This window comes from Klebsiella sp. GB_Kp056 (genome assembly GCF_040064755.1).
In the GTDB taxonomy this organism is placed as follows: domain Bacteria; phylum Pseudomonadota; class Gammaproteobacteria; order Enterobacterales; family Enterobacteriaceae; genus Klebsiella; species Klebsiella quasipneumoniae.
In genome coordinates this window covers 1-55,948 of sequence record NZ_JBEAJA010000073.1, presented here as the reverse complement: position 1 = coordinate 55,948, position 55,948 = coordinate 1, and the positions used below count along the sequence as shown (strand labels likewise).

Here is a 55,948-nt window from a genome sequence, read left to right as displayed (position 1 = left end):
CCGCCAGATCCCACTCCTCCCTGAGCGCCGGATGATCGGCGCGCAGCCAGACCTGCGGCAGGTCGGTGAACAGCACATCAAAATCGATATACCACGGCAGCAGGCTTAGCAGCTCTCGCGACTGCGGATGGCTTTCGCGCCCGCAGAAGCCGATATCCACCTCGCCGCGAATGATGGCGTCCAGGGAGTCGTAGTCCCAGTTGCGCAAACGAATCAATGCCTGCGGATAGCGCTGATAGATGCGCTGGGAGAGGGTGTTAAACAGGATCATCAGCAGCGGCGTTTCCGCCGCCAGCTCGAACTTGAGGCCGCTCGGCATGGTGTGGTGCGGTTTATCGAGGATCTGGTTGCCCATCTGCATCCAGTCCGCCAGATCCTGCTCCATGCTGCTGACCAGCGGCGTGGGCGCCAGGCCCAGCGGCGTTTTGACAAACAGCGGATCGTCAAACCAGGCGCGCAGTTTGGCCAGCGACTTGCTCACCGCCGAGGGCGAAACGTTCATCCGCTTCGCCGTACGGGTAACGCTGAGCTCCTGGGTCAGGAGCTGCAGGCAGAGGAGTAAATTAAGATCGAGACTCGAAAGCGGCTTCTTCATCGTGTTGCGCAACCCGCGGCGGGGTGGCGACCAGTAGCAGAACAAGACTCACTATGCTACAGGCAATGAGTATCCCGATCAGCATATTCATTGCGCTGAGTCCGATGATAGCGGCGAGCCATATCCACAGCGACGAACCGCACACCTGCGCGATGCCGAGGACCGAGCTGGCGACACCGGCGCGCAGCGTGAATGGCCCCAGGGCCTGGCTCATCGCGACGCCGAAGCCGACGGAGAAGCCGGCGCAAATCATGCCCAGCCCGACCAGGGTGACGGCCTGGTGGGTGGCGAGGCTCAGCGCCACGCCAGCCGCCAGGAACAGCAGCTGCGAGGTTATCATCAGGGTGCGCGGTTTAAACAGCGACAGGGCGAACGGCGTCGAGAAGGAGACCGCCATGCTGACCATCGCCATCAGCGCCATCGTCATGGAATAGGTGCCGCGATCGAACCCCATCTCCTCCATCATCAGTACCGGCGAGACGTTCACGTAGGTGAGGATCGCCGTTACGCTGAGGGTGGTGATGAGAATGCGGCTGAGGAAAAAGCGATTCAACAGCGATTCATCCGCGCCATGCTGCGGCATAGCCGTCTGCGGAGGCGCCGTCGGACGCGTCTCGCGCAGGATAAATACCGCCAGTAAACCCACCGTTACCCCCATGCCGATCATGGTGTAGAACAGACTCTGCCACGGGAATTTCAGCATGATCAGGTGGCCGAGCACCGGCGCCAGAACGGGGATGATGCAGGTAATGCCGTTGAGCAACGACAGCACTTTGGCCCGCCGACGGTCGTCCAGCGTATCGCGCAAAATAGCGAAAGCCACCACGTAGCAGCAGCCGGCGCCGATCCCCTGGATAAAGCGTCCGGTAAGGAAGTGGCTGCTGGTGTGCGCCTGCGCGCAGAGCAGGGAGGCGATAACAAAGATCGCCGCGCCCACAATGGCGACAGGCTTGCGCCCCGAGCGGTCGGCGATACGGCCAGCAAACAGCATCGCGGAGGCCATTCCGGCCAGATAGACCGAGAAGGCGATATGTAATTGCGCCTCGCTGGCTCCCAGATCCTGAGCAATACGCGGCAGGCCGACGAGATACATATCGATGCCGGAGGGATAGAGCAGAACCAGGGCAAAGCTGCAGAGAAGAAAGCGTGTCATGAGATCCTCGCGATGTGAATGGCGTTCAGCATAGTGAGATACGCTCCGCAAGACGAGTTGCCATTTGGACAACGCTATTTTCCTGGCAGGAAACGCGAACTAGCGGCCCCGGCGTCGCCAGACGCGGGCCATCCCTTCGCTTTCCGGCCGAACGCTTTCGAAGCCAAACTTCGCGTACAGCTCCGGAACATCTGCCACCAGCGTAACGTAGGCGCCGTCAAAGGCGTTTGCATCCAGCCAGGCGACCAGTTTCTCCATCACCAGCCGGCCAAGGCCCTTTCCCTGGTGAGCCGGATCGACGGCGACGTCGACAATGTCGAAATTAATCGCGCCGTCGCCGACGATGCGCCCCATGGCGATCGGCGTCTCCTGCCAGAGGATATGTACGCCATAACAGCTTTGCGGCAGCCCGGCTCTGGCGCCTTCTACGGGGCGCGGCGACATGCCCGCTACCAGCCGCAGGTGGCAAAACGCTTCGGCGGAGGGTACCTTCTCGATCACGGTATATTCAACGGTCATGCTTTAGTCTCGTGGTTAGGGGGAGATAAAAGTAGAGAACGTTGCGCCGCAAAGGGCAAGAAAAAACCCGCATTAACGCGGCGCTAATGCGGGTGAGTGAACGTTTACGGACTAAACGTTATTTGCCGATACAGAAGCTGGAGAAGATGCGGCCCAGCAGGTCGTCGGAGGTGAACTCCCCGGTGATCTCGCTCAGCGCCTGCTGCGCGAGACGCAGCTCTTCCGCCAGCAGCTCGCCGGCCCAGGCGCCCAGCAGCTGGGCTTTGCCCTGCCGCAGATGGTTCGCCGCCTCTTCCAGCGCCTGCAGATGGCGACGGCGGGCGAGGAAGCCGCCTTCCATATTGGTATCGAAGCCCATGCTCTGCTTGAGGTGATTACGCAGCACCTCGACGCCTTCGCCGGTGCGTGCCGACAGGCGGATCAGTGAGTGGCCATTTACTTCGCTGATACCCAGCGCTTCGCCGGTAACATCGGCTTTATTGCGCACCACGGTAATCGGCAGTTTAGCGGGCAGGCGCTCGATAAAATCTGGCCAGATCTCCGCCGGGTCAACGGCGCTGGTGGTGGTGCCATCGACCATAAACAGCACCCGGTCAGCCTGCGCAATCTCCTGCCAGGCGCGCTCGATGCCGATACGCTCCACTTCGTCATTGGCGTCGCGCAGGCCCGCGGTATCAATGATATGCAGCGGCATGCCGTCGATATGGATATGCTCGCGCAGCACATCGCGGGTGGTGCCCGCAATGTCGGTGACGATCGCCGCTTCGCGGCCCGCCAGGGCGTTCAGCAGGCTCGATTTACCGGCATTTGGCCGCCCGGCGATCACCACTTTCATCCCTTCGCGCAGCAGACTGCCCTGACGGGCTTCGGCGCGGACGGCGTCGAGGTCGGCCATCACCTCGTTCAGCTGGGCTTCAATTTTGCCGTCGGAGAGGAAATCAATTTCTTCATCCGGAAAATCAATCGCCGCTTCCACGTAGATGCGCAGGTGAGTGAGCGCTTCCACAAGGTGGTTCACCCGCGCGGAGAACGCCCCCTGCAGCGAGTTCAGCGCCGAGCGCGCCGCCTGTTCTGAGCTGGCGTCGATAAGATCGGCGATGGCCTCTGCCTGCGCCAGGTCGAGCTTGTCGTTAAGGAACGCGCGCTCGGAGAATTCGCCCGGTCTGGCGATGCGCAGGCCCGGCAGGGTCAGAATACGTTTGAGCAGCAGGTCGAGAATGACCGGGCCGCCGTGGCCCTGCAGCTCAAGCACATCTTCCCCGGTAAAGGAGTTCGGCCCGGGGAACCACAGCGCAATCCCCTGATCCAGCGGCGTACCGTCAACGTCGTTGAACGGCAGGTAGTCGGCATAGCGCGGCTTCGGCAGCTTGCCGAGTACCGCCTGCGCGACGTCGCGCGCTTTGAGGCCGGAGATACGCAGGATGCCCACACCCCCGCGTCCCGGTGGGGTTGCCTGGGCGACGATAGTGTCGTTATGGCTCATGGTGACTCTCTATGTAGATGTAAAAAAGGCGGTCCATTGACCGCCTTCTCTGGCATTAACGTTACCGTAACTACTCTAAATTATCCAAGTCGCAAATGCGTTGGCTTGAAGAATGAAGAGTATCAGGATTTCTTCTTCTCGCGGCTATGCAGGCCACGCTTCTCCAGACCACGGTAAATCAGCTGCTGCTGGATAATGGTCACCAGGTTGCTGACGATGTAGTACACCACCAGGCCAGACGGGAACCACAGGAAGAACACCGTGAAGATGACCGGCATAAAGGTCATGATCTTCTGCTGCATCGGGTCGGTCACGGTGGTCGGCGACATCTTCTGGATGAAGAACATCGTCGCGCCCATGATGATCGGCAGGATGTAGTACGGGTCTTGCGCAGACAGATCGTGGATCCACAGGATAAACGGCGCATGACGCAGTTCTACCGAGGCGCTCAGCATGTAGTACAGCGCAAGGAAGATCGGCATCTGGATAATCAGCGGGAAGCAGCCGCCCAGCGGGTTCACTTTTTCCGCTTTATACAGCGCCATCATCTCCTGGCTTTGACGTTGTTTATCGTCGCCCAGACGCTCGCGCATGGCCTGAATTTTCGGCTGCAGCATACGCATCTTCGCCATGGAGGTGTACTGCGCTTTGGTCAGCGGGTACATGATGCCACGAACGATAAAGGTGATGACGATAATCGAGAAGCCCCAGTTGCCGAGGAAGCCGTGAATGAATTTCAGCAGCTTGAACAGCGGTTGGGAGATGAACCACAGCCAGCCGTAGTCGACGGTCAGATCCAGGTGCGGCGCGACGGCAGCCATTTTATCCTGAATCGCCGGGCCGACCCACAGCGTGCTCTGCAGTTTGTCGGTTTGACCAGGCTGCACCAGTACCGGCTGAGATTTATAGCCGATAGCGACAATGCCGTTGCCGAGGTTGGCGGTGTAGAAGTTATTCGTCCCGTTATTCTGCGGCACCCACGCGGTGGTGAAGTACTGCTGCAGCATGGCAACCCAACCGTTTTTGGTGCTGACGTTCAGGTTTTCATTGTCCAGGATGGTATCGAATTTGTATTTTTCGTATTTCGAATCCGCGGTGGAGAACGCCGCGCCACGGAAAGTATGCATCGTGGACAGGCCGCCGGTCTGCGTATCGCGACTGGACGGCAGCGCGGCGGTCTGCTTCAGCTGACCGAAGGTCGAGACTTCCAGCGGTTTCTCGCTGGCGTTCTGCACGCTATAACCCACGTTCACCGCATAATCACCGCGTTTCAGGGTGAAGGTCTTGGTGAAGACGTTGCCGGCTTTGTCGGTATAGGTCAGCGGAATAACGATTTCGTTCTGGCCATCAGCCAGTACATACGCATCTTTATCAGCGTTATACAGCGGACGCGGGCCGTTAGCCGGGTTATCCGGGCCGTCACGACCGGTTAAGCCGCTCTGCGCCTGGTAGATAAACTGTGGCGTAGTTTCCAGTAACTGGAACGGTTCAGTCGATTTCAGCGCTTTCGGGTAAGCCGGAAGCAGCGCTTGCTCAACATCACCACCGCGGGTGTTGATGGTCAGATCAAGCACATCAGTTTTAACCGTAATCAGTTTCCCCTGGCCACTGGCCGGTACGCCCTGGTCGGCGGCGCTACCCGCTGCTGTGGTCGTAGTCTGCGTGGTCTGCTGCTGGGGTTGCGGATTTTTGTCCTGCTCCCAGGCTTGCCAGATCATGAAAGACACGAACAACAAAGCGATGATAAGAAGATTGCGTTGCGAATCCATCGTTAGTGTTCTCTGGTATCAAATGGTCCAGGCGGGACGGGATCGTCACCACCAGGGTGTAAAGGGTGGCATTTTAATACGCGTTTCATCGTCAACCAACTGCCTTTTATCACTCCAAACCTGCGTAAGGCCTCAATTCCGTATTGAGAACAGGTTGGGGTGAAACGGCAATGCGGCCCGAGTAGCGGACTAATCAGGCGCTGATAAACTCGAATCAGGCCGATCAGGACCCGCGAGCCAGGCGACAATGGCGGCGCCATAATTTTTCCAACGCTTCCGAGAGAGCACGGTTATCGAGGTCGGCAACCCCTCTTTTCGCCACCACCACGAAATCCATTGGCGGGAGTTCATGTTGACGCAAACGAAAACTTTCACGCGTCAGACGTTTAATCCGATTGCGTTCATGTGCGCGTTTCACGTTTTTCTTGGCGACGGTGAGACCGATGCGGGGATGCCCCAGCGAATTCAGGCGGCCGAGGATGGTGATTTGCGGCGTGCCAGCCCGTTGTGGCTGCTGGAAGACGAAAGTGAAATGACTGGGAGTTAACAAGCGTAACTCCCTGGGAAATGCGAGCTTAACCACGCAGGGTTAGCTTTATTACTTGGAAACGGTCAGACGAGCGCGGCCTTTAGCACGACGACGTGCCAGAACCTGACGACCATTTTTAGTAGCCATACGAGCACGGAAGCCGTGAGAACGGTTGCGCTTCAGTACAGACGGTTGAAAAGTGCGTTTCATGGCGATTTCTACCTAAACTTGAATAAATTCACTGACTTTTGCGTAGACCCGAACGAACTTCGAACGACTTACGCCTCAGCGTGGGTGATTAAAGAGGCCGGATTGTAATAATTGTACACTCCGGAGTCAATTCTCTTTCCTTATTTCTCGCACCTCGTCGCACAAAAAATAAGCTGAGACGCGTGACGAAAACGGGCATTACGCGCCGGGTGGGGGATTATACGGCCTGGCCAGTAAAGCGCAAGGATCCTGAAGGATCTTTGTTAGATCGTTTCCGCCCAAAAGCGGCATAGCTCATTAATTTTTCCAATATGCGGCGGAAATCGTGCTTCACTCTTCCCAGGATCGATTACACTTACCCGGTTTCGATCCTTCCTGTGGATAAATCGGGAAGAATCTGTTGAGAAACACAAGATCTCTTTCTCAGTTTAGGCTATGATCCCCGGTCCCGATCGCGATCCCCGGATCCGCAGCGGGAAATAACCGCAGATAGCGGTTCGCACGTCACCCCTTTTGTGCAGGGGCTTTTCGGCTAATGCAGGGTCTTGTCGACGTGTGCCAACAATCACGATTGTTTCAGTTTTTCTTTGATATCGATTTTATGTTCGAGTGGAGTCCGCCGTGTCACTTTCGCTTTGGCAGCAGTGTCTTGCCCGATTGCAGGATGAGTTACCAGCCACAGAATTCAGCATGTGGATCCGCCCATTGCAGGCGGAACTGAGCGATAACACGCTGGCACTGTATGCGCCAAACCGTTTTGTGCTCGACTGGGTAAGGGACAAATACCTCAATAATATCAATGGACTCCTCAATGATTTTTGCGGTGCGGACGCCCCGCAGCTGCGTTTTGAGGTGGGAGCTAAGCCCGCCAGCTCGCTGCAGAAAGGGGCGGTAAGCCCGGCCGCAGCGACTATCCCGGCGGCGCAGGTGCAGACCGCGCGCGTGGCGCCGACGATCGTGCGCCCTGGCTGGGATAATGTCCCGGCGCCGGCGGAGCCGACCTACCGTTCTAACGTTAACGTGAAACACACGTTTGATAACTTCGTCGAAGGTAAATCTAACCAGCTGGCCCGCGCGGCGGCGCGTCAGGTGGCGGATAACCCGGGCGGCGCCTATAACCCCCTGTTCCTCTACGGCGGAACGGGTCTGGGTAAAACCCACCTGCTGCACGCGGTGGGGAACGGTATCGTGGCGCGTAAACCGAACGCCAAAGTGGTCTATATGCACTCGGAGCGTTTCGTTCAGGACATGGTTAAAGCGCTGCAGAACAACGCCATCGAAGAGTTTAAGCGCTACTACCGATCCGTTGACGCCCTGCTGATCGATGACATTCAGTTCTTCGCTAATAAAGAGCGATCCCAGGAAGAGTTTTTCCACACCTTCAATGCCTTGCTGGAAGGTAATCAGCAGATCATTTTGACCTCGGATCGTTATCCCAAAGAGATCAACGGCGTTGAAGATCGTCTGAAATCCCGCTTCGGCTGGGGGCTGACGGTGGCGATCGAGCCGCCGGAGCTGGAAACCCGCGTCGCGATCCTGATGAAAAAAGCCGATGAGAACGACATCCGCCTGCCTGGCGAAGTGGCGTTCTTTATTGCCAAGCGCCTGCGCTCAAACGTGCGTGAACTGGAGGGGGCGCTGAACCGCGTTATCGCCAACGCCAACTTCACCGGCCGGGCGATCACTATCGATTTCGTGCGCGAAGCGCTGCGCGATCTGCTGGCGCTGCAGGAAAAACTGGTCACCATCGACAATATTCAAAAGACGGTGGCGGAGTACTACAAGATTAAGGTAGCGGACCTGCTGTCCAAACGCCGCTCCCGTTCGGTGGCGCGTCCTCGCCAGATGGCGATGGCGCTGGCCAAAGAGCTGACCAACCACAGCCTGCCGGAAATCGGCGATGCGTTTGGCGGCCGCGACCATACCACCGTGCTGCACGCCTGCCGCAAGATTGAGCAGCTGCGTGAAGAAAGCCACGACATTAAAGAAGATTTTTCCAATTTAATCAGAACATTATCCTCGTGACGCTATGAAATTTACCGTAGAACGTGAACATTTATTAAAACCGCTGCAACAGGTGAGCGGTCCGTTAGGTGGTCGTCCGACGCTGCCCATTCTCGGTAACCTGCTGCTTCAGGTCGTGGACGGCGCGCTGTCGCTGACCGGTACCGATCTTGAAATGGAGATGGTGGCGCGCGTGGCGCTGGTTCAGCCGCACGAAGCGGGCGCCACCACCGTTCCGGCGCGTAAATTCTTTGATATCTGCCGCGGCCTGCCGGAAGGCGCGGAGATCGCGGTGCAGCTGGAAGGCGATCGCATGCTGGTGCGTTCCGGCCGCAGCCGCTTCTCGCTGTCGACCCTGCCCGCTGCCGACTTCCCGAATCTTGACGACTGGCAGAGCGAGGTGGAATTTACCCTGCCGCAGGCGACCATGAAGCGTCTGATCGAAGCGACGCAGTTCTCGATGGCGCACCAGGATGTTCGTTACTACTTAAACGGTATGCTGTTCGAAACCGAAGGCAGCGAACTGCGCACCGTCGCTACCGACGGTCACCGTCTGGCGGTCTGTTCGATGCCGCTGGAAGCGTCGCTGCCGAACCATTCGGTGATCGTGCCGCGTAAAGGGGTGATTGAGCTGATGCGGATGCTCGACGGCGGTGATACGCCGCTGCGCGTGCAGATCGGCAGCAATAATATCCGCGCCCATGTCGGCGATTTTATCTTCACTTCGAAGCTGGTTGATGGCCGTTTCCCGGATTATCGCCGCGTTCTGCCGAAAAATCCGGATAAACACCTCGAAGCGGGCTGCGATATTCTGAAGCAGGCTTTTGCCCGCGCGGCGATTCTCTCCAATGAGAAATTCCGCGGCGTGCGGCTGTACGTTAGCGAAAATCAGCTGAAAATCACCGCCAATAACCCGGAGCAGGAAGAAGCGGAAGAGATTCTGGACGTGACCTACGCCGGCACGGAGATGGAGATTGGCTTCAACGTTAGCTACGTGCTGGATGTGCTGAACGCGCTGAAGTGCGAGAATGTGCGCATTCTGCTGACGGATTCGGTGTCGAGCGTGCAGATTGAGGATGCGGCTTCTCAATCCGCAGCCTACGTTGTTATGCCAATGCGGCTGTAGAATCGTAAAGGGGCTGGTTTACTTGCCATTTCGTCTTCCGGCAGTGCTCGAAATGCTCACGTACTTCGTGTACGCTCCGCTTTCTGCGCGCTGGCGGTAGACGAACTGGCTGCGACACCCACGCCCCTTGAATGATGATGAGCTGATATGTCGCTATCCCGACTGCTAATCAAAGACTTCCGCAATATTGAACATGCGGATCTCGCTTTATCTCCCGGCTTTAACTTCCTGGTTGGCGCGAACGGCAGCGGCAAAACCAGCGTGCTGGAAGCCATCTACACGCTTGGCCATGGCCGGGCGTTTCGCAGTTTGCAAATTGGCCGGGTGATCCGCCACGAGCAGGAGGCCTTTGTTCTGCATGGCCGTCTGCAGGGCGAAGAGCGGGAAACCGCCATCGGCCTGACCAAAGACAAACAGGGCGACAGCAAGGTGCGTATCGACGGCACCGACGGCCACAAAGTGGCGGAGCTGGCGCACCTGATGCCGATGCAGCTGATTACGCCGGAGGGGTTTACTTTACTCAACGGCGGCCCCAAATACAGAAGAGCATTCCTTGACTGGGGATGCTTTCATAACGAAGCCGGATTCTTCACCGCCTGGAGCAACCTGAAGCGCCTGGTCAAGCAGCGCAACGCCGCGCTGCGTCAGGTCAGCCGTTATGCCCAGCTGCGCCCATGGGATCTGGAATTAATCCCGCTGGCGGAGCAGATCAGCCGCTGGCGTGCCGAATACAGCGCCGCTATCGTCGAAGACATGGCGGATACCTGTCAGCAATTTTTACCGGAATTCTCGCTCTCTTTCTCCTTCCAGCGCGGCTGGGAAAAAGAGACCGACTACGCTGAAGTGCTGGAGCGGAATTTCGAGCGTGACAGAATGTTAACCTATACCGCCCACGGCCCGCATAAAGCGGATTTCCGTATTCGCGCCGACGGGGCGCCGGTGGAAGATACCTTGTCGCGCGGGCAGCTTAAGCTGCTGATGTGCGCCCTGCGTCTGGCGCAGGGCGAGTTCCTCACCCGCGTCAGCGGGCGGCGCTGCCTGTACCTGATAGATGATTTTGCCTCGGAACTCGATGATGCCCGCCGCGGTCTGTTATCCAGTCGCCTGAAAGCGACGCAGTCGCAGGTTTTCGTCAGCGCCATCAGCGCTGAGCACGTTATGGACATGTCGGACAAAAATTCGAAGATGTTCCGCGTGGAAAAAGGTAAAATAACGGATTAACCCAAGATTAAATGAGCGAGAAACGTTGATGTCGAATTCTTATGACTCCTCCAGTATCAAAGTCCTGAAAGGGCTGGATGCGGTGCGTAAGCGCCCGGGTATGTATATCGGCGACACGGATGACGGCACCGGTCTGCACCACATGGTATTCGAGGTTGTGGATAACGCTATCGACGAAGCGCTCGCGGGTTACTGCAAAGATATCGTGGTGACCATCCACAGCGATAACTCCGTCTCCGTCCAGGATGACGGCCGCGGCATCCCGACCGGCATTCACCCGGAAGAGGGCGTCTCCGCAGCGGAAGTTATCATGACCGTCCTGCACGCTGGCGGTAAATTCGATGATAACTCCTATAAAGTCTCCGGCGGTCTGCACGGCGTAGGCGTCTCGGTGGTTAACGCCCTGTCGCAGAAGCTGGAGCTGGTTATCCAGCGCGATAACAAAGTGCACAAGCAGATGTATGAGCACGGTGTGCCGCAGGCGCCGCTGGCCGTGACCGGCGAGACCGACAAAACCGGCACCATGGTGCGTTTCTGGCCGAGCCTGGAAACCTTCACCAACGTCACCGAGTTTGAATACGATATCCTGGCGAAACGCCTGCGCGAACTGTCGTTCCTGAACTCCGGAGTCTCTATCCGCCTGCGCGATAAGCGCGACGGCAAAGAAGATCATTTCCACTACGAAGGCGGCATCAAGGCGTTCGTTGAGTATCTCAACAAGAACAAAACGCCGATCCACCCGAATATCTTCTATTTCTCTACTGAAAAAGACGGTATCGGCGTGGAAGTGGCCCTGCAGTGGAACGACGGCTTCCAGGAAAACATTTACTGCTTTACCAACAACATTCCGCAGCGTGACGGGGGGACTCACCTTGCCGGCTTCCGCGCGGCGATGACCCGTACCCTCAACGCCTACATGGACAAAGAGGGCTACAGCAAAAAAGCGAAAGTCAGCGCCACCGGCGACGACGCCCGTGAAGGCCTGATTGCCGTGGTATCGGTGAAAGTGCCGGATCCAAAATTCTCCTCGCAGACCAAAGACAAGCTGGTCTCCTCCGAGGTGAAATCGGCGGTTGAGCAGCAGATGAACGAACTGCTGAGCGAATACCTGCTGGAAAATCCGTCCGATGCGAAAATCGTGGTCGGCAAAATTATTGACGCCGCGCGCGCGCGCGAAGCCGCGCGTCGTGCCCGTGAGATGACCCGCCGTAAAGGCGCGCTGGATCTGGCTGGCCTGCCGGGCAAACTGGCGGACTGCCAGGAACGCGACCCGGCGCTCTCCGAACTGTACCTGGTGGAAGGGGACTCCGCGGGCGGCTCTGCGAAGCAGGGGCGTAACCGCAAGAATCAGGCGATCCTGCCGCTGAAGGGGAAAATCCTCAACGTTGAGAAAGCCCGCTTCGACAAGATGCTCTCTTCCCAGGAAGTGGCCACGCTGATCACCGCTCTGGGCTGCGGCATCGGCCGCGATGAGTACAACCCGGACAAACTGCGCTATCACAGCATCATCATCATGACCGATGCGGACGTCGACGGCTCGCACATTCGTACCCTGCTGTTGACCTTCTTCTATCGTCAGATGCCGGAGATCGTCGAGCGCGGCCATGTCTATATTGCTCAGCCGCCGCTGTACAAAGTGAAGAAAGGCAAGCAGGAACAGTATATTAAAGACGACGAAGCGATGGATCAGTATCAGATTGCCATCGCCCTCGACGGCGCCACCCTGCATACCAACGCCAATGCGCCAGCGCTGGCGGGCGAACCGCTGGAAAAACTGGTTGCTGAGTTTAACGCCACCCAGAAAATGATTGGCCGCATGGAGCGCCGCTTCCCGAAAGCGCTGCTGAAAGAGCTTATCTATCAGCCGACCCTGACCGAGGCCGATCTGGCGGACGAACAGAAGGTGACCCGCTGGGTGAACACTCTGGTCTCCGAGCTGAATGAGAAAGAGCAGCACGGCAGCCAGTGGAAATTTGATCTCCATGAGAACAAAGAGCTGCAGCATTTTGAACCGGTTATTCGCGTTCGTACCCACGGCGTGGATACCGACTATCCGCTGGATAATGAGTTCATTATGGGGCCGGAATATCGCCGTATCTGTACCCTGGGCGAGAAACTGCGCGGCCTGATGGAAGAAGATGCTTACATCGAGCGCGGCGAACGCCGTCAGCCGGTAGCCAGCTTTGAGCAGGCTCTGGACTGGCTGGTGAAAGAGTCCCGTCGCGGCCTCTCTATCCAGCGCTATAAAGGTCTGGGCGAGATGAACCCGGATCAGCTGTGGGAAACCACCATGGATCCGGACAGCCGCCGTATGCTGCGCGTGACCGTCAAGGACGCGATTGCCGCCGACCAGCTGTTCACTACCCTGATGGGTGATGCCGTTGAACCGCGTCGCGCGTTTATCGAAGAGAACGCCCTGAAAGCGGCGAATATCGATATCTAAGCCGTGTGTTCCCCCGGCGCGAGTTTGACCGGGGTAACGGAATGTCTGAGCCCGGTCGCATAGCGCGACCGGGCTTTTCTTTGCCAGTAAAAGGGGAATCCTCTGCTGCGGTTCCATCCCCCTTTCTGGCCGACACTTTTACTGTTTTTTGAGCGGAATCGCGTTAGCATGAGGGAAGACTCATCTTACCCGGGGATCCTATGGCTATTAAACTGATTGCAATTGATATGGACGGCACGCTGCTGCTGCCCGATCACACTATCTCTCCCGCCGTTAAAAACGCCATTGCCGCCGCCCGTGAAAAAGGGGTGAACGTGGTGCTGACCACCGGCCGCCCTTACGCGGGTGTCCACAGCTATCTGAAAGAGCTGCATATGGAGCAGCCGGGTGATTACTGCATCACCTACAATGGCGCGCTGGTGCAGAAAGCCGGGGACGGCAGCACCGTCGCACAAACCGCGCTGAGCTATGACGACTATCGCTTCCTCGAACAGCTCTCCCGCGAAGTCGGCTCCCACTTCCACGCGCTCGATCGCAATACGCTGTATACCGCGAATCGCGATATCAGCTACTACACCGTGCATGAATCCTATGTGGCGACCATCCCGCTGGTGTTCTGCGAAGCGGAAAAGATGGACCCTGAGATCCAACTGCTGAAGGTAATGATGATCGATGAGCCGGCGATCCTCGACAAGGCCATCGCCCGTATCCCGGCGGAAGTGAAAGAAAAGTACACCGTGCTGAAAAGCGCGCCTTACTTCCTCGAAATACTGGATAAACGCGTCAATAAAGGCACCGGCGTGAAGTCGCTGGCCGATGCGCTGGGTATCAAACCGGAAGAGATTATGGCGATAGGGGATCAGGAAAATGATATCGCGATGATTGAATTTGCCGGCGTCGGCGTGGCGATGGATAACGCCATTCCGGCGGTCAAAGAAGCGGCGAACTTCATTACCAAATCGAACCTCGATGATGGCGTCGCCTTCGCTATTGAAAAATACGTTTTAGCGTAAGCTTCCTTCAGGTCCGGCGTTCGTCGGGCCTGTCTTCTCTTTTTTCATGAACAGATGTTAATCCGCATTTAAATCCCTTATTCCGCACAGGGGATTCTATAAGCTACCCGCCCTCTTTTTTTGCAATTCAGAACTAACATCAGGTTTTTCATGAATAAACGCCATTATTTGATGTTGGTTACGCTGCCATTCGCCTCTGTTCAGATTTGCGCGGCCGCGGAACCAACGACGCCGCTTGAGCCGGCGTATGCCTATCACGGCGCCGAGCCCGCGGATCTGCCGGCGCCAGAAAGTCGCCAGCCTGCGGCGACAGCATCGTCCTCGCTACTCCCTTTGCTAGGCGACGAGGCCAGAAAGCGTGGCTACGTCCTGCCGCTGCCGTTTGGCGTCAGCATTAACTATATGGATATGCGGCAGAATATTAATGTCGACAGCATTAGCTTCACCGGCCTGTCGCTGGACGGCCGCAATATCGATTGCGGTAAGGATCCTGTTTGCAAACGCGCCGTGAAGCACATTTTCGGAAATGGGCCGGTCTCGCTGGACAACGCCTTCCAGATTGGCGTCGGTAATACGCGGGAAAGCAGCAAAACCGAGACGCTCAAGCTGGATGCCTGGCTGCTGCCGTTTATGAATGTTTATGGTCTCGTCGGACACACCGAGGGGCACTCCATTTCGCAGATTGCCGTCGGGCTGAAGGGGCCGAACGGCAAAGTGGTGCCGATGCCGGGGATGCAGGACCTCGACTTTCGCCTCGATTTTAAAGGCACCACCTATGGGATGGGCACCACGCTGGTGGGCGGCATCGGCAACTGGTTTACCGTACTGGACGCTAACTACACCCAGACGCGCTTTGATATCCTCGACGGCAGCATCGATGCGTTTACCTTTTCGCCTCGCGTAGGCTATCGTTTCAATACGCCATCGGTCGATGCGCTACATCTCCCGGCCGGAAAGCTGAATCTATGGGTCGGCAGCATGTATCAGGACGTGCAGCAAGAGTTTAAGGGTAGCCTTAACGATCTCTCGATGCCGTCGCCGATGCTGCAAAACATGGTCAACCTGGCCAACCAGGACAATCATGGCCGCTTTGATGTGAAACAGCATCTGCAGTCGCCGTGGAACGTGCTGGTGGGAGCGCAGTATGAGCTGACGCAGAATTTTAATATCACCACGGAGTTTGGTTTTGCCGAGCGTAACAGCTTCTTTATCTCCGGCGAGTATCGCTTTTGAGCCGACCGCTTAACCCTGTTCTGTTGCTTCTGACATGGGCGCTATGCGCACCGGTCCAGGCGCAGGCCATCAGCCGCGAGCAAATCGACGGCTGGCTGCAGCATCTCGGCGCCAGCGATGAATTCGACGCCAGCAAAGGCATTGACTGGGGCGTGATGCCCGGTCCGTTCTATACGCCGGAGCTGGGGCTGGGCATCGGCACTGCCGTCGTCGGTCTCTACCGTCCCGATCCGCAGGATACCACCAGCCAGAATTCCACGCTGACGCTCAGCGGCTACGCCAGCTCCACCGGCGCCTTCGGCCTTAGCGTGAAAAACTACGCTTTTTTTGACCACGACCGATGGCGAATTTTTGTTGATGGATCGATGGCCAACACCCCGACGTATTTCTGGGGACAAGGCTTTCATGCCGGCGATAAAGACAACGAAAAAGAGAAATATACCGCCCAGGTGCTGACCCTGCGCCCGACGGTCTACCGGCAGCTTATCGACAATGTTTATCTCGGCGCCGGATGGTCGCTGGCGGCGCAGAATGCCGATGAGATGGACCATAACGATCTGCCGAAAATTGAAAATACCCCGCAGGGGCCGTCGGTATTCAGCTCGGGCGCCAGCGTCGCGCTCAACTGGGACGATCGCGACTTCGTCCCCAATCCGCGCCGGGGTCAGTATGCCAACTTCCGTTACACCCACTATGCGCCCGGCTTAGGCAGCGATACCCGCTTTGACGAATTTCAGCTGCACTATAGCCATTATCATGCCCTCAGCGAGAAGAGCGTCCTCGCCTGGGAGGCCGATGGCGCTTTCACCCAGGGCGAAGTGCCGTGGAGCATGATGCCCCTGCTGGGCAGCGATGAGCGGATGCGCGGCTACTATCAGGGGCGTTATCGCGACAAAAACTTCGTTAGCAGCCAACTGGAATACCGCCGGCAGCTCACCTGGCGACACGGGATTGTGGCCTGGGCCGGGGCGGGAACCATGGGGCCATCCATGGATTCCCTGAATGACGGACGCTGGCTGCCTTCGGCGGGCGTCGGCTACCGCTTTGAATTCAAACCTCGCGTTAACGTTCGCCTCGACTACGGTATCGGCAAAGGCAGCAGCGGCTTTTACTTCCAGGTCGGCGAAGCGTTTTAACGCGTCCTCCCCTTCTTTTTCTCTCTTATCGCCTCTTGCCAGGGCTGCTGCGTTTTAATTTTCATGGATTGTTCTTTTTGTGATCCAAATTGTAGTACAACACAATAATATTGTACTACAGTACGCTCATGTTGATAACGTACAGCATCACGTTAGTAGTACAAACATGAGGCGAAATTCAGCAGCGACGGTAAAGTAGAGCAGTACACATAGAGCACAAGGACTCTCCATGACTCTCAATAAGACCGATCGCATTGTGATCTCGCTGGGCAGACAAATCGTCAGCGGTAAATACGTTCCCGGTTCGGCGCTTCCGGCCGAAGCGGAACTCTGTGAGGAGTTTGAAACCTCGCGCAACATCATCCGCGAAGTGTTTCGTTCCCTGATGGCGAAGCGGCTGATTGAAATGAAGCGCTATCGCGGCGCGTTTGTCGCCTCCAGAAACCAGTGGAACTACCTCGATACCGAGGTGCTGCATTGGGTACTGGAAAATGACTATGACCCGCGTCTTATCAGCGCCATGAGTGAAGTGCGCAACCTGGTTGAACCCGCCATCGCACGTTGGGCGGCGGAACGCGCCACCTCAAGCGATCTGGCGGAAATCGAGTCGGCGCTGAATGACATGATTGCTAATAACCAAAACCGGGATGCCTTTAACGAAGCGGATATTCGCTACCACGAGGCGGTGCTGCAGTCAGTACATAATCCGGTTTTGCAGCAGCTTAGCGTGGCGATCAGTTCGCTGCAGCGGGCGGTATTTGAACGGACCTGGATGGGCGATGAAGGCAACATGCCGAAAACGCTCCAGGAACATAAAGCGCTATTTGACGCCATTCGGCATCAGGATAGCGACGCGGCAGAGCAGGCGGCGTTGACGATGATCGCCAGCTCGACACGAAGGCTCAAGGAAATCACATGACGGCTCGCTACATCGCAATAGATTGGGGATCGACGAATTTACGCGCCTGGCTGTACCAGGGCGAAGAATGCCTGGAAAGCAGGCAATCTGAAGCAGGCGTAACGCGCCTGAATGGTCGATCTCCCGCTGCGGTGTTAGCGGAAATCACACAATACTGGCGCGATGGCGCCACACCGGTGGTGATGGCAGGTATGGTCGGTAGCAACGTGGGCTGGAAAATTGCCCCTTATTTGCCGCTTCCTGCCGCTTTCTCGGATATTGGCCAGCAGTTAACTGCCGTTGGCGACAATATCTGGATAATTCCCGGCCTTTGCGTTTCCCGTGACGATAACCATAACGTCATGCGCGGGGAAGAAACGCAACTGCTGGGCGCACGCGCCTTAGCCCCTTCGTCTGTCTATGTGATGCCAGGAACCCACTGCAAATGGGTACTGGCCGATCGCCTGCAAATTCACGATTTTCGTACCGTTTTGACCGGTGAGTTGCATCATCTGTTGCTTCAGCACTCGCTGGTGGGCGCCGGCTTGCCGCCGCAGGAAACGTCCGCCGACGCATTCGCGGCCGGTCTGCAGCGCGGTATCAACAACCCCGCCGTCCTGCCGCAGCTGTTTGAAGTGCGCGCTTCGCACGTGCTGGGCGCGTTGCCTCGCGAGCAGGTTAGCGAATTTCTTTCCGGCCTGCTGATTGGCGCTGAAGTTGCCACCCTCAGCGCCACGTTCGCCGGAGAGCAGGCGATTACCCTCGTCGCCGGGTCATCGTTAACGTCCCGCTATCAGCAGGCATTCCGCGCCATTGGCCGCGAAGTCACTGCGGTTGCGGGCGATACGGCATTTCAGACAGGAATAAGGAGCATCGCTTATGCAGTGGCAAACTAACCTTCCGCTTATCGCTATTCTGCGCGGTATTACGCCAGACGAGGCGCTGGCTCACGTTGGCGCCGTTATCGACGCCGGTTTCGACGCGGTCGAAATCCCGCTGAACTCGCCGCAGTGGGAGAAAAGTATTCCGCATGTCGTCGACGCTTACGGCGAGCAGGCGCTTATCGGCGCGGGCACCGTGCTGCAACCGGAGCAGGTCGATCGGCTGGCGGCCATGGGCTGTCGGCTGATTGTGACGCCAAACATTCAACCGGAAGTGATCCGGCGAGCGGTGGGTTACGGCATGACCGTATGTCCAGGCTGCGCCACCGCCAGCGAAGCTTTCAGCGCGCTCGATGCCGGCGCGCAGGCGCTGAAAATTTTCCCGTCATCGGCTTTTGGCCCGGATTACATCAAAGCGTTGAAAGCCGTGCTGCCGCCCGAGGTTCCGGTCTTTGCCGTCGGCGGCGTGACGCCGGAAAACCTGGCGCAGTGGATTAAAGCCGGCTGTGTGGGGGCTGGGCTGGGGAGCGATCTCTATCGTGCCGGCCAGTCGGTTGAACGTACCGCGCAGCAGGCAGCCGCATTCGTAAAAGCGTATCGAGAGGCAGTGAAATGAAAATAACCAATATCACCACGTACCGTTTACCTCCGCGTTGGATGTTCCTGAAGATTGAAACCGATGAAGGCATCGTCGGCTGGGGCGAACCGGTGATTGAAGGGCGCGCCCGAACGGTGGAAGCCGCCGTTCATGAATTTGGCGATTATCTGATTGGTCAGGATCCGGCGCGGATTAATGACCTGTGGCAAGTGATGTACCGCGGCGGCTTTTATCGCGGCGGTCCGATTATGATGAGCGCCATCGCCGGTATTGACCAGGCGTTATGGGATATTAAAGGTAAGGTCCTGAATGCCCCGGTCTGGCAACTGATGGGCGGGCTGGTGCGCGACAAAATTAAAGCCTACAGCTGGGTGGGCGGCGACCGCCCCGCCGAAGTGATTGACGGGATTAAGAAGCTGCGCGGCATTGGTTTCGATACCTTTAAATTAAACGGCTGCGAAGAGATGGGCATCATTGATAATTCCCGCGCGGTTGATGCCGCGGTGAATACCGTGGCGCAAATCCGCGAAGCGTTTGGCAATGAAATTGAGTTTGGCCTCGATTTTCATGGTCGGGTAAGCGCGCCGATGGCCAAAGTATTAATTAAAGAGCTGGAACCGTATCGCCCATTATTTATTGAGGAGCCGGTATTAGCCGAGCAGGCGGAATATTATCCGCGGCTGGCGGCGCAAACCCATATTCCTATTGCCGCCGGCGAACGTATGTTTTCGCGTTTTGAATTTAAACGGGTCCTTGAAGCGGGCGGGGTGGCTATTTTACAACCCGATCTGTCGCACGCAGGCGGTATTACCGAATGCTATAAAATTGCCGGCATGGCGGAAGCCTATGACGTTGGGCTGGCGCCGCACTGTCCGCTGGGGCCGATCGCACTGGCAGCCTGTCTGCACGTTGATTTCGTTTCGCATAACGCGGTCTTCCAGGAGCAGAGCATGGGGATCCACTACAACAAAGGCGCCGAACTGCTTGATTTTGTGAAAAACAAAGAAGATTTCAATATGGAAGGCGGCTTCTTTAAACCATTGACGAAGCCGGGGCTGGGCGTGGAAATTGATGAGGCCCGCGTGATTGAGTTAAGTAAAAACGCGCCGGACTGGCGAAACCCGTTGTGGCGGTATGAGGATGGCTCTGTCGCCGAATGGTAAATGCGCGTCATACTTCGCGCTGGTGATGCGTTGGCTGCATTTTCTTACCCTGGTCACATACGATTGTATGCTCCCAGGGATGCGAAAATTTGCCGCCTTTCCCCAGCACAAATTATTTAGCGCATCGCAACATAGTTATTAATACAAAACAAAAACACCCTCTGTAAATTACCGGGCATGGTGAGCGGCTTCGCTATGCCCAAAATCTGGAGACAGATTGCGATGGATATTTCAGTTACCGCTGTAAAAACCGGGCGTCGCCGTTATCTGACGCTCATCATGATCTTTATTACCGTGGTTATTTGTTATGTTGACCGCGCCAACCTCGCCGTCGCCTCGGCGCATATTCAGGAGGAGTTTGGTATTAGCAAAGCGGAAATGGGCTACGTATTTTCCGCCTTTGCCTGGCTGTATACCCTCTGCCAGATCCCGGGCGGTTGGTTCCTTGACCGCGTGGGGTCCCGGCTTACCTACTTTATCGCCATCTTTGGCTGGTCTGTAGCCACGTTGCTACAAGGCTTCGCCACCGGCTTAATGTCGCTCATAGGCCTGCGCGCTATCACCGGGATCTTCGAAGCACCAGCCTTTCCAACCAATAACCGCATGGTGACCAGCTGGTTCCCGGAGCATGAACGCGCCTCCGCCGTCGGGTTTTATACCTCGGGGCAATTTGTTGGCCTGGCTTTCTTAACGCCGCTGCTGATTTGGATCCAGGAGCTATTGAGCTGGCACTGGGTGTTTATTGTTACCGGCGGTATCGGCATTATCTGGTCGCTGATCTGGTTCAAGGTTTATCAACCGCCGCGGCTGACCAAAAGCATCAGCAAAGCCGAACTCGACTATATTCGCGACGGCGGCGGCCTGGTGGATGGCGATGCGCCGGTGAAGAAAGAGGCGCGTCAACCGTTATCGAAAGCGGACTGGAAGCTGGTCTTTCATCGCAAGCTGGTCGGTGTTTACCTTGGGCAGTTTGCGGTAACCTCGACGCTGTGGTTCTTCCTGACCTGGTTCCCGAACTACTTAACCCAGGAAAAAGGCATTACCGCGCTGAAGGCCGGTTTTATGACCACGGTGCCCTTCCTCGCTGCGTTTTTTGGCGTCCTGCTCTCTGGTTGGCTGGCGGATAAACTGGTGAAAAAAGGCTATTCGCTGGGCGTGGCGCGTAAAACGCCGATCATCTGCGGACTGCTGATCTCCACCTGCATCATGGGGGCGAACTACACCAACGACCCGGTATGGATTATGGCGCTGATGGCGCTGGCATTCTTCGGTAACGGTTTTGCCTCCATTACCTGGTCGCTGGTCTCATCCCTGGCGCCGATGCGCCTGATCGGTCTAACCGGAGGCGTGTTTAACTTTGTTGGCGGCCTGGGGGGCATCACCGTACCGCTAGTGATTGGCTATCTGGCGCAGGATTACGGCTTTGGCCCGGCGTTGGTCTATATCTCCGTGGTGGCGCTGATAGGCGCGCTGTCTTATATCCTGCTGGTCGGCGATGTGAAACGTGTAGGCTAAATTTTTGCGATACGCTACCCTGATGCGTAAGTCTCGCATCAGGGTATCGTTATGAAACAAGTCACTTTTGCTCCCCGTCATCATCAGCTTACCAATGTTAATACCTGGACCCCCGACAGCCAGTGGCTGGTGTTCGACGTCCGCCCGTCCGGTGCGTCGTTCACCGGCGAGACCATTGAGCGAGTGAACGTAAACAGCGGCGCGGTGGAGACCATTTATCGTGCCACGCAAGGCGCGCACGTGGGCGTGGTGACCGTGCATCCAACCCAGGAGCGCTACGTGTTCATTCACGGCCCCGAGCGGCCGGATGCGCAATGGCAGTATGATTTTCATCACCGCCGCGGGGTGGTGGCCTTTCAGGATACCGTCGAGAATCTGGACGCCATGGACATCACTGCCCCTTACACCCCCGGGGCGCTGCGCGGCGGCAGCCACGTCCATGTCTATAGCCCCAACGGCCAGCTGGTCAGTTTTACCTACAACGATCATGTGCTGCACGAGCGCGACCCGGCGCTGGATCTGCGCAACGTCGGCGTGGCCGCGCCGTATGGACCCGTGACGCCGCCGGGCCACCATCCGCGCGAATACGGCGGCAGCCACTGGTGCGTGCTGGTGAGCCGCACGACGTCGACTCCCGCGCCGGGCAGCGATGAGATTAATCGCGCCTATGAAGAGGGCTGGGTCGGGAACCATGCGCTGGCGTTTATTGGCGATACGCTGGCGGAAAACGGCGACAAAGTCCCGGAGCTGTTTATTGTCGATCTGCCGCAGGATGAAGCCAGCTGGAAGCAGCCCGGCGGGGAGCCGCTGGCCGGTACCGCAACCACGATGCCCGCGCCGCCGGCGGGCGTCAGTCAGCGTCGTTTGACCTTCACCCACCATCGCCGTTATCCGGGGCTGGTGAATATTCCACGTCACTGGGTGCGCGCCAATCCACAGGCTACGAGCATCGCCTTCCTGATGCGCGACGACGCCGGTGTGGTGCAGCTGTGGCTGATTTCCCCACAGGGGGGCGAGCCGCGGCAGTTGACGCATCACACGTCGGGTATCCAGTCAGCGTTTAACTGGCATCCGTCGGGAGAGTGGCTGGGCTTTGTACTGGAGGGGCGGATTGCCTGCTGTCATGCCGGCACAGGCGATATCACCTTTTTAACCGAGGCGCATGCTCATGCGCCCTCGGCGGACGCGATCGTCTTTTCGCCAGACGGTAAACAGATTGCCTGGATGGAGGAGGTGGACGGTTATCGCCAGCTGTGGGTCACGCAGACCGGGCGATAACTTACTGGGCAGGCATCGGCGCTGGCGGGATCACCGAGTTGGTCGCCAGCGTGGCCTTCTCGCTCTTTTCGACCCGAGATTTGATTGAGCTGTCGGTGCGGAACATATCCCACGGCAGCAGGAGGGTATCCATGACGGCGGTGAACGGCATGTCCAGCGCCACCAGCGATTTCACACCCCAGTTGGTATTGTTGTCCCCCAGCGTTTGCGCACTGGATCGCGTGCCCGGATAGGTTCCCTCTTTGCCACCGGTATGTGACATTACGCTGGAGCAACCGCTCAGGCTTATTATCCCGCTGAACAGGACCAGCTTTAACAGTCGTCTGCTTTTCATTGTTCTTCCATCGTCGTTTCGGGCGTTGAGATAACCTTTTAGCGGTTATATCGGGCCATCCCGTGAATGCATAGCGTTATTGCGCCGCACTGTGGCGGGCATCGCACTTTGCTTTTTGTGCTCCTCCCCCCAGTCTAAGCAATCATCGGCAAACTGCAAAAAAAAACGCCCTCAATCCCTTGAAAAGCACGGGGAGAAACCCATTTTATAGGTGTAACCCACTGAGAATACGCCTGAGGGGTATTCCGGATTACCGCGGCCTGTCCACGATGGAAGGTCATTTGATTCTCGCTGATTTTCAGGAGCTATTTATTATGCGTAACTTCGATCTCTCCCCGCTTTATCGTTCAGCCATTGGTTTCGACCGCCTGTTTAACCTGCTGGAAAACAATCAAAGCCAGAGCAATGGCGGCTACCCTCCGTATAACGTCGAGCTGGTAGACGAAAACCACTATCGCATCGCTATCGCGGTGGCTGGCTTTGCTGAAAGCGAGCTGGAGATCACCGCCCAGGACAATCTGCTGATCGTCAAAGGCGCCCACGCTGCCGAGCAGAAAGAGCGTACCTACCTGTATCAGGGGATCGCCGAGCGTAACTTCGAGCGCAAATTCCAGCTGGCGGAAAACATTCATGTCCGCGGCGCCAACCTGGTAAACGGTCTGCTGTATATCGATCTGGAACGGGTGATCCCGGAAGCGAACAAGCCGCGCCGTATCGAAATCAACTAATTGTCCCTCTCAGGCCGCGTGGCGGCCTGATGTAACAACCTGCTCGCCGTCAGGGAGCATATGCGAATTCGCGCAATTCGCAGATATTCACTCGCTTCACAGAAGGAGAAAACAGTATGCGTAACTACGATTTATCCCCCCTGCTGCGTCAATGGATCGGTTTTGACAAACTGGCCAGCGCCCTGCAAACCGCCGGTGAAAGCCAGAGCTTCCCGCCCTATAACATCGAAAAAAGCGACGATAACCACTACCGCATTACCCTTGCGCTGGCCGGTTTCCGTCAGGAAGATCTGGATATTCAGCTGGAAGGCACCCGCCTGGTGGTAAAAGGCACGCCGCAGCAGCCGGAAAAAGAGACCACCTGGCTGCACCAGGGGCTGGTGAGCCAGGCCTTCAGCCTGAGCTTCACCCTCGCCGACAACATGGAGGTCTCTGGCGCGACCTTCACCAACGGTCTGCTGCATATCGATCTGACCCGCCATGAGCCTGAGCAGATCGCCCCGCAGCGCATCGCCATCAGCGAACGACCGGCGTTAAATAGCTAATAAAGCAACCTATTGATAAAGCCCCGATTTTCGGGGCTTTTTTGTGCCGGTCTGTTTGCTGGTATTGTGCGCCAGGCTGCATACAACCCGTCTGGCAGCGGTCATAATCCCTGTTAATAATAATGTTATTCACAGGGACGATACCATGAGTGAGATAGCATTGACGGTCAGCGTACTGGCGCTGGTGGCGGTGATTGGGCTGTGGATCGGCAATGTCAAAATCCGCGGCGTCGGCTTTGGTATTGGCGGCGTGTTGTTTGGCGGCATTATCGTCGGCCACTTTGTCGATCAGGCGGGAGTCGCCCTCAGCAGCCCGATGCTGCATTTTATTCAGGAATTCGGCTTGATCCTGTTTGTCTACACCATCGGTATCCAGGTGGGGCCGGGCTTTTTCGCCTCGCTGCGGGTCTCAGGCCTGCGGCTCAATCTTTTCGCTATCCTGATCGTGATTCTTGGCGGCCTGGTCACGGCGGTGCTGCATAAACTGTTCAATATTCCTCTCCCGGTGGTGCTCGGCATCTTCTCCGGCGCGGTGACCAACACGCCGGCGCTGGGGGCCGGGCAGCAAATCCTGCGCGATCTCGGGGTGCCGTTCGAGGTGGTCGATCAGATGGGGATGAGCTATGCGATGGCGTATCCGTTCGGCATCTGCGGCATTCTGCTGACCATGTGGCTGGTGCGCCTGTTCTTTCGCATCAATGTTGAGAAAGAGGCCCAGCAATTTGAGGAGAGCAGCGGCAACGGCCATGCCCATTTGCACACCATCAACGTGCGGGTGGAGAACCCTAACCTCAACCAGATGGCGATTCAGGATGTGCCGATGCTCAACAGCGACAATATCGTCTGTTCGCGACTGAAGCGCGGTGAGCTGCTAATGGTGCCTGCGCCGGGCACCCTTATCCAGGCCGGCGATCTGCTGCACCTGGTGGGGCGGCCGGAGGATCTGCACAATGCGCAACTGGTGATCGGCCAGGAGGTGGCCACCTCGCTGTCGACGCGCGGCACCGACCTGAAGGTAGAGCGGGTGGTGGTGACTAACGAGAAAGTGCTGGGGAAGAAAATACGCGATCTGCACGTCAAACAGCGCTATGACGTAGTGATCTCCCGGCTTAATCGCGCTGGCGTCGAGCTGGTGGCCAGCAGCAGCGCCAGCCTGCAGTTTGGCGATATTCTCAACCTGGTCGGCCGTCCGGAGGCGATTGACGCCGTGGCCGCCGAGCTGGGTAACGCCCAGCAGAAGCTGCAGCAGGTTCAGATGCTGCCGGTATTTATCGGCATCGGTCTCGGGGTACTGCTGGGATCTATCCCGTTGTTTATTCCCGGCTTCCCCGCCGCCCTGAAGCTCGGGCTGGCCGGGGGGCCGCTGATTATGGCGCTGATTCTCGGGCGCATCGGGAGCATCGGCAAGCTGTACTGGTTTATGCCGCCGAGCGCCAACCTGGCGCTGCGCGAGCTGGGGATCGTGCTGTTTCTGGCGGTGGTCGGGCTGAAATCGGGGGGCGACTTTGTGGCGACCCTGACCCAGGGCGATGGCCTGAGCTGGATCGCTTACGGCATTTTCATCACCGCCATCCCGCTGCTGACGGTAGGCATTCTCGCGCGCATGCTGGCGAAAATGAACTATCTGACGCTGTGCGGCATGCTGGCCGGCTCGATGACCGACCCGCCGGCGCTGGCCTTCGCCAACAATCTGCACGCCACCAGCGGCGCGGCGGCGCTCTCTTACGCTACCGTCTATCCGCTGGTGATGTTCCTGCGGATTATCACCCCGCAGCTACTCGCCGTGCTGTTCTGGGGGGTGAGCTAGCGGGCTGTGCGCCTGGACGCGACGCAGATGGTAGTCCACCTGATACTCGCTGGCGTTGCGGAACATAACCGAATAGTTAAGAAACTCGCCGCTGTCGCTGTAGGAAAGGGAGGTAATCCGCAGCAGCGGCGTCTGCTCCGGAACGTTCATTGAGCGCGCCAGCTGCCTGTCCGCCAGCACCGGCGTCAGGGTCTCATAGTTCCCGCTGATGATGATCCCGCACTCCTTCTCAATATAATCAAATTTCGATCCCTCCAGATGGCTCAGCGACAGGTTACGGAACAGCTTCACCGGCATATAGCTATCCTCCAGCATCAGCGGCTTGCCGTCGACGAAGCGCACCCGCCGCGAGAAGTAGATCCGTTCATCAATTTTAATTCGCAACAGGCTGGCGATGGCCGGCGGGGCAGGCATCACTTCGAAGGCCAGCACCTGGCTTACCACCTCTTTACCCTGCTTGCGCAGCACTTCCGCCAGGCCGGTGAGATTGCTGGTTTCATGATGGACGTCTTTACGCGCCACGTAGGTCCCCGAGCCGTGGCGACGGACCACCAACCCCCAGTCCACCAGCAGGTCGATGGCTTTGCGGATGGTCATGCGCGCCACCCCGAACTCCTCGGCCAGTTTTTTCTCTCCCGGCAGCGGGCTGCCGATGGAGAAGTCGGCAGAATTCAGCCGCAGCCGCAGGCGGTCAGCAATCGATTTGTAGATCACCAGTAGTCCTCTTGTACAGGAAAGAGCGAGGTTATTTTCTTCACCTGTTATTAATAAATAAGTTTTAAGACAGCAGGTTATTATCCATTCATTAGATCGATTTCATCCTTTGGCTTATCGATGTCTAACTTTTGTTAACGAAGTAGACAACTTTGGCCAAATTAAAACCATGAAAGCGATCACGAATCGCAACGGCGCGGCATGTTGTTGGACGGGCAAATTCCTATTCTCGAGTGAGGCCGGTAATCAAGAAAAAGAAGGCCATTCACCCTACGAGTTGTTACATGAGGATTTCCCAATGCTCAGTCAAATACAACGCTTTGGCGGCGCCATGTTTACCCCGGTTTTGTTGTTTCCTTTCGCCGGGATCGTGGTCGGTATCGCCATTATGTTGCGCAACCCGATGTTCGTCGGCGAAGCGCTGACCGCACCCGACAGCCTGTTTGCACAGATCGTTCACATCATCGAAGAGGGCGGCTGGACCGTCTTTCGTAATATGCCGCTGATTTTCGCCGTCGGTCTGCCGATTGGCCTGGCGAAGCAGGCCCAGGGCCGGGCCTGTCTGGCGGTACTGGTGAGCTTTCTCACCTGGAACTACTTTATCAACGCCATGGGGATGACCTGGGGCCACTTCTTCGGCGTCGACTTTTCCGTTGAACCCACGGCCGGCAGCGGCCTGACGATGATTGCCGGGATTAAAACCCTCGACACCAGCATTATCGGGGCGATCGTCATCTCCGGCCTGGTGACGGCCCTGCATAATCGCTATTTCGATAAACCCCTGCCGGTGTTCCTCGGCATCTTCCAGGGCTCATCGTTTGTGGTCATTGTCGCCTTCCTCGCGATGATCCCCTGCGCCTGGCTGACGCTGCTCGGCTGGCCAAAAGTCCAGCTGGGTATTGAATCGCTACAGGCCTTCCTGCGCTCTGCCGGCGCGCTCGGGGTGTGGGTCTACATCTTCCTTGAGCGCATTCTGATCCCCACCGGTCTGCATCACTTCGTCTATGGCCCGTTCATCTTTGGCCCGGCGGTAGTGGAGGGCGGACTGCAGGTCTACTGGGCAGAGCATCTGCAGGCGTTCAGCCAGAGTACGGAACCGCTGAAGACGCTGTTCCCGGAGGGCGGCTTTGCCCTGCACGGTAACTCGAAAGTGTTTGGTTCGGTGGGCATTGCGCTGGCGCTTTACTTCACCGCCGCGCCGGAAAATCGCGTCAAGGTCGCCGGCCTGCTGATCCCCGCCACGTTGACCGCGATGCTGGTCGGGATCACCGAGCCGCTGGAGTTCACCTTCCTGTTCATCTCGCCGCTGCTGTTCGCCGTCCACGCGGTGCTGGCGGCGTCCATGGCGACGGTGATGTACATCTGCGGGGTGGTGGGCAATTTCGGCGGCGGCCTGCTCGACCAGTTCTTGCCGCAAAACTGGATCCCGATGTTCCATCACCACGCCTCGATGATGTTCATTCAGATAGGTATTGGTCTCTGTTTCACCGCCCTCTACTTCGTGGTCTTCCGCACCCTGATCCTGCGTCTGAACCTGAAGACGCCGGGCCGGGAAGAGAGCGAAATCAAGCTCTACAGCAAGGCTGATTATCAGGCGGCGCGGGGTAAAACCACGGCGGCAGCCGCGCCAGAGACCCGGCTGGGCCAGGCCGCTGGCTTCCTGCAGGCCCTCGGCGGCGCCAGCAACATTGAAAGTATCAATAACTGCGCCACCCGACTGCGCATCGCGCTGGTCGATATGGCGAAAACGCAAAGTGACGACGTCTTTAAAGCGCTGGGCGCCCACGGGGTAGTACGCCGCGGCAACGGGATTCAGGTCATCGTCGGCCTGCACGTTCCCCAGGTGCGCGACCAGCTGGAAAACCTGATGAAAGATTCTCTTTCGACCGAACATACCACCATGACGGAGGCAGTATCATGAAAAAATTCTCAGTTGTTATCGCAGGCGGCGGCAGCACCTTCACCCCGGGCATTGTCCTGATGCTGCTGGCAAACCAGGATCGTTTTCCGCTGCGGTCGCTGAAATTTTACGACAACGACGGGGCGCGGCAGGAGACCATCGCCGAGGCGTGCAAAGTGATCCTCAAAGAGCAGGCGCCGGAGATTGAATTCAGCTATACCACCGATCCGCAGGCGGCGTTTACCGATGTTGATTTCGTCATGGCGCATATCCGCGTCGGGAAATATCCGATGCGTGAACAGGATGAGAAAATCCCGCTGCGCCACGGCGTGCTGGGCCAGGAGACCTGCGGACCGGGCGGGATCGCCTACGGTATGCGCTCTATCGGCGGCGTGCTGGAGCTGGTGGATTATATGGAAAAATATTCGCCGAACGCCTGGATGCTTAACTACTCCAACCCGGCGGCGATTGTGGCGGAAGCTACCCGTCGTCTGCGGCCGAACGCCAAAATCCTCAACATCTGCGATATGCCGATCGGCATTGAAGGGCGGATGGCGCAGATTGTCGGCCTCAAAGACCGTAAACAGATGCGCGTGCGCTACTACGGCCTCAACCACTTCGGCTGGTGGACTTCGATTGAGGATCTCGACGGCAACGATTTGATGCCGAAACTACGCGAATATGTGGCGAAACACGGCTATGTGCCGCCATCTAACGACCCGCACACCGAGGCAAGCTGGAACGACACCTTTGCCAAAGCGAAAGATGTGCAGGCGCTGGATCCGCAGACCATGCCGAATACCTACCTGAAATATTACCTGTTCCCGGACTACGTGGTGGCCCACTCCAACCCGGAACGCACCCGCGCCAATGAGGTGATGGATCATCGTGAGAAAAACGTCTTCAGCGCCTGCCGGGCGATTATTGCCGCCGGGAAATCCTCCGCAGGCGATCTGGAGATTGACGAGCACGCGTCGTATATCGTCGATCTGGCGACGGCCATCGCCTTTAACACGCAGGAAAGGATGCTGCTGATTGTGCCGAACAATGGCGCGATCCATAACTTTGACGCCGACGCGATGGTGGAAATTCCTTGCCTGGTGGGCCACAACGGGCCGGAGCCGCTGACGGTCGGCGACATCCCGCACTTCCAGAAAGGGATGATGAGCCAGCAGGTGGCGGTGGAAAAACTGGTGGTCGATGCCTGGGAACAACGCTCTTACCACAAGCTGTGGCAGGCAATTACCCTGTCGAAAACCGTGCCGAGCGCCTCGGTGGCGAAAGCGATCCTCGACGACCTGATTGCCGCCAATAAGGATTACTGGCCGGAGCTGCATTAATCCCCGCCGTTGAACGGCGCCCTGCGGGGCGCCGATGCTTCTCCCCGGTTCCTGATTTACGCTATGCTGAAGCCTGCTGCGCGATGAACAAGGAACCGTCATGAAAATCTCCCGCCTCGGCGAAGCGCCTGATTACCGCTTTTCGCTGGCTAACGAACGCACCTTTCTGGCGTGGATCCGCACGGCGCTCGGTTTTCTTGCCGCTGGCGTCGGTCTTGACCAGCTGGCGCCAGACTTTGCCACGCCGCTGATCCGTGAAATTCTCGCCCTGCTGCTGTGCCTGTTTGCCGGCGGCATGGCCATCTATGGCTATCTGCGCTGGCTGAACAACGAGAAGGCGATGCGCCTGAAGCAGGATCTCCCCTATACCCGGACGCTGCTGGTGATTAGCATCCTGCTGCTGGCGGTGGTGGTCGCGGTGATGCTGCTGGTGCTGTATGGCGGATAAACGCCGGGCGCGGCGGGAAAGCGACCCGGGGCTACAGCCAGAGCGCACCTCCCTGGCCTGGTTTCGCACCCTGCTGGGCTATGGCGCGCTGATGGCGCTGGCGATTAAGCACAGCTGGCACCGCGCCGGACTGCCGTTCTGGCTGTCGATCGGCGTGCTGGCGATAGTGGCGGGGATCCTTTGGGGCTATACCCGCCGTCGTCATCTGATGGACGTCGACGACAGCGATTTTTTGCAGCCGCGGGCGGTTCGTGACAAATTTTTGATCGCACTCGCAGTACTTTCTCTGGCATTCCTGTTTGCTGTTACTCACCTTCAACAGATCGTTTCATTCATTAGGGATATGTCATGACAGGATGTCCGGCGAATTTGCCTCTCACTCATGCCCCCGGCCAGCAACATGACACTCCCTTTCAGGCGGTAGCGGTCGAGGCGGAGCATTGCCGCCAGCCGCAGGCGTTCTATGCGCAGCTGCGTCAACAGGGGCTTACGGCTATCCATTTTATTCCGCAGCTGGCGGCTGGCGACGCCGCGCTGTGGGGAGAGTTTCTCTGCGCGGTCTTTCACCGCTGGGTGCGGGAAGATATTGGCCGTATCAATATTTTGCTGTTTAGCGAGACGCTGAGCGCCTGGTGCGGCGAGTTGATAACGCAGGCGGGCGCGCCGGCGGCCAACAGCGCCTGCTACGGCTGTCCGTGGCTACGCCTGTGCCGCTGCGGCGAACAGGAAGACCCGCTGTGCGCGGGTTATCGGCAGTTCTACGATCTCAGCGGGCCCTATATGCGAGTGATGCGGGACCTGCGCCGACAGCAGCGGCCGCCAGAGGCGTTGATGCCGCTGCTGCGCTGAAGATTAGCGCCCCTTCGCCAGATACTGCGCCATCTCCTCTTCCGGCACCATTCCGCCGCCGGTGGCCCACACCAGGTGGGTCGCCTGCTGCAGCTGTTGCTCACTCAGCCCTTGCAGCTGATGGTACGCTTTGCTGGCGCAGACGCGCTGCGGCCCGGCCATCCCGGCCAGCGCGGAGGGCTCAAGGCGGATATTTTCCGCTGTCGCCAGCCAGCCCAACATGTCATACATCGTCTGGTCGTCAAGGGTATAGAACCCGTCGAGCAGGCGCTCCATTGCCCGGCCAACGAAGCCGGACGCCCGGCCGACCGCCAGACCGTCGGCGGCGGTCAGGTTATCAATGCCTAAATCCTGCACCGCTATCTGGTCATGAAGCCCGGTGTAGACGCCGAGCAGCATGCAGGGAGAGTGGGTCGGTTCGGCAAACAGGCAGTGAACGTGGTCGCCAAAGGCCAGCTTGAGGCCAAACGCCACGCCGCCGGGGCCGCCGCCGACGCCGCACGGCAGGTAGACGAACAGCGGATGGTCGGCATCGACCACCCGTCCGGCTTTGGCGAACTGCGCCTTCAGGCGCTCGCCGGCCACGGCATAGCCGAGGAACAGCGTGCGCGAATTTTCATCGTCGATGAAAAAGCAGTTCGGGTCGGATTCCGCCGCCTTGCGTCCCTGTTCGACCGCCACGCCGTAGTCCTCTTCATACTCCACCACCGTCACGCCGTGGCTGCGCAGTTTGGCCTTTTTCCACGCCCGGGCGTCCGCGGACATATGTACGGTAACCTTAAAGCCGATGCGGGCGCTCATGATGCCGATCGACATCCCGAGGTTGCCGGTTGAGCCGACGGCGATGCTGTACTGGCGGAAGAACTGTTTAAACTCCGGCGTCAGCAATTTGCGATAATCATCTGCGGTAGTCAGCAGCCCGGCCTCGAGCGCCAGCTTTTCCGCATGGGTCAGCACTTCATAAATGCCGCCGCGCGCTTTGATCGAGCCGGAGATCGGCAGATGGCTGTCTTTTTTCAGCAGCAGTTCGCCGCCAATCGGCTGGCCGAATTTTTGCTCGAGGCGGTGCTTCATTGCCGGAATGGCGACCACTTCCGATTCGATGATCCCGCCGCTGACGGCCGTTTCCGGGAAGGCTTCCGCCAGATAGGGCGCGAAGCGCTGAAGGCGGGCATGGGCGTCCTGCACGTCGTCGGCGGTCAGGCCGACGTAAGGTAATCCCTCCGCCAGAGGGGTGGTGGCGGGGTTAAACCAGGTGGTTTCTTTCAGGGCGATCAGATCCTGCACAAGCGGGAAGGTCGCGGTCAAGGTAGTCAATTCAGCGTGTTTCATCATACGTCTCTTTGCGCTCAGATAATGAAAGAAAGCAGGAAGGTGGCGGCCAGTGCAAGTAGCGACGCGATAAAAGTCGCCGTCGTGTAGTACTTGAACGTTTCACTGAGGCTTGCGCCGCAGTACTGTTTGACCAGCCAGAAGAGGGAATCGGTGACGATCGTGCAGCCAATGGCGCCGGAACCGATAGCAATAGCGATGATCTCCGGGCTGACGCCGGGATAGAGCGGCAGCATCGGCGCGACGATGGCGGTGGCGCCCATCATCGCCACGGTGGCGGAGCCGACGGCGGCGTGCAGGATAAGCGCCACCAGCCAGGCCAGCAGAATCGGGTGCATATCGAGGTTCGACAGGATCACCGCCAGGCGATCGGCCAGGCCGCTGGATTTTAAGATCGCGTTGAACGCGCCGCCTGCGCCGATAATCAGCAGGATGTTGGCGATCGACCCAAAGCCATTTTCAGTATGGGTTAGCAGGACGCCCATCCCCATTTGCCGACGAATGCCGAGCATGTAATACGCGACAAAGACGGCGATAAACATCGCGGTGATGGGGTTGCCGATAAATTCCAGCACCGTATACAGCGTGCCGCCTTTCGCCATGTTCAGTTCGGCGACGGTTTTCACCAGCATCAGGCCAATCGGCAGCAGTACGGTAAACAGCGTGGCGCCGAGCGACGGCAGCGTCGACGCCTCGCGGACCTCAAGATTGGCAAATTCGGCCGGGACCGGTTTGTACGGCAGGCGGTTGCCTAACGCTCGGAGAAACAGCGGGCCGCCAACCAGCGAGGCGATCAGACCGACCAGCAGGCCATAGACAATCACTGTGCCAATATCGGCGCCCAGTTTGTTAGCGACAAACAGGGCCGCCGGATGCGGAGGGACCACGCAGTGCACCGCCATCAGCGCGGTACACAGCGGAATAGCCAGCTTCAGCAGCGAGGTGTTGGTTTTTTTGGCGATGGAGAAGGCCAGCGGGATCAGCAGGACCACGCCGACTTCGACAAACAGCGTGATGCCGCAGATCAGGCCGACCAGCACCATAATCACGTCCGCCGACAGCCAGCGGCAGCGCTGCAGCGTCAGGCCGATGCGCTCCGCCGCGCCGGAGACCTCCATCATCTTGCCGAGAATGGTGCCGAGGCCGATCACCGCCGCCAGGAAGCCCAGCGTGCCGCCGATCCCGCTCTCAATGGCGTTGACCATCTCCAGCGGGCCCATTCCCATCATCGCGCCGACGAAAAAGCTCGCCAGCAGCAGCGCCAGAAAAGGATGAAACTTCAGTTTGACGATCGTTAAGACGATTAACACGATGCTGATCAGCAGCGTGCTCACAACCCAGACTTGCGAACCCATATTCCACCTCGCCTGTGAATAATCTGGCCTTATTGAAGCGAGAAACCTCATGGGCTGACAAACGATATAAATGGGCTTTAAGGTGAGGAGAATTGAATCAAGTCGGTGATTTGGCTCAAAAACAGACCATTAAACATGCTGTGGGTCAAATTAATTCACCCTTTAGCGGCAAAATCGGCGTGATTTTTTTATCATCAACAGCCACTGTATTAGCCAGGAGCGCGTGATGGATGTGCTAAAAAACATAGGTACCCGGCTGCTGAACGGCTGGCAGCTCTCCAGGCTGTCGACCTTTGAAGTGGCGGCGCGGCACGAGTCGTTTGCCCTGGCCGCCGACGAGCTGGCGCTCACGCCTGGCGCCGTCAGCCACCGGATTAATCAGCTGGAAGCGGAGCTGGGGATCCTGCTCTTTGTCCGCTCGCATCGCAAAGTTGAGCTGACGCGTGAAGGTAAGCGGGTCTACTGGGCGCTGAAGTCGTCGCTGGATGGCCTCAATCAGGAGATCCTCGACATCAAAAACCAGGAGCTCTCCGGCAGTCTGACGGTCTACTCGCGGCCCTCTATCGCCCAGTGCTGGCTGGTGCCGGCTCTGGGAGACTTTACCCGCCGTTACCCGGCCATCTCCCTCACCGTGCTGACCGGCAACGAGAACGTTAACCTGCAGCGGACGGGCATCGATCTGGCGATCTATTTTGATGATGCGCCGTCGTCGCAGCTGAGCCACCATTTTCTGATGGATGAGGCGATCGTGCCGGTATGTACGCCGAATTACGCGCACCAGCGGCAGTTAATGTCGAATCCGGGCAATCTGCGCCACTGTACCTTGCTCCACGACCGCCAGGCATGGAGCAACGATTCCGGCACCGATGAGTGGTATAGCTGGGCGCAGCAGTTTGCGGTGGACCTGCCGCCATCGTCGGGCATTGGCTTCGATCGTTCCGATTTAGCGGCGATCGCGGCGATGAACCACCTCGGGGTGGCAATGGGGCGTAAGCGGCTGGTGCAGAAGCGGCTGGAGAGCGGGGAGTTGATCGCCCCGTTTGGCGATATGACGCTGAAATGCCACCAGCACTACTATGTGACCACCCTGCCGGGTCGCCAGTGGCCGAAAATCGACGCCTTTATCGAGTGGCTGCATAGTCTGACCTGAAAATGAGCCGGGCTACCCCTCAATGATGTTGGACAGGCCGGGTAAGGCGTGAGCCGCCACCCGGCAACATTACGGTACGGCGCCTGATAACCGCCCGGCGGCGCTGCGCTTGCGCGGGCCTACAGAGGACAGAACGGTAGGCCGGGTAAGGCGTCAGCCGCTATCCGGGGAACGGCCGCCGCGCTTATACCGGCTGCTGATGATGGGTAAAACGCGAGGCCAGCGGCAGCCAGCACAGCAGAATCAACAGGCCCATCAGCATCATCAGCAGCCCGAGACTGCTCTGACCGGTTTGCGGCATCATTGCTGACAGCCAGGCCAGCACGCCGGAACCGATATTCTGCAAGCCGCCAACCAGCGCCCCGGCGGTACCGGCGAGGAACGGGAATGGCTCCATCGCGCCGCTGGTGGCCAGCGGGAACAGCATGCCGGCGCCAAAGAAGAACAGCGCCGCCGGCACCAGCAGGGTCCAGACGGTCATAACGCCCAGCAGCCCCGGGATCCACATCATCAGACCCGCCAGCAGGCAGCAGATAACCGATTGCCACATCAGGGTCGGGAAACGCTTGTTCGGCCGGCCGGCAAACCAGGCGCCGAAGAAGGCGGCCGGGATCGGCAGAATAAACAGAATACTCACCGCCATGCTGCTCAGGCCGAGCACCGCGCCCATCAGTACGCCGGAACAGGCTTCGAATACCGCAATTCCCGCCAGGCCGCCGATCAGCATGAGCAGGTAACAGTTAAAGGCGCCGGTGCCGAACAGCGTTTTGTAGCTGGCCAGAAGTTTGGTGCGCGGCGCGCCCTCCGGGCGCGTTTCCGGCATCCATTTCGCCATGCTAAAGGTCACCCCCGCGCACAGCACCAGCAGGAAGGCGTAACAGGCGCGCCAGTTCCACAGGGTGTCGAGGATGCCGCCGAGCAGCGGGGCAATCAGCGGGCTGACCAGAATGCCCATATTTAACAGGCTATTGGCATGACGCAGCTGGGCGCCTTCGTACAGATCGCGGGGCAGGGTGCGCGCCATCACGCCGCCGACGCCGGTGCCCATCCCCTGCATGGCGCTGGCGGCGATCAGCACCGGCAGGCTATGGGTGGTAATGGCTACCAGCGTCGCCAGCATAAAAATCGACATCCCGACGAGGATCACCGGGCGGCGACCCACGCGGTCGGAGAGCGGGCCGTAAAACAGCTGTGAAATACCGTAGGTCAGCAGGTAGGCCGCCATTACGCTTTGTACCGCCCCTTCGCGGACGTTCAGCGCGACCGCCATGTCGGCGATGGCCGGAATATAGATGGTCTGCGCCATCTGGCCGACGGCCACCAGCAGTACCAGCATCAACAACAAATTGAAGTTTTTATGCCGTTTCATGTCGATGAATACTTTGTGAGTAAATAAAAATTAAGAATATGTGACTGGCACACCCCGTAAACGATGGAGGAATCTACCATATAAAAATGACATAACAACTGCAAAGTGCCGATTGTTGAGGGAATTCCAGGCAGATTATGTAAACAGGAACGGCAACTAATGTTGCCATTTCAGGCTACGCGAGGCGCAGGAGGATCGCCCCGGCGGCAATCCCGCAGGCGGCGACGATGCGCAGCGGCATCAGTTGCTCTTTCAGGACGATAAACGCGATCAGCGCGCCGAACAAAATGGAGGTTTCACGCAGCGCGGCGACCACCGCCAGCGGCGCCTGGGTCATCGCCCACAGCGCCAGGCCGTAGGAGCCCATGGTGCCGATCCCGCCGAGGATACCTATTCGCCAGTGCAGGCGTAGATAGCGGCTGGCTTCAGCGCGGCGGGTCATCATTGCCCAACTTAGCAGGCAGAAGCCGTTCATAAAAAAGGTCCACAGGGTGTAGCCCAGCGCCGAGCCCGCCAGCCGGACGCCGGTGCCATCCACCAGCGTATAGCCGGCGATAAAGCAGGCGTTGATCAGCGCCAGCACGATGCCTTTGCGGGAGCTGGCGCGGCCGTTAAAGGCCATCGCCAGAATGGCCAGGCAGATGACGCCGATGCCCAGCCAGGCCAGCGGCGACAAACGATCGCCGAGAAACAGCACGCTTATCGCCGCCACCAGCAACGGGGCAGTCCCCCGCATCAGCGGATAGGTCTGGCTCATATCCGACACCTGATAGGTCTTCGCCACCAGCACCGTATACACCACCTGTAACGCGCACGACGCCAGCAGATAGGGGGCGCTGGCCAGCGTGGGCTGCGGGGCAAAGGGCAGCATCACCAGGGCGATCAGCGCGGCCGAGCCGCTGACGCCGATCGCCGCGTACATTTTATCGCCGCTGGCTTTGACAATAGCGTTCCAGCTGGCGTGCAGCAGGGCGGCGAACAGCAAAATGCAGAATACGGTGAGGGTCATCGCAGACAGGTTCAACAGTGAAGGTCACCGGACTGTAACACGCGCCCGCGCTGCCAGCCAGCGGGGCTACAGCGAACAAAACAGGCGATGCGTCACCCGCGGTTCATCGTACACCGGGCGAAAGCCAAGTCTTTCATAAAAGGGCCAGGCCTGCGCCGGAGCGTGGGTGTTGAGAAAATCGAACCAGGCGCTGGAGTGGGTGATAACCGAGACCAGCAGCTGCTGGCCGATCCCCCGGCGGCGGTAGCGCTCGCTGATGTAGAGGTGGCGAATACGCCCGGCCCGCGGCTGGGGGCTGAAGGGATCGCTATTGATGCCGCATACCCCAACCAGCTGGTGATTCACGAAGGCGCCCAGCAGCGTTTCGCCCGGCGCAGTAAAGCGGTTTTTGCCGCTCTGCCAGTTTTCCGCCAGGCGGCGCAGCATATTGAAATGCTGTTCAAGGCTTTCGGTGCGCAGCGCCGCGAACCCCGGGGCATCCGGCGTCGTGGCGGCAATTAACAGGGGTGGCATAGCTTCCTCCATCAAGTCATCCCGGGACGCCCGGCGGGCGCCTGCAGGGGGGCGGTTTCCCGCCCCCCTCAGGTGCGACTTGAACCTGAATCAGCGGAACTGTTTCAGGACTGCATCAAGTAGTTGCAACACAGCAACCATGAGTTTCAGGATTAAAATAATAATATCCATTCCGCCCATACGCGCGTCTCCTGTGGTTAAGGAGCACAATAAGCTGACGTACCTTTCCGCTGCCCGTTGTCAGCTTATCCCTGCCTGTCGCCGGCGGCGTCGCCCTGGCCTGTGGTGGCTCCTTCCGTGGACGGCTTCCCGGCCCGCCGCCTGCAACGACAGGGGTGCGCAGCGCTGAACCACGCGTTGCCGCGCGGGCCAGTGACTGCACGTTGTTGACGTAACACAGTGTGCTCTCTCGGGGTTAAGGCACTGACGGCACCACCCGTTTCAGCCAGGACTTCGTTGCGCCGGTCAAACTTGCAGCCCCCGAATGGCACACCGTGAACACACCCAGTATAGATAAATACTGTATGGATGAACAGTATTTTTTGGACAAATCCGCCGCGCTATCCCATACTCTATGACAGAGAAAAACCGACCTTAAATTGCGCGAACTGCAGCGATCGCGTATACTTTTGGCGTTGACGTAATACAGTGTGCTTGCGGCTACCACCTGTAACCATGCTGATAAAAACCTCGCTCCGGCGGGGTTTTTTGTTTTCTGCCCTTTTGCGCCGAACTGTGATCTTTCGCGCAAATTTTCGTGGATGAAAATAAATCCATTGTGAAAACGTAAAACCTGTGTTTGTATAAATTCAGCTTATTTTTCGACACAACAGGTCCCTAATGAACGCAACCCTGATCGCTTCGACCCTACTAAAAACCGCGCCTGCCGCGGTGGTCGTCGTGTCTGTGGTGGTCGTCGTCGGCAATGCGCCGTAGGGTCCGGAACAACACGAATTCCAAACCCCGCCGGCGCAAACCGAGCGGGGTTTTTTGTTGGCGAGCCCCCCGGTAAAGTCGGCCCAGAAGAAAAGGACTGGAGCATGGCAAGTTCGGGCACCACATCAAACACAATGCGCTTTACCGGCGCGCAGCTGGTTGTTCATTTACTGGAACGCCAGGGTATCACTATGGTTAGCGGCATTCCGGGCGGCTCCATCCTGCCTATCTACGATGCCTTAAGCCAGAGCACGCAGATCCGCCACATCCTGGCGCGCCACGAGCAGGGCGCGGGCTTTATCGCCCAGGGGATGGCGCGTACCGAAGGCAAACCGGCGGTCTGTATGGCCTGCAGCGGCCCGGGGGCGACGAACCTGGTGACGGCGATCGCCGATGCCCGCCTGGATTCGATTCCGCTGGTCTGCATCACCGGCCAGGTGCCGGCATCGATGATCGGCACCGACGCCTTCCAGGAAGTGGACACCTACGGCATCTCTATCCCCATCACCAAACATAACTATCTGGTGCGCGACATCGCCGAGCTGCCGCAGGTGATCAGCGACGCCTTCCGTATTGCTCAGTCCGGGCGTCCCGGGCCGGTGTGGATAGACATTCCTAAGGACGTACAGTCGGCGACCATTGAGCTGGAAACGCTGCCGGAGCCGGGCGAGCGCGCCGCAGCGCCGGCATTCGCCCCCGAAAGCGTGCGCGAAGCGGCGGCGATGATCAACGCGGCGAAGCGTCCGGTGCTCTATCTGGGCGGCGGGGTAATTAACGCGCCGCAGGAGATCCGTGAGCTGGCGGAAAAAGCCAACCTGCCGACCACCATGACCCTGATGGCGCTGGGCATGCTGCCGAAGGCGCACCCGCTGTCGCTGGGGATGCTGGGCATGCATGGCGCGCGCAGCACCAACTTCATTCTGCAGGAAGCGGATTTACTGATTGTTTTAGGCGCGCGTTTTGATGACCGGGCGATTGGCAAGACCGAGCAGTTCTGCCCGAACGCGAAGATTATCCACGTCGATATCGACCGCGCCGAGCTGGGCAAAATTAAGCAACCGCACGTGGCGATTCAGGGCGATGTGGCGGAAGTCTTAGCCCAGCTGAACCCGCAGGTTGAGGCGCAGCCGCGCGAGGAGTGGCGCCAGCTGGTGGCCGACTTGCAGCGCGAATTCCCCTGCGCCATCCCGCAGGAAAGCGACCCGCTCTCTCATTATGGCCTGATTAACGCCGTGGCCGCCTGCGTGGATGATGAAGCGATCATCACCACCGACGTAGGCCAGCACCAGATGTGGACGGCGCAGGCCTACCCGCTCAACCGTCCGCGGCAGTGGCTGACCTCCGGCGGTCTTGGCACCATGGGCTTCGGCCTGCCGGCGGCGATCGGCGCGGCGCTGGCGAATCCGCTGCGCAAGGTTATCTGCTTCTCCGGCGACGGCAGCCTGATGATGAATATTCAGGAGATGGCCACCGCCGCTGAAAATCAGCTGGATGTAAAAATTATCCTGCTGAACAACGAAGCGCTGGGGCTGGTGCATCAGCAGCAGAGCCTGTTTTATCAGCAGGGGGTTTTTGCCGCCACCTATCCGGGGATGATTAACTTTATGCAGATTGCCGCCGGTTTTGGCCTGCAAACCTGTGATTTAAATAACGAAGCCGATCCGCAGGCGGCGCTGCAGGCGATCATCGACCGTCCGGGGCCGGCGCTGATCCACGTGCGCATCGACGCGCAGCAGAAAGTGTATCCGATGGTACCGCCGGGTGCGGCTAATACTGAAATGGTGGGGGAATAAGCCATGCAAAAACACTGTGATAACGTCATCCTGGAGCTCACCGTCCGCAACCACCCCGGCGTCATGACCCACGTCTGCGGGCTTTTTGCCCGCCGCGCGTTTAACGTCGAAGGTATTCTCTGTCTACCGATTCAGGGCAGCGAACACAGCCGCATCTGGCTGCTGGTGAACGACGATCAGCGTCTCGGGCAGATGATTAGCCAGATTGAAAAGCTGGAAGATGTCACCAAAGTGGCGCGTAACCAGTCCGATCCCACCATGTTTAACAAAATTGCGGTGTTCTTCGAGTAAATCGCGCAAGGCTTGAACGGTAAGGTGCTTATGGTTAAGGTAAGCGCCTTTACCGGATGGCGCTGCGCTAATCCGGCCTGCAGGGAGTGAATCCGTAGGCCGGATAAGGCGTTTACGCCGCCATCCGGCGCTTTCAGGCACCAGGAAACACCATGACCACCATCGCCCTTATTGACGATCATTTGATTGTCCGCTCCGGCTTTGCTCAGCTGCTGGGGCTGGAAACTGATTTTCAGGTTGTCGCCGAATTTGGCAGCGGCCGCGAGGCGCTGGCGGGGTTGCCGGGGCGCGGCGTTCAGATCTGTATCTGCGATATCTCGATGCCGGATATTTCCGGGCTGGAGCTGCTCAGCCAGCTGCCGAAGGGGATGGCGACCATTATGCTGTCGGTGCACGACAGCCCGGCGCTGGTCGAGCAGGCGCTCAACGCCGGCGCGCGTGGCTTTCTGTCGAAACGCTGCAGCCCGGACGAACTTATCGCCGCGGTGCGCACGGTGGCGGCGGGCGGCTGCTATCTCACGCCGGATATCGCCATGAAGCTGGCCGCCGGGCGCCAGGATCCGCTCACCAAACGCGAACGTCAGGTGGCGGAAAAGCTGGCGCAGGGCATGGCGGTAAAAGAGATCGCCGCTGAGCTCGGGCTGTCGCCGAAAACCGTCCACGTTCACCGCGCCAACCTGCTGGAAAAGCTGGGCGTCAGCAATGACGTCGAGCTGGCGCGCCGCATGTTTGACAGCTGGCAATGAAGACCTTACTCCCGCGCCTGCTGTCGGTGATCGGCTGCGCCTTTATCTTCGCCGCCGCCTGGTTTTGTCTGTGGAGCATCAGCCTGCATCTGGTGGAGCGCGCCGATCTGGCGGTGCTGCTGTTCCCCTTCGGCCTGCGGCTGGGGCTGATGCTCCAGTGCCCGCGCGGCTACTGGCCGGTGCTGCTGGGAAGCGAGTGGCTGCTGATCTTCTGGCTGACGCAGGAAGTGGCGCTGGCGCATCCGATAATATTGATGACCGGAAGCCTGCTGACCCTCCTGCCGGTGGCGCTGATCTCGCGATATCGCCAGCAGCGCGACTGGCTGACGCTTCTGCGTCAGGGCGGGGCGTTAATGGCCGCCGCGCTGCTGCAATCGCTGCCCTGGCTGGCGGAGGGGGACGAGGGGCTTAACGCCCTGCTGTTGACGCTCACCGGCGGCCTGACCCTGGCGCCGACCTGTCTGGTGTTCTGGCACTACCTCACCAGCACCGTCTGGCGGCCGCTGGGGCCGTCGCTGGTGGCGCAGCCGGTAAACTGGCGCGGGCGGCATCTGATCTGGTATCTGCTGTTATTCACCATAAGCCTGTGGCTGCAGCTTGGGCTGCCCGCCGAGCTCTCCCGCTTTACCCCGTTTTGCCTCGCGCTGCCGATTATCGCTCTGGCCTGGCACTACGGCTGGCAGGGAGCGCTGATCGCTACGCTGATGAACGCGATCGCCCTGATTGCCAGCCAGACCTGGCACGATCACCCCGTCGATCTCCTGCTTTCGCTGCTGGCGCAGAGCCTCACCGGGCTGCTGCTGGGGGCGGGGATCCAGCGATTGCGCGAGCTGAACCAGTCGCTACAGAGCGAGCTGGCGCGCAATCGGCGGCTGGCGGATCGTCTGCTGGAGACTGAAGAGAGCGTGCGCCGCGACGTTGCCCGCGAGCTCCACGATGATATCGGGCAGACCATCACGGCAATACGCACCCAGGCGGGGATCGTCCAGCGGCTGGCGCCGGACAACGCCAGCGTTCGCCAGAGCGGCCAACTGATTGAACACCTGTCGCTGGGGGTGTATGACTCGGTGCGTCGCCTGCTGGGCCGTCTTCGTCCGCGCCAGCTTGACGACCTGCCGCTGGAGCAGGCGGTACGTTCTCTGATGCGCGAAATGGAGCTGGAGGACCGCGGCATCGTCAGCCATCTCGACTGGCGGATTAACGAGGCGGGGCTGAGCGAAAACCAGCGCGTGACCCTGTTCCGCGTCTGCCAGGAGGGACTGAACAATATCGTCAAGCATGCCAGCGCCAGCGCCGTGACCCTGCAGGGCTGGCAGCAGGAGGAGCGACTGATGCTGGTGCTGGAAGATGACGGCTGCGGCCTGCCGCCGGGCTCCAGCGCGCAGGGGTTCGGTCTGACCGGCATGCGCGAGCGCGTGACCGCCCTGGGGGGCACGCTGACGATCTCCTGCACCCACGGTACCCGGGTGTGCGTCAATCTACCGCTGCGTTACGCCTGAGAGGATCGCCGATGTTCGCCTTTTTAAAAGCCCCGCCGGACGCCGCGCCGATTAGCGATAAACGCGAGCTTGATGCGCGTTATCGCTACTGGCGTCGCCATATCCTGTTGACCATCTGGCTGGGCTACGCGCTGTTCTATTTCACCCGCAAAAGCTTTAACGCCGCGGTTCCTGATATTCTCGCCAGCAACGTGCTGACCCGCAGCGATATCGGTCTGCTGGCCACGCTGTTCTACATCACCTACGGACTGTCGAAATTTTTCTCCGGTATCGTCAGCGACCGCTCCGACGCCCGCTATTTTATGGGGCTGGGGCTTATCGCCACCGGGGTGGTGAATATTCTGTTCGGTTTTTCTTCCTCACTGTGGGCCTTCGCCCTGCTGTGGGCACTGAACGCCTTCTTTCAGGGGTGGGGCTCGCCGGTCTGCGCCCGGCTGCTGACGGCCTGGTATTCACGCACCGAGCGCGGCGGCTGGTGGGCGCTGTGGAATACGGCGCATAACGTTGGCGGCGCGCTGATCCCGATGGTAGTGGGGGCGGCGGCGCTACATTACGGCTGGCGCGCGGGGATGATTATCGCCGGGGGCCTGGCGATCCTCGCCGGATTATACCTGTGCTGGCGGCTGCGGGATCGTCCGCAGGCGGTGGGGCTGCCCGCCGTCGGCGACTGGCGTCACGATGCGCTGGAGATTGCCCAGCAGCAGGAGGGCGCCGGACTGACGCGTAAAGAAATCCTCACCCGCTACGTGCTGGCCAACCCCTATATCTGGCTGCTGTCGCTGTGCTATGTGCTGGTGTACGTGGTGCGGGCGGCGATTAACGACTGGGGCAATCTGTATATGTCGGAGACGCTTGGCGTCGATCTGGTGACCGCTAACTCGGCGGTGACCATGTTCGAGCTGGGCGGATTTATCGGCGCGCTGGTGGCGGGGTGGGGCGCGGATAAGCTGTTTAACGGCAATCGCGGGCCGATGAACCTGATCTTCGCCGCCGGAATTTTGCTGTCGGTTGGCGGCCTGTGGCTGATGCCGTTCGCCAGCTACGTGATGCAGGCGGCCTGCTTCTTCACCACCGGTTTCTTCGTCTTCGGCCCGCAGATGCTGATCGGCATGGCGGCGGCGGAGTGTTCGCATAAAGAGGCCGCCGGGGCGGCCACCGGGTTTGTCGGCTTGTTCGCGTATCTTGGCGCGTCGCTTTCCGGCTGGCCGCTGGCGCAGGTAATGGATATCTGGCACTGGACCGGATTCTTCGTGGCGATCGCGATTGCCGCCGGCATTTCCGCGCTGCTGCTGCTGCCGTTCTTAAACGCCCAGGCGCCGCGCGCCGCCAGTGAAGCGTGATGCATCTCACTCTTTCGCCGCGAATGGGGCAAAACTAGGAAATTTTCCCGGTTTCACCTGGACGCCGTCTCAGGCCAGACGGCGCGCTGATTTTTACAATGCCTGGCTATGACGCAGGCATAAAAAATCAGCTCAGGAGATACCCATGCTGGCCTTTCTGAATCAGGTTCGTAAGCCGACCCTGGATCTGCCGCTCGACGTGCGGCGCAAAATGTGGTTCAAACCTTTCATGCAGTCCTATCTGGTGGTCTTCATCGGCTACCTGACCATGTATCTGATCCGCAAGAACTTTAATATTGCGCAGAACGACATGATCTCCACTTACGGGTTGAGCATGACGCAGCTGGGGATGATTGGCCTGGGCTTCTCCATTACCTACGGCGTAGGGAAAACCCTGGTTTCCTACTATGCCGATGGCAAAAACACCAAGCAGTTCCTGCCGTTTATGCTGATCCTCTCCGCCATCTGCATGCTGGGCTTTAGCGCCAGCATGGGCGCGGGTTCCACCAGTCTGTTCCTGATGATCGCCTTCTATGCGCTGAGCGGCTTTTTCCAGAGCACCGGCGGCTCGTGCAGTTATTCCACCATCACCAAGTGGACGCCTCGCCGTAAGCGCGGCACCTTCCTCGGCTTCTGGAATATCTCTCACAACCTCGGCGGCGCCGGCGCGGCGGGCGTGGCGCTGTTTGGCGCCAACTATCTGTTCGACGGCCACGTGATCGGCATGTTTATCTTCCCGTCGATTATTGCGTTAATCGTCGGCTTTATTGGCCTGCGCTATGGTAGCGACTCCCCGGAATCCTATGGCCTCGGCACGGCGGAAGAGCTGTTTGGCGAAGCGATCAGCGAAGAGGATAAAGAGACCGAAGAAAACGCGATGACCAAGTGGCAGATCTTTGTTGAGTACGTGCTGAAAAACAAAGTGATCTGGCTGCTGTGCTTCTCCAACATCTTCCTCTACGTGGTGCGTATTGGTATCGATCAGTGGTCCACCGTGTATGCCTTCCAGGAGCTGAAGCTGTCTAAAGAGGTGGCGATTCAGGGCTTTACCCTGTTTGAAGTCGGTGCCCTGGTTGGCACGCTGCTGTGGGGCTGGCTGTCGGACCTGGCCAACGGCCGCCGCGCGCTGGTGGCCTGCATCGCGCTGGCGCTGATTATCGCCACCCTCGGCGTTTATCAACATGCCAGCAACCAGTACGTCTACCTGGCCTCGCTGTTTGCGCTGGGCTTCCTGGTGTTTGGTCCACAGCTGCTGATCGGCGTCGCCGCCGTCGGTTTCGTACCGAAAAAAGCGATCGGCGCCGCCGATGGGATCAAGGGCACTTTCGCCTATCTGATCGGCGATAGCTTCGCCAAGCTGGGCCTCGGGATGATCGCCGACGGCACGCCGGTCTTCGGTCTCACCGGCTGGGCCGGCACCTTTGCGGCGCTGGACGCCGCCGCCATCGGCTGTATCTGCCTGATGGCCATCGTGGCTATCTTCGAAGAGCGTAAAATTCGCCGCGAGAAAAAGAATCGCATTTTGCAGACCGCCTGATTCACCAGGTATTGGGTAACCTTGCCCGGCCTTCGCGCCGGGCTTTTTTATTTCTTGCGCATTATGCCAGGTCCGGCAGTCGACAGCAGGCAAATTCCCATTATGATAGTCAGGCCGCGATTGGATGAGAGGATGCATGATCTGGATAGGACTGGCCACCCTGGTAGTGGTGTTTGTTGTGGGATTTCGGGTGCTTACCTCTGATTCACGCCGCGCGATCCGCCGCCTGAGCGAACGCCTTGGCATTACGCCCGTCCCGCTGGAATCGATGATCGATCAGCTGGGTAAAACCGCCGGCAATGAGTATTTGCGTTACCTGGAACGACCGAATGAAGCGCATCTGCAGAATGCCGCCCAGGTGCTGCTGATCTGGCAGGTTGCGATTGTCGACGCCAGCGAAAAAAACCTGCATTACTGGTATCGCCTGATGCAAAAAGCGCGTTTAGCGGCGCCGATCACCGACGCGCAAATCCGCCTTGCGCAAGGGTTTCTGCGCGAGCTGGATCCGGATGTGAGCGATTTGCATAACCTTCAGCAGCGCTATAACGACCTGTTTCTCCCGGAAGACGGCGTGCACTGGTTGCACTGATATCATTGTTATCCGGCCTGTGGTTCAAAACCATATCTCCCTTACGTTCCTTGTAGGCCGGATAAGCGTAAGCGCCATCCGGCAGAATAACTACAGTAGGATTTTCAGGCCGTGTTTTTGTACGACGCTAAGCAATTTTAATGACATTCCGCTCGGTCGTTTAGCGCCAGTCTCCCATTTTTGCACGGTAGACACACTGGTATTCAGATAACGAGCGAACACGGGTTGGCTAACATTGAGTTGTTCACGTAGCGCTTTAATTTCAATGGGTTGAAGTGCGGCTACGCTACCGAGACATGATTCATCAAAATGGCGCATTGTTTCCTGTGGGATTGCGCCAACGCTGAATAGCCCCGACGCAGCGCTATGGATCGCTTCGAAAGCCGGGCTTTTGTATTTATTTTTTGCTGTCATCGCAAATCTCCACCAATTCTTTACTTTTAACTAAGGCCGTCGTTTTCTCTTCAGAGAGATTGGCATAGTGTTTTGCTAACTCACGAAACCCCATTAATTCGCGATGGTTGATATTGGCCATATCCTGTTTGGCATATAGAAAGGTATAAAACCAATACCCTGCGCTTTTGGTAAGGATGATTGCGCGATCGCGATTCTTGTTGAGTCGCTTTTTATAAACACCTCCTCCTAAATCAACCACTTTGCCCTGAAGCGCAGAATGAATTGCCTGATAGAGCTCGTCGTCGGAAATGCCATGAGAGCTAGCCTCTCTGGCGAACCATTTGGTTTTAAAGATACGCATTGCTGACATCCTGTCGTTAAAAGTATAGCACATAGTGCTACATTAAATTCTCCTGAGATTTGTTAAAGCGATAGCAAGCATCGTTTTTTTAAACATGCGAGCAGCTACGCATCCTCTTATGAAAAGCGAGAAGAGTTGCGAAAACGTTAAATGCGTCACAAACAAAATGTTACACTGCGCAGCTTTCCGCCACTTTCTTCGCAGGTCACTCATGAGTCATTCAAATGAAGCCAAAACCCACGCACGCGAGCTCGCGCGACCAAACTGGTCGGCAGTTTTCGCGGTTGCTTTCTGCGTCGCCTGCCTGATTACCGTCGAATTTCTACCGGTCAGTCTGCTGACGCCGATGGCGCTGGATTTAGGCATCTCCGAAGGGATGGCCGGGCAGTCGGTGACGACGACGGCGTTCGTCGCGATGTTTTCCAGCCTGTTTATCACCTCCGTCATTGGCAAAACCGATCGCCGCTACGTGGTGATCCTCTTTTCGCTGCTGCTGACCCTTTCCTGCCTGTTGGTGTCCTTTGCCGATAGCTTCACCCTGCTGCTGCTGGGACGCGCCTGTCTGGGGCTGGCGCTCGGCGGTTTCTGGGCGATGTCAGCCTCGCTGACCATGCGTCTGGTGCCGATGCGCGTGGTGCCGAAAGCGCTGTCGATTATCTTCGGCGCGGTATCCATCGCGCTGGTGATCGCCGCCCCGTTGGGCAGTTTTCTTGGCGGGCTTATCGGCTGGCGCAACGTGTTTAACGGCGCGGCGGTGATGGGCGTGCTGTGTACGATCTGGGTGTTGAAAGCGCTGCCGTCGCTGCCGGGTGAATCGGCGGCTCAGCAGCAAAAAATGTTTGGCCTGCTGAAGCGGCCGGGGGTGATGGCCGGCATGTGCGCCATTTTCATGGCTTTTGCCGGACAGTTCGCCTTCTTTACCTATATTCGCCCGGTGTACATGACCCTCGCCGGGTTTGATGTCGATGGCCTGACGCTGGTGCTGCTGAGCTTTGGTATCGCCAGCTTCATCGGCACGTCGCTCTCCTCGGTGCTGCTCAAGCGCTCGGTGAAAGCGGCGCTGGCGATTGCGCCGCTGGTGCTGACCGCCTGCGCGGCGGCGCTGGTGCTGTGGGGGGAAAGCAAAATCGTCGCCTCGACGGTGGCGATCATCTGGGGCTTCGCGTTCGCCTTGATCCCGGTGGGGTGGTCAACGTGGATCACCCGTTCCCTCTCCGATCAGGCGGAAAAAGCCGGGTCGATTCAGGTGGCGGTGATCCAGCTGGCCAACACCTGCGGCGCCGCGGTCGGCGGCATTGCGCTTGACCATTTAGGCCTGCTGTCGCCGCTGGTGTTGTCAGGGGTATTGATGCTGTTTACCGGCCTGCTGGTGGCGGCCAAAGTGAAGATGAATTCACCCGCTTAAGGCCGCTCGCCTTTTGCCAGCCGGGCGTTGATATCCGCAATCACCCCCGGCAGGTCCGACAGGGTATCAACCACATAATGCGCCCCGGCGGCATACAGCTTGCCTGCCGCCCGCTCGCGACGGGTGGCGATTTCCTCTTTCGACATCGCCTGATACGCCTCCCAGGTGGCGCCAAATTCATTTCCCGACACCGCCAGGCCGACGCTCCACATCCCGGCATGTAACCCTTCGCTGATGCCCGGCGCGGCGTCGTCGACCTTCACGCAGTGGGCCACATCGTCTATGCCCAGGGCAATCACGTTCTGCAGCGCCATCCACGGCCCGGGACGCCCGCCGGCGGCAAGGTCATCGGTGGCGACCCAGTGGTCCGGGGCATAGCCCTGGGCGGCGGCGGCTGGAACCAGTTTTTCCATCACCGGGCGCGGATAGCCCGAGCAGGAGCCGATCTTCAGTCCGTCGGCGCGCAGCGCGGCGAGGGTGTCGACCACGCCGGCGATCGGAGCGGAAAAATCGACAACCTTAGCGATTTGCAGCGGCATAAACGCGGCGTAGATCGCATCGATATCAGCGGCCGTCATCGCCCGACCAAATTTCGCCTGCCAGCGGCTGTCGACCGACGGCAGTTTGCCCAGCGCCTCAATGTGCTGCCATTTGCCAAGCCCCATCGGCACGCGGGCCTCTTCAAGGGTGATCTCAATATCGAAGGCCTGGCGGAAGGCCTCGACGAAAATTTGCGTCGGCGCGAAGGAGCCGAAGTCCACGGTGGTGCCGGCCCAGTCGAGAATGAGTGCGGTGATACGGTTCATGGCGGTTCCTTATTGTTTCCAGTACATGGCGTTGTCGATGGCCGCCAGCAGGGCGGTGATGTCGGCGTCGTAGACTTCGCCGATGTTGCCGATGCGGAAGCAATCGCTTTGCGACACTTTGCCCGGATAGATCACGAAGCCCTGATCTTTCAGCTTCTGGTAGAAGGTGTGAAAGCGATACTGCGGCGCATCCGGTGAATAAAAGGCGGTAATGATCGGCGAGTGCAGGCTGTCGTCGAGCAGCGGCCGGAAGCCGAGCGCGCGCATTCCGGCTACCAGTCGGCGCTGATTGCGGGTATAGCGCTGATGGCGGGCGCTGACGCCGCCCTCCTGGGCCAGCTCTTTCAGCGCCTGGGCGAAGGCCAGCACGGTATGGGTCGGCGAGGTGAAGCGCCACTTGCCGTGGTTATCCTCCATACAGCGCCACTGGGCGTAAAGATCCAGCGACAGCGAGCGCGAGCAGCCTTTGCAGGCGGCCAGCTCCGATTCGCGGGCGATGACGAAGGCGAAGCCCGGCACGCCCTGAATGCACTTGTTGGCAGAGCTTATCAGGTAGTCAATATTCAGCGCGGCGATATCCAGCGGAATGCCGCCGAAGCTGCTCATCGCATCGACGATATAGCGTTTGCCATACTCTTTCGCCAGCGCGGCCACCTCTTCAATCGGGTTGAGCATGCCGGTGGTGGTTTCGCTATGCACCATCGCGATATGGGTGATCGCCGGGTCATCCCGCAGGATCCGCGCGATCGCCGCGGCGTCCGGGCGGGCGACTTCGCCGCAGTCGTAAGGGTGGAAGGCGATACCCATCCGCTGAGCCATCTCAATCATACGCGCGCCATAGGCGCCATTGCTGACGATCAGCACTTTGCCCTGTTCGCCGATGACGCTGCCGAGCACCGCTTCGACCGCGTAGCTGCCGCTGCCCTGCAGCAGCACCGCCGTATACCCAGCGGCCGGGGTGGCCAGCTGCACCAGCTGCTGACGAATGGTCTGTACCACGCCGAGATTGTAATCATCATCCCAGGTGCAGCTATCGAATAACATCGCCTCTTTCACTGTGCGGGAGGTGGTTAGCGGGCCGGGGGTCAGCAGCAGGTAGTTTCGTGAAGTCATTTGTCTCACCATTGGTCTATACCAGATTGGTATTTATCATGGAGACAAAGCCGGGGCAGGGTCAAAGGAAATGTGGCGCTGCAACAAAAAATTCATCTGGCTATGTATAATGAGCGCACCAAAAGTGGCAGCGAGTAAACATGAAATCACCCTCTGGCGAGATGCCGCAATACCTGATGATTAAGGCGCAGCTGCAGGCGCGTATTCAAAACGGCGCCCTCAAAAGCGGCGATAAATTGCCTTCCGAGCGCGAGCTGTGCGCGTTGTTCAACACGACCCGTATCACCGTGCGCGAGAGCCTGGCGCAGCTGGAGGCCAGCGGCGTGATCTACCGCGCCGACCGCCGCGGCTGGTTTGTGACGCCGGAGCGGCTGTGGCTGGATCCGACGCAGAACACCAACTTCCACAAGCTGTGTCTCGAGCAGGGACGTGAGCCGAAAACGGTGCTGCTTGATGGCCGGTTATCCGCCGTGCCGCTGGATGTGATGGCGCCGCTGGCGCTGCAGCCCTTCGATCAGGTCTACCTGCTGACCCGCCTGCGCTATGCCGACGGGCGTCCGGTGTGCTATTGCGAAAACCACTGCCTGCCGGCCCGGGTGCCGGAGCTGCTGCGCCACGATCTCAACGGCAGTCTGACCGAGATTTATCAGAGCCAGTACGACCTGATCTATACCAGTATGCATTTGTCGTTTTATCCCACCTCCATGCCGCCGCAGGCCGCAGCGGCGTTGGGGGTGATGGAGGGGCGCCCGGCGCTGCTGCTGCGCAGGCTGAATTACGATCAGCACGGGCGTATTCTTGATTACGATATCGAATACTGGCGGCATGACAGCCTACGGATCGAAGTCGATACCCATTGATTTTATTGCATTAATCCTTCCCGTGTCCCCGGTGGCGTCAGCGTTAACCGGGGCTATGCCTCCCCTCGTTTTAATTCTTTCGACACACTTCTTTCATCGTTTTGTCATAAACCCCCGGTAGCGTGAAGGCAAATCTGGTCTACACCAGAATAACCAACTGCGATGAGGCTAACACGATGAAACTCTCCCGACTTGCCCTGCTGTCCCTGTTCGCGCTGACCAGCTCCCCGGTTTGGGCGGACGGCGTCGTCACGGTTTACTCCGCCGACGGCCTGCATGACGGCGATAACAGCTGGTATCAGAGCCAGTTCGACGCCTTCACCAAAGCGACGGGCATCAAAGTGCAGTATGTGGAAGGCGGCTCCGGCGCGATTGTCGAGCGTCTGGCGAAGGAGCGCACCAATCCGCAGGCCGACGTACTGGTCACGGTGCCGCCGTTTATCCAGCGCGCCGCGAAAGAGCAGCTGCTGGCCACCTTTACTCCACAGGGCAGCGCGCAGATCCCTGGCGCCAACGACCGCTATTCGCCGCTGGTGAACAACTATCTGACCTTCATCTATAACGGTCAGTTGCTGAAAACCGCGCCGGCCAGCTGGCAGGTTCTGCTGGATAGCCGCTTTAAGAATAAGCTCCAGTACTCCACGCCGGGCCAGGCGGGGGACGGCACCGCGGTGATGCTGCAGGCCTTCCACAGCCTTGGCGGTAAAGACGCTGGCTTTGCCTATCTTGGCAAGCTCCAGGCCAATAACGTCGGCCCATCGGCCTCCACCGGCAAGCTGACGGCGCTGGTCAACAAAGGCGAGCTGTACGTCGCCAACGGCGATCTGCAGATGAACCTGTCGCAGATGGCGCGTAACCCGAACGTTAAAATTTTCTGGCCGGCGGATGATAACGGCGAGCGCAGCGCGCTGGTGCTGCCCTACACCATCGGGCTGGTGCAGAACGGGCCGAACAGCGAAAACGGCAAAAAGCTGATTAATTTCCTGCTGGATAAACCGGCGCAATCCAGCGTCAGCGCGCGCTCCTGGGGCTTACCGGTACGCAACGACGTGGCGCCGGATGACGCTAACTTTAAGGCGGCGCAGGCGGTGCTCGACGGCGTGAAGCGCTGGGAACCTAACTGGGACGACGTTGCGCTTTCTCTCTCGGCGGATATCGCCCGCTGGCATAAAGTGACCGATAGCGAGTAAGCCTGATGTTAATGAAAACGACCGTCACGCCTTCCCCGTCGCTGGCGGGGACTTCCGGGATCACCCTGGACTCGCTGCGCGTTTCCTACCACGGCAACGTGGTCTTAAAACCGCTGTCATTGACCATTGAACCCGGTGAGGTGCTGGCGCTGATTGGCCCTTCCGGTTCCGGGAAAACCACCGTGCTGCGGGCGATTGCCGGATTTGTGCAACCGGCTGGCGGGCGGATCCTGATCGGCGACACGGACGTCACCCGCCTGCCGCCTTACCAGCGCGGGCTGGCGATGGTGGTGCAGAACTACGCGCTGTTTCCCCATATGAAGGTGGAAGACAACGTCGCCTTCGGCCTGCGGGCGCAAAAGCAGCCCAGGGCGCTGATCGCCGGGCGGGTGACTGAAGCCTTAAAAATCGTTGGTATGGCGGACTACGCCACCCGCTATCCGCATCAGCTTTCCGGCGGCCAGCAGCAGCGCGTCGCGATAGCCCGCGCCATTGCCGTGCGTCCTCGGGTGTTGTTGCTTGATGAACCGCTGTCGGCGCTGGATGCGCAAATTCGTCATAACATGGTGGAAGAGATTGCCCGTCTGCACCGCGAACTGCCGGAGCTGACCATCCTCTACGTCACCCACGATCAGACCGAAGCGCTCACTCTGGCGGATAAAATCGGCATTATGAAAGACGGGTCGCTGATCGCCCATGGCGAAACGCACGAGCTGTACCACTATCCGCCAAACCGCTTTAGCGCCGAATTCCTCGGCCGCGCCAATATCCTGCAGGCGACGGCGTTGACCGATAGTCTTCAGCCGGGTCTGGTTAACGTGAGCTGCGGCGGCGGCCTGGTTAACGCCTTCAGCCGGGGCGGGCTGCATGGCAACAACAAGCTGTTATGCATTCGCCCGCAGCATATGAGCCTGGCGCCGCGATCGGCAACCAGTAATCGCCTCAACGCCACCCTGACTTCGGTACACTGGCAGGGCGATCTGACGCATCTGCTGTGCGACGTCGCGGGCGAAGCGGTGCGGATCGTCATGACTCACGTCAACCCCCTGCCGCGCGCGGGCGACAAGCTGGCGCTCTACTTCGAACCTGGCGATGCGGTTCTGATCGAGGAGCAATGATGTCGCAAACCTTAATCCTTACGCGCTCGGCGCGAAACCTGCGCCCTTACCTGTGGCTGGCGTTGCCGCTATTGGTGCTGGCGACGCTGTTTTTCTATCCGCTGTTGCTGATCGCCGAACAGGCACTGCGCGACGCCAGCGGCAACCTGAGCCTCGAAACCTTCTGGCAGGTGATTGACTCAAAACGCTTTATTGGCGCGCTGCTCAATACCTTACAGATTGCGGTGTTCGCTACCCTTGGCTGCCTGGTGCTCGGCAGCGTTTTGGCGCTGATTCTGGTTTTTATTCCGTTCCCCGGCAGCCAGCTGATTTGCCGGGTGATCGATACTTTTATTGCGCTGCCGACCTTCCTTATCACTCTCGCGTTCACCTTTATTTACGGATCGGCGGGGCTGCTCAACGGCGCCCTGATGGCGCTGTTCGCCTTTGAACTGCCGCCGGTGGACTTCCTCTATTCGATTAACGGCGTGATCCTGGCGGAGATCACCGTCTTTACGCCGCTGGTGATGCGCCCGTTGATGGCCGGACTGCGGCAGATCGATAAGAGTCAGCTGGAAGCGGCGAGTATTCTTGGCGCTCACCCGCTGCGGGTGATGACCCAGGTTATCTTCCCGGCGGCGCTGCCGGCGCTGATGGCGGGGGGCAGCCTGTGCCTGCTGTTGACCACTAACGAGTTCGGTATCGTGCTGTTTATCGGCGCCAAAGGGGTCAATACCCTGCCGATGATGGTCTACAGCAAGGCGATTCTGGAGTCGGATTACAGCGTGGCCTGCATGATCGCGCTGATGAATATTATGCTGTCGCTGGGGCTGTTTATGCTCTATCGGCTGGCGGCGGCGCGCACTGGCGTAAGGAGTTAACGATGTTGATTTGGTCGCGTAAAGGCCGCGCGGCGGCGGGCGCGCTGGCGGTGACGCTCTTTGCCGGCATCTTCCTGCTGCCGCTGGCGGTGATTTTGCTCTCCAGCCTGAGCCAGCAGTGGAACGGCCTGCTGCCCACCGGCTTTACCTTTGCCCACTTTGTTAACGCTTTTCGCGGCGCGGCGTGGGATTCGCTGTTTTCCAGCCTGATGGTGGGCTTCTGCGCCAGCCTGCTGGCGCTGTTGTGCGGGATGTGGGCGGCGCTGGCGCTGCGCCAGACGGGCGCGAAGCTGCAGAAATATCTTGGGTTGATGTTTTATCTGCCCAGCGCCATCCCCTCGGTTTCCGTGGGACTGGGCATTCTGGTGGCCTTCAGCCAGGGGCCGCTGCAGATGAATGGCACCTTCTTTATCGTCCTGGCGGCGCATTTCGTGCTGATCTCGGCCTTTACCTTCAGCAACGTGACCACCGGGCTGGCGCGAATTTCCGCTGATATTGAAAACGTCGCCTCCAGCCTGGGCGCTTCCCCGTGGTACCGCCTGCGCCATGTGACGCTGCCGCTGATGACGCCATGGATGATCTCGGCGCTGGCGCTGAGTTTATCGCTGTCGATGGGGGAGTTGGGAGCGACGGTGATGATCTATCCGCCGGGCTGGACCACCCTGCCGGTGACCATTTTCAGCCTGACCGATCGCGGTAATATCGCCGATGGCTCGGCGCTGACCATCGTGCTGGTGGGCGTCACGCTGCTGTTGATGATGAAGCTGGAGCGCATCGCCCGTCGTTTGTGTCAGAGATAAAGAGTGGATGTCGTCATGCGGGGCTGGCGTCTGACCGCCCGGCGGCGCTGCGCTTGCGCGGGCCTACGGGGGGATCCCGCAGGCCTCCTCAGAAACGTAGGCCGGATAAGGCATTTATGCCGCCATCCGGCACAACCGCAGGTATGGA

57 protein-coding genes and 1 other annotated feature (1 of these 58 cut by a window edge) are annotated in these 55,948 nt (G+C 58.8%); of the genes, 36 read left to right on the top strand and 21 right to left on the bottom strand.

What is annotated here, in order from left to right:
• From yidZ to rpmH, 8 genes are all read right to left on the bottom strand, one after another.
• Nucleotides 1-595, bottom strand: the 5' portion of a protein-coding gene (gene yidZ, locus ABLV52_RS25395; protein WP_004202291.1) for an HTH-type transcriptional regulator YidZ. Its footprint begins 365 nt before the window's first position; only the first 595 of its 960 coding nucleotides appear in the window; the start codon lies at nt 593-595; the stop codon falls past the left edge of the window.
• Nucleotides 564-1,748 carry an MFS transporter gene (locus ABLV52_RS25390; RefSeq protein WP_064155654.1) on the bottom strand — a complete coding sequence of 395 codons (1,185 nt, stop codon included), beginning with the start codon at nt 1,746-1,748 and terminating at the stop codon, nt 564-566. Before ABLV52_RS25390 ends, yidZ begins: the two co-directional genes overlap by 32 nt.
• Nucleotides 1,749-1,847: 99 nt before the next feature.
• Nucleotides 1,848-2,267: a GNAT family N-acetyltransferase gene (locus ABLV52_RS25385; RefSeq protein WP_101866088.1), complete on the bottom strand. Its 420-nt coding sequence runs from the start codon at nt 2,265-2,267 to the stop codon at nt 1,848-1,850.
• Between the two features lie 118 nt (nt 2,268-2,385).
• Nucleotides 2,386-3,750, bottom strand: a complete 1,365-nt coding sequence (gene mnmE, locus ABLV52_RS25380) for a tRNA uridine-5-carboxymethylaminomethyl(34) synthesis GTPase MnmE (protein ID WP_065883537.1) — start codon at nt 3,748-3,750, stop codon at nt 2,386-2,388.
• A gap of 122 nt (nt 3,751-3,872) precedes the next feature.
• The gene (yidC, locus tag ABLV52_RS25375) at nt 3,873-5,519 is read right to left on the bottom strand and encodes a membrane protein insertase YidC (RefSeq protein ID WP_023291460.1); all 1,647 of its coding nucleotides are present in this window, start codon (nt 5,517-5,519) and stop codon (nt 3,873-3,875) included.
• Between the two features lie 2 nt (nt 5,520-5,521).
• Entirely contained in the window at nt 5,522-5,779 is a 258-nt protein-coding gene (yidD, locus tag ABLV52_RS25370) for a membrane protein insertion efficiency factor YidD (RefSeq protein WP_004151536.1), read from the bottom strand.
• A complete protein-coding gene (gene rnpA / locus ABLV52_RS25365; protein ID WP_004151535.1) occupies nt 5,743-6,102 on the bottom strand; it encodes a ribonuclease P protein component in 360 nt (119 codons plus the stop codon). Before rnpA ends, yidD begins: the two co-directional genes overlap by 37 nt.
• Nucleotides 6,103-6,117: 15 nt before the next feature.
• Nucleotides 6,118-6,258 (bottom strand): 50S ribosomal protein L34, encoded by a 141-nt coding sequence (gene rpmH / locus ABLV52_RS25360; protein ID WP_000831330.1) that lies wholly within the window; start codon nt 6,256-6,258, stop codon nt 6,118-6,120.
• A 621-nt stretch (nt 6,259-6,879) separates the two neighbouring features.
• Between rpmH and dnaA the strand changes: the two genes are divergently transcribed.
• The 13 genes from dnaA (at nt 6,880) to ABLV52_RS25295 (ending at nt 22,767) form a co-directional block, all read left to right on the top strand.
• A complete protein-coding gene (dnaA, locus tag ABLV52_RS25355; protein WP_017899658.1) occupies nt 6,880-8,283 on the top strand; it encodes a chromosomal replication initiator protein DnaA in 1,404 nt (467 codons plus the stop codon).
• 4 nt (nt 8,284-8,287) lie between these two features.
• Nucleotides 8,288-9,388, top strand: coding sequence for a DNA polymerase III subunit beta (gene dnaN / locus ABLV52_RS25350; protein WP_348891059.1), 1,101 nt, complete (start codon nt 8,288-8,290; stop codon nt 9,386-9,388).
• Between the two features lie 147 nt (nt 9,389-9,535).
• Nucleotides 9,536-10,609 carry a DNA replication/repair protein RecF gene (recF, locus tag ABLV52_RS25345; RefSeq protein ID WP_032454434.1) on the top strand — a complete coding sequence of 358 codons (1,074 nt, stop codon included), beginning with the start codon at nt 9,536-9,538 and terminating at the stop codon, nt 10,607-10,609.
• 28 nt (nt 10,610-10,637) lie between these two features.
• Nucleotides 10,638-13,052, top strand: a complete 2,415-nt coding sequence (gene gyrB, locus ABLV52_RS25340; protein ID WP_004202281.1) for a DNA topoisomerase (ATP-hydrolyzing) subunit B — start codon at nt 10,638-10,640, stop codon at nt 13,050-13,052.
• A gap of 200 nt (nt 13,053-13,252) precedes the next feature.
• Nucleotides 13,253-14,065, top strand: coding sequence for a sugar-phosphatase (gene yidA / locus ABLV52_RS25335; protein ID WP_023291455.1), 813 nt, complete (start codon nt 13,253-13,255; stop codon nt 14,063-14,065).
• Nucleotides 14,066-14,215: 150 nt separating this feature from the next.
• The gene (locus ABLV52_RS25330) at nt 14,216-15,298 is read left to right on the top strand and encodes a hypothetical protein (RefSeq protein WP_023291454.1); all 1,083 of its coding nucleotides are present in this window, start codon (nt 14,216-14,218) and stop codon (nt 15,296-15,298) included.
• A gap of 20 nt (nt 15,299-15,318) precedes the next feature.
• Nucleotides 15,319-16,434 carry a BamA/TamA family outer membrane protein gene (locus tag ABLV52_RS25325; RefSeq protein WP_348891066.1) on the top strand — a complete coding sequence of 372 codons (1,116 nt, stop codon included), beginning with the start codon at nt 15,319-15,321 and terminating at the stop codon, nt 16,432-16,434.
• Between the two features lie 229 nt (nt 16,435-16,663).
• Nucleotides 16,664-17,353: a D-galactonate utilization transcriptional regulator DgoR gene (gene dgoR, locus ABLV52_RS25320; RefSeq protein ID WP_348891058.1), complete on the top strand. Its 690-nt coding sequence runs from the start codon at nt 16,664-16,666 to the stop codon at nt 17,351-17,353.
• Nucleotides 17,350-18,228: a 2-dehydro-3-deoxygalactonokinase gene (locus ABLV52_RS25315; protein WP_032454430.1), complete on the top strand. Its 879-nt coding sequence runs from the start codon at nt 17,350-17,352 to the stop codon at nt 18,226-18,228. The genes dgoR and ABLV52_RS25315 overlap by 4 nt, the downstream gene beginning before the upstream one ends.
• The gene (locus ABLV52_RS25310) at nt 18,212-18,829 is read left to right on the top strand and encodes a 2-dehydro-3-deoxy-6-phosphogalactonate aldolase (protein WP_032454429.1); all 618 of its coding nucleotides are present in this window, start codon (nt 18,212-18,214) and stop codon (nt 18,827-18,829) included. Before ABLV52_RS25315 ends, ABLV52_RS25310 begins: the two co-directional genes overlap by 17 nt.
• Nucleotides 18,826-19,974, top strand: coding sequence for a galactonate dehydratase (dgoD, locus tag ABLV52_RS25305; RefSeq protein WP_032454428.1), 1,149 nt, complete (start codon nt 18,826-18,828; stop codon nt 19,972-19,974). The genes ABLV52_RS25310 and dgoD overlap by 4 nt, the downstream gene beginning before the upstream one ends.
• 177 nt (nt 19,975-20,151) lie before the next feature.
• The gene (locus ABLV52_RS25300) at nt 20,152-21,489 is read left to right on the top strand and encodes an MFS transporter (RefSeq protein ID WP_032447014.1); all 1,338 of its coding nucleotides are present in this window, start codon (nt 20,152-20,154) and stop codon (nt 21,487-21,489) included.
• A gap of 51 nt (nt 21,490-21,540) precedes the next feature.
• Nucleotides 21,541-22,767: a DUF3748 domain-containing protein gene (locus ABLV52_RS25295; protein ID WP_348891057.1), complete on the top strand. Its 1,227-nt coding sequence runs from the start codon at nt 21,541-21,543 to the stop codon at nt 22,765-22,767.
• 1 nt (nt 22,768) lies between these two features.
• Here ABLV52_RS25295 and ABLV52_RS25290 read toward each other — a convergent pair whose 3' ends face one another.
• A complete protein-coding gene (locus ABLV52_RS25290; protein WP_023291451.1) occupies nt 22,769-23,101 on the bottom strand; it encodes a YceK/YidQ family lipoprotein in 333 nt (110 codons plus the stop codon).
• Between the two features lie 245 nt (nt 23,102-23,346).
• Nucleotides 23,347-23,422 (top strand) — a sequence feature (ROSE (Repression Of Heat Shock gene Expression) occurs in the 5'-region of heat shock genes and acts as an RNA thermometer to modulate expression.).
• On the opposite strand from ABLV52_RS25290, the gene ibpA reads away from it, so the two are divergent.
• From ibpA to ABLV52_RS25275, 3 genes are all read left to right on the top strand, one after another.
• Nucleotides 23,416-23,829, top strand: a complete 414-nt coding sequence (gene ibpA / locus ABLV52_RS25285; RefSeq protein WP_004151523.1) for a small heat shock chaperone IbpA — start codon at nt 23,416-23,418, stop codon at nt 23,827-23,829. Its footprint overlaps the feature before it by 7 nt.
• A gap of 116 nt (nt 23,830-23,945) precedes the next feature.
• Nucleotides 23,946-24,374 carry a small heat shock chaperone IbpB gene (ibpB, locus tag ABLV52_RS25280; protein ID WP_023291450.1) on the top strand — a complete coding sequence of 143 codons (429 nt, stop codon included), beginning with the start codon at nt 23,946-23,948 and terminating at the stop codon, nt 24,372-24,374.
• 145 nt (nt 24,375-24,519) lie between these two features.
• A complete protein-coding gene (locus ABLV52_RS25275; RefSeq protein ID WP_023291449.1) occupies nt 24,520-26,181 on the top strand; it encodes a putative transporter in 1,662 nt (553 codons plus the stop codon).
• On the opposite strand, the gene ABLV52_RS25270 is transcribed toward ABLV52_RS25275, so the two are convergent.
• Nucleotides 26,149-26,895, bottom strand: a complete 747-nt coding sequence (locus tag ABLV52_RS25270) for a GntR family transcriptional regulator (protein WP_023291448.1) — start codon at nt 26,893-26,895, stop codon at nt 26,149-26,151. The two genes, ABLV52_RS25275 and ABLV52_RS25270, sit on opposite strands and share 33 nt — an antisense overlap.
• Nucleotides 26,896-27,193: 298 nt before the next feature.
• Here ABLV52_RS25270 and ABLV52_RS25265 point away from each other — a divergent pair, with 298 nt between their 5' ends.
• The 5 genes from ABLV52_RS25265 to ABLV52_RS25245 all read left to right on the top strand — a co-directional run bounded on the left by ABLV52_RS25265 (nt 27,194) and on the right by ABLV52_RS25245 (nt 31,432).
• Nucleotides 27,194-28,816: an alpha-glucoside-specific PTS transporter subunit IIBC gene (locus ABLV52_RS25265; RefSeq protein WP_023291447.1), complete on the top strand. Its 1,623-nt coding sequence runs from the start codon at nt 27,194-27,196 to the stop codon at nt 28,814-28,816.
• On the top strand, nt 28,813-30,135 hold the full coding sequence (locus ABLV52_RS25260) for a 6-phospho-alpha-glucosidase (protein WP_232712417.1): 1,323 nt from the start codon (nt 28,813-28,815) through the stop codon (nt 30,133-30,135). The genes ABLV52_RS25265 and ABLV52_RS25260 overlap by 4 nt, the downstream gene beginning before the upstream one ends.
• A 100-nt stretch (nt 30,136-30,235) precedes the next feature.
• Nucleotides 30,236-30,583 (top strand): DUF202 domain-containing protein, encoded by a 348-nt coding sequence (locus ABLV52_RS25255; RefSeq protein ID WP_004202264.1) that lies wholly within the window; start codon nt 30,236-30,238, stop codon nt 30,581-30,583.
• Nucleotides 30,573-30,935: a DUF202 domain-containing protein gene (locus ABLV52_RS25250; RefSeq protein ID WP_023291446.1), complete on the top strand. Its 363-nt coding sequence runs from the start codon at nt 30,573-30,575 to the stop codon at nt 30,933-30,935. The genes ABLV52_RS25255 and ABLV52_RS25250 overlap by 11 nt, the downstream gene beginning before the upstream one ends.
• On the top strand, nt 30,932-31,432 hold the full coding sequence (locus ABLV52_RS25245; RefSeq protein WP_348891056.1) for a regulator: 501 nt from the start codon (nt 30,932-30,934) through the stop codon (nt 31,430-31,432). The genes ABLV52_RS25250 and ABLV52_RS25245 overlap by 4 nt, the downstream gene beginning before the upstream one ends.
• 3 nt (nt 31,433-31,435) lie before the next feature.
• On the opposite strand, the gene dsdA is transcribed toward ABLV52_RS25245, so the two are convergent.
• Both dsdA and dsdX read right to left on the bottom strand, forming a co-directional pair.
• Nucleotides 31,436-32,764, bottom strand: coding sequence for a D-serine ammonia-lyase (dsdA, locus tag ABLV52_RS25240; protein ID WP_044525090.1), 1,329 nt, complete (start codon nt 32,762-32,764; stop codon nt 31,436-31,438).
• Nucleotides 32,765-32,781: 17 nt separating this feature from the next.
• Nucleotides 32,782-34,119 carry a D-serine transporter DsdX gene (dsdX, locus tag ABLV52_RS25235; protein WP_065805554.1) on the bottom strand — a complete coding sequence of 446 codons (1,338 nt, stop codon included), beginning with the start codon at nt 34,117-34,119 and terminating at the stop codon, nt 32,782-32,784.
• A gap of 226 nt (nt 34,120-34,345) precedes the next feature.
• Between dsdX and dsdC the strand changes: the two genes are divergently transcribed.
• Complete coding sequence (gene dsdC / locus ABLV52_RS25230; protein ID WP_044525088.1) at nt 34,346-35,269, top strand: DNA-binding transcriptional regulator DsdC; 924 nt, start codon at nt 34,346-34,348, stop codon at nt 35,267-35,269.
• 184 nt (nt 35,270-35,453) lie between these two features.
• On the opposite strand, the gene emrD is transcribed toward dsdC, so the two are convergent.
• The 5 genes from emrD to ABLV52_RS25205 form a co-directional block, all read right to left on the bottom strand.
• A complete protein-coding gene (emrD, locus tag ABLV52_RS25225; protein ID WP_032454418.1) occupies nt 35,454-36,638 on the bottom strand; it encodes a multidrug efflux MFS transporter EmrD in 1,185 nt (394 codons plus the stop codon).
• Nucleotides 36,639-36,813: 175 nt separating this feature from the next.
• Nucleotides 36,814-37,647: a DMT family transporter gene (locus ABLV52_RS25220; RefSeq protein WP_023291440.1), complete on the bottom strand. Its 834-nt coding sequence runs from the start codon at nt 37,645-37,647 to the stop codon at nt 36,814-36,816.
• A 66-nt stretch (nt 37,648-37,713) separates the two neighbouring features.
• Nucleotides 37,714-38,160 (bottom strand): GNAT family N-acetyltransferase, encoded by a 447-nt coding sequence (locus ABLV52_RS25215; RefSeq protein ID WP_004202251.1) that lies wholly within the window; start codon nt 38,158-38,160, stop codon nt 37,714-37,716.
• 90 nt (nt 38,161-38,250) lie between these two features.
• The gene (gene tisB, locus ABLV52_RS25210) at nt 38,251-38,370 is read right to left on the bottom strand and encodes a type I toxin-antitoxin system toxin TisB (protein ID WP_004145059.1); all 120 of its coding nucleotides are present in this window, start codon (nt 38,368-38,370) and stop codon (nt 38,251-38,253) included.
• A gap of 450 nt (nt 38,371-38,820) precedes the next feature.
• Nucleotides 38,821-38,988 carry a hypothetical protein gene (locus tag ABLV52_RS25205; protein WP_014343455.1) on the bottom strand — a complete coding sequence of 56 codons (168 nt, stop codon included), beginning with the start codon at nt 38,986-38,988 and terminating at the stop codon, nt 38,821-38,823.
• Between the two features lie 12 nt (nt 38,989-39,000).
• Here ABLV52_RS25205 and ivbL point away from each other — a divergent pair, with 12 nt between their 5' ends.
• The 8 genes from ivbL (at nt 39,001) to ABLV52_RS25165 (ending at nt 46,891) form a co-directional block, all read left to right on the top strand.
• Entirely contained in the window at nt 39,001-39,096 is a 96-nt protein-coding gene (gene ivbL, locus ABLV52_RS25200; RefSeq protein WP_002923286.1) for an ilvB operon leader peptide IvbL, read from the top strand.
• A 104-nt stretch (nt 39,097-39,200) separates the two neighbouring features.
• A complete protein-coding gene (gene ilvB / locus ABLV52_RS25195; protein WP_348891055.1) occupies nt 39,201-40,889 on the top strand; it encodes an acetolactate synthase large subunit in 1,689 nt (562 codons plus the stop codon).
• A gap of 3 nt (nt 40,890-40,892) precedes the next feature.
• Complete coding sequence (gene ilvN / locus ABLV52_RS25190; RefSeq protein ID WP_017899675.1) at nt 40,893-41,180, top strand: acetolactate synthase small subunit; 288 nt, start codon at nt 40,893-40,895, stop codon at nt 41,178-41,180.
• Between the two features lie 152 nt (nt 41,181-41,332).
• The gene (uhpA, locus tag ABLV52_RS25185) at nt 41,333-41,926 is read left to right on the top strand and encodes a transcriptional regulator UhpA (RefSeq protein ID WP_049013464.1); all 594 of its coding nucleotides are present in this window, start codon (nt 41,333-41,335) and stop codon (nt 41,924-41,926) included.
• 17 nt (nt 41,927-41,943) lie between these two features.
• A complete protein-coding gene (gene uhpB / locus ABLV52_RS25180; RefSeq protein ID WP_072199062.1) occupies nt 41,944-43,425 on the top strand; it encodes a signal transduction histidine-protein kinase/phosphatase UhpB in 1,482 nt (493 codons plus the stop codon).
• Nucleotides 43,426-43,436: 11 nt separating this feature from the next.
• Entirely contained in the window at nt 43,437-44,765 is a 1,329-nt protein-coding gene (locus ABLV52_RS25175) for an MFS transporter (protein ID WP_348891054.1), read from the top strand.
• 145 nt (nt 44,766-44,910) lie between these two features.
• The gene (gene uhpT, locus ABLV52_RS25170) at nt 44,911-46,302 is read left to right on the top strand and encodes a hexose-6-phosphate:phosphate antiporter (protein ID WP_004202242.1); all 1,392 of its coding nucleotides are present in this window, start codon (nt 44,911-44,913) and stop codon (nt 46,300-46,302) included.
• A 136-nt stretch (nt 46,303-46,438) separates the two neighbouring features.
• Entirely contained in the window at nt 46,439-46,891 is a 453-nt protein-coding gene (locus tag ABLV52_RS25165; protein ID WP_004901545.1) for a DUF1198 family protein, read from the top strand.
• A gap of 90 nt (nt 46,892-46,981) precedes the next feature.
• On the opposite strand, the gene ABLV52_RS25160 is transcribed toward ABLV52_RS25165, so the two are convergent.
• Together ABLV52_RS25160 and ABLV52_RS25155 are read right to left on the bottom strand one after the other, a co-directional pair.
• Nucleotides 46,982-47,305 carry a DNA-binding transcriptional regulator gene (locus tag ABLV52_RS25160; RefSeq protein WP_004173862.1) on the bottom strand — a complete coding sequence of 108 codons (324 nt, stop codon included), beginning with the start codon at nt 47,303-47,305 and terminating at the stop codon, nt 46,982-46,984.
• Nucleotides 47,289-47,648 carry a type II toxin-antitoxin system RelE/ParE family toxin gene (locus ABLV52_RS25155; protein WP_348891053.1) on the bottom strand — a complete coding sequence of 120 codons (360 nt, stop codon included), beginning with the start codon at nt 47,646-47,648 and terminating at the stop codon, nt 47,289-47,291. Before ABLV52_RS25155 ends, ABLV52_RS25160 begins: the two co-directional genes overlap by 17 nt.
• 211 nt (nt 47,649-47,859) lie before the next feature.
• Between ABLV52_RS25155 and nepI the strand changes: the two genes are divergently transcribed.
• Nucleotides 47,860-49,053, top strand: coding sequence for a purine ribonucleoside efflux pump NepI (nepI, locus tag ABLV52_RS25150; protein ID WP_348891052.1), 1,194 nt, complete (start codon nt 47,860-47,862; stop codon nt 49,051-49,053).
• On the opposite strand, the gene phnX is transcribed toward nepI, so the two are convergent.
• Together phnX and phnW are read right to left on the bottom strand one after the other, a co-directional pair.
• Entirely contained in the window at nt 49,050-49,859 is an 810-nt protein-coding gene (gene phnX / locus ABLV52_RS25145) for a phosphonoacetaldehyde hydrolase (protein ID WP_048335629.1), read from the bottom strand. The genes nepI and phnX overlap by 4 nt on opposite strands.
• Nucleotides 49,860-49,868: 9 nt before the next feature.
• A complete protein-coding gene (gene phnW / locus ABLV52_RS25140; RefSeq protein WP_348891051.1) occupies nt 49,869-50,972 on the bottom strand; it encodes a 2-aminoethylphosphonate--pyruvate transaminase in 1,104 nt (367 codons plus the stop codon).
• A gap of 140 nt (nt 50,973-51,112) precedes the next feature.
• On the opposite strand from phnW, the gene phnR reads away from it, so the two are divergent.
• The 5 genes from phnR (at nt 51,113) to phnV (ending at nt 55,800) form a co-directional block, all read left to right on the top strand.
• Entirely contained in the window at nt 51,113-51,832 is a 720-nt protein-coding gene (phnR, locus tag ABLV52_RS25135) for a phosphonate utilization transcriptional regulator PhnR (protein ID WP_023291430.1), read from the top strand.
• 176 nt (nt 51,833-52,008) lie between these two features.
• Complete coding sequence (locus tag ABLV52_RS25130) at nt 52,009-53,022, top strand: 2-aminoethylphosphonate ABC transporter substrate-binding protein (RefSeq protein WP_348891050.1); 1,014 nt, start codon at nt 52,009-52,011, stop codon at nt 53,020-53,022.
• A 5-nt stretch (nt 53,023-53,027) separates the two neighbouring features.
• Nucleotides 53,028-54,140, top strand: a complete 1,113-nt coding sequence (phnT, locus tag ABLV52_RS25125) for a 2-aminoethylphosphonate ABC transport system ATP-binding subunit PhnT (RefSeq protein WP_064158476.1) — start codon at nt 53,028-53,030, stop codon at nt 54,138-54,140.
• Nucleotides 54,140-55,000, top strand: coding sequence for a 2-aminoethylphosphonate ABC transporter permease subunit (phnU, locus tag ABLV52_RS25120; protein ID WP_348891049.1), 861 nt, complete (start codon nt 54,140-54,142; stop codon nt 54,998-55,000). The genes phnT and phnU overlap by 1 nt, the downstream gene beginning before the upstream one ends.
• Before the next feature lie 2 nt (nt 55,001-55,002).
• A complete protein-coding gene (gene phnV / locus ABLV52_RS25115; RefSeq protein WP_032454408.1) occupies nt 55,003-55,800 on the top strand; it encodes a 2-aminoethylphosphonate ABC transport system, membrane component PhnV in 798 nt (265 codons plus the stop codon).
• Nucleotides 55,801-55,948 lie beyond the last annotated feature (148 nt).

Excerpts from the sequence above, each read along its gene's own strand:
- phnW (WP_348891051.1), bottom strand. The coding sequence starts at position 50,972 with ATGACTTCACGAAACTACCTGCTGCTGACCCCCGGCCCGCTAACCACC.
- ABLV52_RS25265 (WP_023291447.1), top strand. The coding sequence starts at position 27,194 with ATGCTCAGTCAAATACAACGCTTTGGCGGCGCCATGTTTACCCCGGTT.
- ibpB (WP_023291450.1), top strand. The coding sequence starts at position 23,946 with ATGCGTAACTACGATTTATCCCCCCTGCTGCGTCAATGGATCGGTTTT.
- rpmH (WP_000831330.1), bottom strand. The coding sequence starts at position 6,258 with ATGAAACGCACTTTTCAACCGTCTGTACTGAAGCGCAACCGTTCTCAC.
- mnmE (WP_065883537.1), bottom strand. The coding sequence starts at position 3,750 with ATGAGCCATAACGACACTATCGTCGCCCAGGCAACCCCACCGGGACGC.
- ABLV52_RS25310 (WP_032454429.1), top strand. The coding sequence starts at position 18,212 with ATGCAGTGGCAAACTAACCTTCCGCTTATCGCTATTCTGCGCGGTATT.
- ABLV52_RS25215 (WP_004202251.1), bottom strand. The coding sequence starts at position 38,160 with ATGCCACCCCTGTTAATTGCCGCCACGACGCCGGATGCCCCGGGGTTC.
- ABLV52_RS25220 (WP_023291440.1), bottom strand. The coding sequence starts at position 37,647 with ATGACCCTCACCGTATTCTGCATTTTGCTGTTCGCCGCCCTGCTGCAC.
- phnV (WP_032454408.1), top strand. The coding sequence starts at position 55,003 with ATGTTGATTTGGTCGCGTAAAGGCCGCGCGGCGGCGGGCGCGCTGGCG.
- ivbL (WP_002923286.1), top strand. The coding sequence starts at position 39,001 with ATGAACGCAACCCTGATCGCTTCGACCCTACTAAAAACCGCGCCTGCC.
- ilvB (WP_348891055.1), top strand. The coding sequence starts at position 39,201 with ATGGCAAGTTCGGGCACCACATCAAACACAATGCGCTTTACCGGCGCG.
- phnR (WP_023291430.1), top strand. The coding sequence starts at position 51,113 with ATGAAATCACCCTCTGGCGAGATGCCGCAATACCTGATGATTAAGGCG.
- uhpA (WP_049013464.1), top strand. The coding sequence starts at position 41,333 with ATGACCACCATCGCCCTTATTGACGATCATTTGATTGTCCGCTCCGGC.
- ABLV52_RS25255 (WP_004202264.1), top strand. The coding sequence starts at position 30,236 with ATGAAAATCTCCCGCCTCGGCGAAGCGCCTGATTACCGCTTTTCGCTG.
- dsdX (WP_065805554.1), bottom strand. The coding sequence starts at position 34,119 with ATGGGTTCGCAAGTCTGGGTTGTGAGCACGCTGCTGATCAGCATCGTG.
- gyrB (WP_004202281.1), top strand. The coding sequence starts at position 10,638 with ATGTCGAATTCTTATGACTCCTCCAGTATCAAAGTCCTGAAAGGGCTG.
- phnX (WP_048335629.1), bottom strand. The coding sequence starts at position 49,859 with ATGAACCGTATCACCGCACTCATTCTCGACTGGGCCGGCACCACCGTG.
- emrD (WP_032454418.1), bottom strand. The coding sequence starts at position 36,638 with ATGAAACGGCATAAAAACTTCAATTTGTTGTTGATGCTGGTACTGCTG.
- ABLV52_RS25385 (WP_101866088.1), bottom strand. The coding sequence starts at position 2,267 with ATGACCGTTGAATATACCGTGATCGAGAAGGTACCCTCCGCCGAAGCG.
- dsdC (WP_044525088.1), top strand. The coding sequence starts at position 34,346 with ATGGATGTGCTAAAAAACATAGGTACCCGGCTGCTGAACGGCTGGCAG.
- yidC (WP_023291460.1), bottom strand. The coding sequence starts at position 5,519 with ATGGATTCGCAACGCAATCTTCTTATCATCGCTTTGTTGTTCGTGTCT.
- ABLV52_RS25165 (WP_004901545.1), top strand. The coding sequence starts at position 46,439 with ATGATCTGGATAGGACTGGCCACCCTGGTAGTGGTGTTTGTTGTGGGA.
- uhpT (WP_004202242.1), top strand. The coding sequence starts at position 44,911 with ATGCTGGCCTTTCTGAATCAGGTTCGTAAGCCGACCCTGGATCTGCCG.
- yidD (WP_004151536.1), bottom strand. The coding sequence starts at position 5,779 with ATGGCGCCGCCATTGTCGCCTGGCTCGCGGGTCCTGATCGGCCTGATT.
- ABLV52_RS25295 (WP_348891057.1), top strand. The coding sequence starts at position 21,541 with ATGAAACAAGTCACTTTTGCTCCCCGTCATCATCAGCTTACCAATGTT.
- ilvN (WP_017899675.1), top strand. The coding sequence starts at position 40,893 with ATGCAAAAACACTGTGATAACGTCATCCTGGAGCTCACCGTCCGCAAC.
- ABLV52_RS25160 (WP_004173862.1), bottom strand. The coding sequence starts at position 47,305 with ATGACAGCAAAAAATAAATACAAAAGCCCGGCTTTCGAAGCGATCCAT.
- dgoR (WP_348891058.1), top strand. The coding sequence starts at position 16,664 with ATGACTCTCAATAAGACCGATCGCATTGTGATCTCGCTGGGCAGACAA.
- ABLV52_RS25290 (WP_023291451.1), bottom strand. The coding sequence starts at position 23,101 with ATGAAAAGCAGACGACTGTTAAAGCTGGTCCTGTTCAGCGGGATAATA.
- ABLV52_RS25130 (WP_348891050.1), top strand. The coding sequence starts at position 52,009 with ATGAAACTCTCCCGACTTGCCCTGCTGTCCCTGTTCGCGCTGACCAGC.
- recF (WP_032454434.1), top strand. The coding sequence starts at position 9,536 with ATGTCGCTATCCCGACTGCTAATCAAAGACTTCCGCAATATTGAACAT.
- nepI (WP_348891052.1), top strand. The coding sequence starts at position 47,860 with ATGAGTCATTCAAATGAAGCCAAAACCCACGCACGCGAGCTCGCGCGA.
- phnT (WP_064158476.1), top strand. The coding sequence starts at position 53,028 with ATGTTAATGAAAACGACCGTCACGCCTTCCCCGTCGCTGGCGGGGACT.
- yidA (WP_023291455.1), top strand. The coding sequence starts at position 13,253 with ATGGCTATTAAACTGATTGCAATTGATATGGACGGCACGCTGCTGCTG.
- ABLV52_RS25390 (WP_064155654.1), bottom strand. The coding sequence starts at position 1,748 with ATGACACGCTTTCTTCTCTGCAGCTTTGCCCTGGTTCTGCTCTATCCC.
- dsdA (WP_044525090.1), bottom strand. The coding sequence starts at position 32,764 with ATGAAACACGCTGAATTGACTACCTTGACCGCGACCTTCCCGCTTGTG.
- dnaN (WP_348891059.1), top strand. The coding sequence starts at position 8,288 with ATGAAATTTACCGTAGAACGTGAACATTTATTAAAACCGCTGCAACAG.
- dgoD (WP_032454428.1), top strand. The coding sequence starts at position 18,826 with ATGAAAATAACCAATATCACCACGTACCGTTTACCTCCGCGTTGGATG.
- phnU (WP_348891049.1), top strand. The coding sequence starts at position 54,140 with ATGTCGCAAACCTTAATCCTTACGCGCTCGGCGCGAAACCTGCGCCCT.
- ABLV52_RS25330 (WP_023291454.1), top strand. The coding sequence starts at position 14,216 with ATGAATAAACGCCATTATTTGATGTTGGTTACGCTGCCATTCGCCTCT.
- ABLV52_RS25155 (WP_348891053.1), bottom strand. The coding sequence starts at position 47,648 with ATGCGTATCTTTAAAACCAAATGGTTCGCCAGAGAGGCTAGCTCTCAT.
- ibpA (WP_004151523.1), top strand. The coding sequence starts at position 23,416 with ATGCGTAACTTCGATCTCTCCCCGCTTTATCGTTCAGCCATTGGTTTC.
- ABLV52_RS25300 (WP_032447014.1), top strand. The coding sequence starts at position 20,152 with ATGGTGAGCGGCTTCGCTATGCCCAAAATCTGGAGACAGATTGCGATG.
- ABLV52_RS25260 (WP_232712417.1), top strand. The coding sequence starts at position 28,813 with ATGAAAAAATTCTCAGTTGTTATCGCAGGCGGCGGCAGCACCTTCACC.
- ABLV52_RS25315 (WP_032454430.1), top strand. The coding sequence starts at position 17,350 with ATGACGGCTCGCTACATCGCAATAGATTGGGGATCGACGAATTTACGC.
- ABLV52_RS25175 (WP_348891054.1), top strand. The coding sequence starts at position 43,437 with ATGTTCGCCTTTTTAAAAGCCCCGCCGGACGCCGCGCCGATTAGCGAT.
- ABLV52_RS25245 (WP_348891056.1), top strand. The coding sequence starts at position 30,932 with ATGACAGGATGTCCGGCGAATTTGCCTCTCACTCATGCCCCCGGCCAG.
- ABLV52_RS25275 (WP_023291449.1), top strand. The coding sequence starts at position 24,520 with ATGAGTGAGATAGCATTGACGGTCAGCGTACTGGCGCTGGTGGCGGTG.
- ABLV52_RS25250 (WP_023291446.1), top strand. The coding sequence starts at position 30,573 with ATGGCGGATAAACGCCGGGCGCGGCGGGAAAGCGACCCGGGGCTACAG.